At 49.7% G+C, this 44,787-nt stretch carries 31 protein-coding genes (1 of these 31 cut by a window edge); 11 read left to right on the forward strand and 20 right to left on the reverse strand.

Going from position 1 to position 44,787, the window contains the following annotated elements; translation table 11 throughout:
• Window positions 1-2,336, reverse strand: partial view of a beta-galactosidase, LacZ type gene (gene lacZ / locus HI950_RS11295; protein ID WP_169083545.1) — the 5' portion only. The gene continues 772 nt to the left of window position 1, outside the view; 2,336 of the gene's 3,108 nt are visible here — the first part of the coding sequence; its start codon is at window positions 2,334-2,336; the stop codon falls past the left edge of the window.
• A gap of 233 nt (window positions 2,337-2,569) precedes the next feature.
• On the opposite strand from lacZ, the gene HI950_RS11300 reads away from it, so the two are divergent.
• Window positions 2,570-3,406, forward strand: coding sequence for a M23 family metallopeptidase (locus HI950_RS11300; RefSeq protein WP_169083544.1), 837 nt, complete (start codon window positions 2,570-2,572; stop codon window positions 3,404-3,406).
• Between the two features lie 1,186 nt (window positions 3,407-4,592).
• Here HI950_RS11300 and HI950_RS11305 read toward each other — a convergent pair.
• From HI950_RS11305 to HI950_RS11325, 5 genes are all read right to left on the reverse strand, one after another.
• Window positions 4,593-6,398, reverse strand: coding sequence for an ABC transporter ATP-binding protein (locus HI950_RS11305; RefSeq protein WP_169083543.1), 1,806 nt, complete (start codon window positions 6,396-6,398; stop codon window positions 4,593-4,595).
• Between the two features lie 139 nt (window positions 6,399-6,537).
• Window positions 6,538-7,302 carry a response regulator transcription factor gene (locus tag HI950_RS11310; protein ID WP_169083542.1) on the reverse strand — a complete coding sequence of 255 codons (765 nt, stop codon included), beginning with the start codon at window positions 7,300-7,302 and terminating at the stop codon, window positions 6,538-6,540.
• A gap of 78 nt (window positions 7,303-7,380) precedes the next feature.
• Complete coding sequence (locus HI950_RS11315; RefSeq protein WP_169083541.1) at window positions 7,381-8,211, reverse strand: carbohydrate ABC transporter permease; 831 nt, start codon at window positions 8,209-8,211, stop codon at window positions 7,381-7,383.
• Window positions 8,212-8,214: 3 nt separating this feature from the next.
• Window positions 8,215-9,105, reverse strand: coding sequence for a carbohydrate ABC transporter permease (locus tag HI950_RS11320; RefSeq protein ID WP_169083540.1), 891 nt, complete (start codon window positions 9,103-9,105; stop codon window positions 8,215-8,217).
• Window positions 9,106-9,192: 87 nt separating this feature from the next.
• Window positions 9,193-10,509: an ABC transporter substrate-binding protein gene (locus HI950_RS11325; RefSeq protein WP_169083539.1), complete on the reverse strand. Its 1,317-nt coding sequence runs from the start codon at window positions 10,507-10,509 to the stop codon at window positions 9,193-9,195.
• A gap of 315 nt (window positions 10,510-10,824) precedes the next feature.
• On the opposite strand from HI950_RS11325, the gene HI950_RS11330 reads away from it, so the two are divergent.
• From HI950_RS11330 to HI950_RS11340, 3 genes are read left to right on the forward strand one after another with little or no spacing between them, the layout of a single operon-like run.
• Window positions 10,825-11,799 carry a glycoside hydrolase family 113 gene (locus HI950_RS11330; RefSeq protein ID WP_169083538.1) on the forward strand — a complete coding sequence of 325 codons (975 nt, stop codon included), beginning with the start codon at window positions 10,825-10,827 and terminating at the stop codon, window positions 11,797-11,799.
• Entirely contained in the window at window positions 11,796-13,007 is a 1,212-nt protein-coding gene (locus HI950_RS11335) for an AGE family epimerase/isomerase (protein WP_169083537.1), read from the forward strand. Before HI950_RS11330 ends, HI950_RS11335 begins: the two co-directional genes overlap by 4 nt.
• A 14-nt stretch (window positions 13,008-13,021) precedes the next feature.
• The gene (locus HI950_RS11340) at window positions 13,022-14,197 is read left to right on the forward strand and encodes a glycoside hydrolase family 130 protein (protein ID WP_169083536.1); all 1,176 of its coding nucleotides are present in this window, start codon (window positions 13,022-13,024) and stop codon (window positions 14,195-14,197) included.
• Window positions 14,198-14,239: 42 nt separating this feature from the next.
• On the opposite strand, the gene HI950_RS11345 is transcribed toward HI950_RS11340, so the two are convergent.
• The 8 genes from HI950_RS11345 to HI950_RS11380 form a co-directional block, all read right to left on the reverse strand.
• Window positions 14,240-15,415 (reverse strand): benzoate/H(+) symporter BenE family transporter, encoded by a 1,176-nt coding sequence (locus HI950_RS11345; RefSeq protein WP_223285206.1) that lies wholly within the window; start codon window positions 15,413-15,415, stop codon window positions 14,240-14,242.
• 204 nt (window positions 15,416-15,619) lie between these two features.
• Entirely contained in the window at window positions 15,620-18,742 is a 3,123-nt protein-coding gene (locus HI950_RS11350) for a GxGYxYP domain-containing protein (RefSeq protein ID WP_169083535.1), read from the reverse strand.
• A gap of 78 nt (window positions 18,743-18,820) precedes the next feature.
• Window positions 18,821-21,007 carry a hypothetical protein gene (locus HI950_RS11355; protein WP_169083534.1) on the reverse strand — a complete coding sequence of 729 codons (2,187 nt, stop codon included), beginning with the start codon at window positions 21,005-21,007 and terminating at the stop codon, window positions 18,821-18,823.
• A gap of 15 nt (window positions 21,008-21,022) precedes the next feature.
• The gene (locus HI950_RS11360) at window positions 21,023-22,708 is read right to left on the reverse strand and encodes an extracellular solute-binding protein (RefSeq protein WP_223285207.1); all 1,686 of its coding nucleotides are present in this window, start codon (window positions 22,706-22,708) and stop codon (window positions 21,023-21,025) included.
• A gap of 55 nt (window positions 22,709-22,763) precedes the next feature.
• Window positions 22,764-23,660: a carbohydrate ABC transporter permease gene (locus HI950_RS11365; RefSeq protein WP_191296779.1), complete on the reverse strand. Its 897-nt coding sequence runs from the start codon at window positions 23,658-23,660 to the stop codon at window positions 22,764-22,766.
• A gap of 13 nt (window positions 23,661-23,673) precedes the next feature.
• Window positions 23,674-24,585, reverse strand: coding sequence for an ABC transporter permease (locus HI950_RS11370; RefSeq protein WP_169083533.1), 912 nt, complete (start codon window positions 24,583-24,585; stop codon window positions 23,674-23,676).
• A complete protein-coding gene (locus HI950_RS11375) occupies window positions 24,585-27,668 on the reverse strand; it encodes an alpha-mannosidase (RefSeq protein ID WP_169083532.1) in 3,084 nt (1,027 codons plus the stop codon). The genes HI950_RS11370 and HI950_RS11375 overlap by 1 nt, the downstream gene beginning before the upstream one ends.
• 265 nt (window positions 27,669-27,933) lie before the next feature.
• Complete coding sequence (locus tag HI950_RS11380; protein WP_169083531.1) at window positions 27,934-29,100, reverse strand: GntR family transcriptional regulator; 1,167 nt, start codon at window positions 29,098-29,100, stop codon at window positions 27,934-27,936.
• 278 nt (window positions 29,101-29,378) lie between these two features.
• Here HI950_RS11380 and HI950_RS11385 point away from each other — a divergent pair, with 278 nt between their 5' ends.
• Window positions 29,379-29,819 (forward strand): hypothetical protein, encoded by a 441-nt coding sequence (locus HI950_RS11385; RefSeq protein ID WP_169083530.1) that lies wholly within the window; start codon window positions 29,379-29,381, stop codon window positions 29,817-29,819.
• Between the two features lie 534 nt (window positions 29,820-30,353).
• On the opposite strand, the gene HI950_RS11390 is transcribed toward HI950_RS11385, so the two are convergent.
• From HI950_RS11390 to HI950_RS11410, 5 genes are read right to left on the reverse strand one after another with little or no spacing between them, the layout of a single operon-like run.
• The gene (locus HI950_RS11390; protein ID WP_169083529.1) at window positions 30,354-30,749 is read right to left on the reverse strand and encodes a VOC family protein; all 396 of its coding nucleotides are present in this window, start codon (window positions 30,747-30,749) and stop codon (window positions 30,354-30,356) included.
• Between the two features lie 56 nt (window positions 30,750-30,805).
• Window positions 30,806-31,879: a LacI family DNA-binding transcriptional regulator gene (locus tag HI950_RS11395; protein WP_169083528.1), complete on the reverse strand. Its 1,074-nt coding sequence runs from the start codon at window positions 31,877-31,879 to the stop codon at window positions 30,806-30,808.
• Window positions 31,880-31,893: 14 nt separating this feature from the next.
• Window positions 31,894-33,183 (reverse strand): ABC transporter substrate-binding protein, encoded by a 1,290-nt coding sequence (locus HI950_RS11400; protein WP_169083527.1) that lies wholly within the window; start codon window positions 33,181-33,183, stop codon window positions 31,894-31,896.
• Window positions 33,180-35,045, reverse strand: a complete 1,866-nt coding sequence (locus tag HI950_RS11405; RefSeq protein WP_169083526.1) for a sensor histidine kinase — start codon at window positions 35,043-35,045, stop codon at window positions 33,180-33,182. Before HI950_RS11405 ends, HI950_RS11400 begins: the two co-directional genes overlap by 4 nt.
• 18 nt (window positions 35,046-35,063) lie before the next feature.
• Complete coding sequence (locus HI950_RS11410) at window positions 35,064-35,825, reverse strand: SDR family NAD(P)-dependent oxidoreductase (protein ID WP_169083525.1); 762 nt, start codon at window positions 35,823-35,825, stop codon at window positions 35,064-35,066.
• A 294-nt stretch (window positions 35,826-36,119) separates the two neighbouring features.
• Here HI950_RS11410 and HI950_RS11415 point away from each other — a divergent pair, with 294 nt between their 5' ends.
• From HI950_RS11415 to HI950_RS11440, 6 genes are all read left to right on the forward strand, one after another.
• A complete protein-coding gene (locus tag HI950_RS11415) occupies window positions 36,120-37,052 on the forward strand; it encodes an ArsR/SmtB family transcription factor (RefSeq protein WP_169083524.1) in 933 nt (310 codons plus the stop codon).
• A 306-nt stretch (window positions 37,053-37,358) separates the two neighbouring features.
• Window positions 37,359-38,870 carry an argininosuccinate lyase gene (gene argH, locus HI950_RS11420; RefSeq protein WP_169083523.1) on the forward strand — a complete coding sequence of 504 codons (1,512 nt, stop codon included), beginning with the start codon at window positions 37,359-37,361 and terminating at the stop codon, window positions 38,868-38,870.
• Between the two features lie 24 nt (window positions 38,871-38,894).
• Window positions 38,895-39,863: an amidohydrolase family protein gene (locus tag HI950_RS11425; protein ID WP_169083522.1), complete on the forward strand. Its 969-nt coding sequence runs from the start codon at window positions 38,895-38,897 to the stop codon at window positions 39,861-39,863.
• Window positions 39,864-39,893: 30 nt separating this feature from the next.
• Window positions 39,894-41,255: a sugar ABC transporter substrate-binding protein gene (locus HI950_RS11430; RefSeq protein ID WP_169083521.1), complete on the forward strand. Its 1,362-nt coding sequence runs from the start codon at window positions 39,894-39,896 to the stop codon at window positions 41,253-41,255.
• Window positions 41,256-41,329: 74 nt separating this feature from the next.
• A complete protein-coding gene (locus HI950_RS11435) occupies window positions 41,330-42,262 on the forward strand; it encodes a carbohydrate ABC transporter permease (protein ID WP_169083520.1) in 933 nt (310 codons plus the stop codon).
• Between the two features lie 15 nt (window positions 42,263-42,277).
• Window positions 42,278-43,135, forward strand: a complete 858-nt coding sequence (locus tag HI950_RS11440) for a carbohydrate ABC transporter permease (RefSeq protein ID WP_317618332.1) — start codon at window positions 42,278-42,280, stop codon at window positions 43,133-43,135.
• Between the two features lie 155 nt (window positions 43,136-43,290).
• Here HI950_RS11440 and HI950_RS11445 read toward each other — a convergent pair whose 3' ends face one another.
• The gene (locus HI950_RS11445) at window positions 43,291-44,406 is read right to left on the reverse strand and encodes an NADH:flavin oxidoreductase (protein ID WP_169083519.1); all 1,116 of its coding nucleotides are present in this window, start codon (window positions 44,404-44,406) and stop codon (window positions 43,291-43,293) included.
• Window positions 44,407-44,787 lie beyond the last annotated feature (381 nt).

The following is a 44,787-nucleotide window of genomic DNA, read 5'->3' on the forward strand; positions in this document are numbered from 1 at the left end:
CTGCCGTTAGTCAGGTCAAATTGAGCCGTGAAGCTATCTCCGCTTACTTGCAGCTTTCTTGCCAATTCTTCAACGTTAATTTCAGGCTTAGCCGCCGCGCGGCCGATGAATGGCGCAACAAGTGCAGGCAGCACAAATTGCTCAAATGCCATTTCATGCCCCGCTTCAGCCCATAGCGTCTTATCCTTCAGTAGAAGCTGTACCGTTAGAACAGCCTCCTGACGTGTGCTTGAAAGCTCAGGCAGCGTATAAGGTATGTTCAGCGCTTCCTCTGTTTCCGGCGCCGCTGCCGCCTCCACCGTGCCTGATTGTACCGCAATGCCATCTACCGCAACCTGCCAGGCAAGCGTAAAACGATCTAATGCGCTGAATAAATGACGGTTCGTCACCTTCACTTCTCCGGTCTTCAAATCTACCGCTTCAAACTTCGCGTTCTGATAAACCTTCTTCACCTCTTGAAGCTTAGGCGACACCGTGCGGTCTGCAAAAATAATGCCATTTCCGCAAAAGTTGCCGTCATGCGGCGATTCGCCGAAGTCTCCGCCGTACATCATTTTCGAGGTGCCGTCAGCGTCCTTTATCCGAATCGCTTGATCGATCCAATCCCAGATGAAGCCGCCTTGCAGAATTGGATACTTCTCGAAAACCTCCCAATATACATGCAGGCCTCCGCATGAATTGCCCATTGCATGGCTGTATTCGCAAAGAATAAACGGCTTTTGCGGATTTTGGCGGGCATACTGCTCCACGCCCTGCGGGCTCGTATACATATGGCTTTCGATGTCTGATGCAGCGTCCGATTCGCGGTAGTGGAAGATGCCCTCATAATGCACGATACGCGACGGATCTGCTTCGCGCAAAAACTGATGCATTTTTATAAAATTGTCGCCGCCAAACGATTCGTTGCCAAGCGACCAGATGACGATTGATGAATGATTCTTGTCCCGCTGGAACATCGAATTGCAGCGATCGAGCACCGCGCCTGTCCATTCCGGCCGGCTGCCCGGCACCGTTTCGCCAAGCTCCTTCTGTCCGTAGGACCACGCGCCATGCGTCTCCAAATTCGTTTCATCGATAACGTATAGACCGTACTCGTCACACAGCTTGTACCAAAGCGGATGATTTGGATAATGCGAGGTGCGGACGGCATTGATGTTATATTGCTTCATCAGTTCAACATCCTTGCGCATATCCACTTCGCTGATCGCCCTTCCCGTGTCGCAGGAGAACTCATGGCGATTAACCCCTTTGAACATGATGCGCCTGCCGTTAATTTGCATCAAGCCATCCTTGATCTCGAATTTGCGGAAGCCAACCTTGCAGCTAATCGCTTCCAGCAGCTTACCATCCTCCGCCTTTAAGCTTAGGATCAGCGTATACAAATTCGGCTCTTCGGCGCTCCATTTATGCGGGTTTTGCACAGCTCCGCGCAGCTGAACGGCTGTCATTCCCTCACCTTCGATCCGCGTCTGGATCGCAAGCGGCGTTTCGAACACAGCAGCTCGATTCGCGTCGTACAAGGCCGCTTCCACCGTCATGTCGCCCAGCGGTTTAACGAAATAGTTCAGCAGCTTCGCATCTATGATCAGCTCCGCATCGCGGTACTGCTCATCAAGCTCTGTTTGGACGAAAAAGTCGTAAATATGCGCCTCAGGAGTCGTGTACAAATAGACATCCCGAAATATCCCGCTCATACGCCAAAAATCCTGATCCTCGAGCCAGCTTGCATCGCTCCAGCGATAGACTTCTACAGCCAGCTTGTTCTCGCCAGGGACGAGGTAAGGTGTCAGATCAAACTCGGAAGGCGTAAACGTATCTTGGCTGAAGCCGACAAGTTCGCCGTTCAGCCATACATAAAAAGCTGATTCTACGCCTTGAAAGCTGATAAATACGGGATTTCCTTCCCAATTCGCAGGCACTGTAAAGGTGCGGGCGTATGAGCCAACCGGATTGTACGCTGTCGGTGCAAAAGGCGGCTTAATGTCCTCATTGCCATCCCAAGGATATTTTACATTCGTATACTGCGGGTAATCATAGCCTTGCAGCTGCCAATGCGCAGGCACCGCAATGCTGTCCCACTCGCTATGGTCAAAATCCGTTTCATAGAAGTTTGCAATACGGGATTCCGCATTCGCTGCAAAAGCAAACTTCCACTTTCCATTCAGCGATAAATAATTGGAAGACTTGTTATGGCTGCCCTCCCATGCCTCCTCGACGGTATCGAAGGCCATAAGCGAAGAATGCGCTTCCATACGATTCAATTGATAGATCTCGGGGTTATTGTTCCACTCCGGATAGCCGTTGGCCGGCGGTGTGTAGATTAATTTTTTTCTCATAAACGCAAGCACCTCATCACTATAAAATTCATTATATTCACATTATAGTGCATTGCGAATGCTAGTTTAATTACACAATTTTAATATGATGTATAAAGATATGAATATATTAGTGGCGACTGACAGATTTCGTTCAGCCGCAGGCACCCAATATTTACCGCTAAATATAAAGCGCTTACGCTATTAAAATGGTAAAGGTGGACACATTTTCTACATAGAGAGGACGAAACTGCATGAATAAGAGAATGAGACAGCTTGTTTGCAGCACTGCTTTGATAGCCCTCTTAACCGTTACACCTGGAATTGGCTCAGCCGCATCCTACACCGTACAAAAGAACGATACGCTATGGTTGATCGGCACGAAGTACAGTACGAGCGCTGAACAAATTAAAAAATTGAACGGACTTCACTCAAATTCTTTAGTAATTGGCCAAAAGCTCATCGTGCCTGACCCGCGAGAATTTACGGCCGCTAGCGTTCTTCCGAACGATTTGATGTGGAAGATCGCGCAGCGGCACAATGTTCCCCTTGATAAGCTGCTTGCGGCCAACCCGAAGATGAACCCGAACAACATTTGGGCGGGGCTCAGCATTCGAATTCCCAAAAAGCCAGCCCAATACTTGAATGGTGTATTCCCGCTCGCGAAAGGAACCTATACGCCATTCTCGAACAGCTATGCCGACGCTCGCTTTTGGTCGGGTGATGGGCCTGAGGTGCGCTCCCATGAAGGCGTTGACATCATGGCTGCCAAAGGAACAGCTGTTTACAGCGCCATGGCCGGTACGATTGTGAAAGCGGGCTGGAATGACCTAGGCGGCTGGCGGGTTACGATACGTGTCGATGACAATACCGAATTTTATTACGCGCACTTATCCAAATATGCAGCTGGCATCAAGGAAGGCACCAAAGTAAAGGCTGGCCAACTAATAGGTTATGTAGGCAGCAGCGGCTACGGCCCCGTAGGAACGGAGGGCAAATTCGTTACCCACCTTCACTTTGGCATCTACAAACGGACGCCGGCTTATCAAGCCATTGATCCATACCTCTACCTCAAATGGTGGGCATTGTAGCACCATTCTTCTCTTTAGCAAGGCTGGTGGAGGAACGAGCCGGAATAGTCGTAGACTGATGCCCAGATAGGCTTGATGGGAGAGCGTCTATAGTAATAAGCCTAGTTTCTAGACTTATTTCTGCAAAAGCAGCTCGTTTGGCGAAAATAGGTCTAGTTTCTAGATCTATTTCTCGCAGACTGATGCCCAACTAGGCTTGATGGGAGAGCGCGCACCGTAATAGGTCTAGTTTCTAGACTTATTTCTGCAAAAGCAGCTCTTTTGGTGAAAATAGATCTAGTTTTTAGATCTATTTTTCGCAGACTGATGCCCAGGTAGGCTTGATGGGTGTGCGTGCATGGTAATAAGTCTAGTTTCTAGACTAATTTCTGCAAAAGCAGCTCGTTTGGCGAAAACAGATCTAGTTTTTAGATCTAATTCTCGCAGACTGATGCCCAGGTAGGCTTGATGGGTGTGCGTGCATGGTAATAAGTCTAGTTTCTAGACTTATTTCTGCAAAAACAGCTCGTTTGGTGAAAATAGATCTAGTTTCTAGATCTATTTCTCGCAGACTGATGCCCAGATGGGCTTTATGGGTGGAAGCGAGCAGGAATAGGTCTATTTTCTAGACTTATTTCTGCTGAAGCAGCTCGTTTAGCGAAAATAGATCTAGTTTTTAGATCTATTTCTCGTAGACTGATGCCCCGGTAGGCTTGATGGGTGTGCGTGCATGGTAATAAGTCTAGTTTCTAGACTTATTTCTGCAAAAGCAGCTCGTTTGGCGAAAATAGATCTAGTTTCTAGATCTATTTCTCGCAGAATGATGCCCAGCTAGGCTTGATGGGAGTTTACGCACCGCAATAAGTCTAGTTTCTAGACTTATTTCTGCAAAAGCAGCTCGTTTGGTGAAAATAGATCTAGTTTCTAGATCTATTTCTCTCAGTCTGATGCCCAGGTAGGCTTGATGGGTGTGCGTGCATGGTAATAGGTCTAGTTTCTAGACTTATTTCTGCAAAAGCAGCTCGTTTGGCGAAAATAGATCTAGTTTTTAGATCTATTCCATATTCCCCTTAGACTGATGTCCAGATAGGCTTGATGGGTGTTAGCGCAGTGCAATATTATGGCGAGCACACGTTAGCGTCAGGCCTCACTAGCTTCACTGAATATAAAGAAAAGGGCAGTCCTCCAAGGACAGCCCTTTTCTTTATTACAGCTGCAGCTGCTTCAGGTTATAGAATTCGCCTTTGCAAGCCATCAGCTCATCGAAGGTGCCGACTTCGACGATGCGTCCGTTCTTCATCACGACGATGCGATCGGCATCACGAATCGTAGAGAGGCGATGAGCGACAATAAATGTCGTGCGCCCCTTTATCAGCTCCTGCATCGCCTTTTGGACGTGGAATTCCGACTCGTTATCCAGAGCGGAGGTCGCTTCATCCAAAATAATGATGCTCGGCTCGCGGACGAGCGCCCGTGCGATCGCGATGCGCTGGCGCTGCCCGCCGGACAGCTTGCCGCCATGCTCCCCAACCATCGTATCCAGCCCACCCTCCAGCTGGCCGATAAATTCAGATAGGTTAGCCATCTCTACGACGCGACTCACCTGCTCATCGGTAATATCGCGAAGGCCGTACGTAATGTTGTCGCGAATCGTTCCCGAGAACAAAATATTCGTTTGCGGCACAACCGCCAAATGCTTGCGGTAGCTGCGAAGATCGATTTCGGCCAAATCGATGCCGTCCATCAGCACCTTGCCGCCGGTCGGCTGCAGGAAGCCGATCACGAGATTAAGCACCGTTGATTTGCCCGCGCCCGAAGCACCTACTAAAGCGATGCATTCGCCTGCCGCGACATCAAGCGTAACGTCCTCGAGCACATGATGCTCGCTCCCTGGATACGAGAGCTCAACGCCCTTGAAGGAGAACTCGCCGCGCACGTCCGCCAGCTTTCGTTTGCCGCTATTATTTTCAATATCGGTCGACACCAATATTTCTTTGATCGAATGAATCGATTCGAGTCCCTTTGCGATTTGCGGATAAATGTTAATCAGGCCGGTGACCGAAGCCAAGATCATCGCGAAGAAGCCTTGGTACATCACAACATCGCCAACTTGGATCTCTCCGTTATACGCTAGATAAGCCGTAAAAATTAAGCAAAGCACCTGAAAGATTTGAAACGTAACCCAGTTCGTCGAGCCAAAATACGCCTCTACCAGATCAAGCCGATAGCCCTTGCCTTGGATGTTGCGAAGCGTCGAGTCGATCCTTTCAATCTCCACCTTCTCCAGCCCATGCGCGCGCGTGATCGGAATCATCTCAACCATCTCCGACACGCGTGAGGACATCTGCTCGATCTCCTTGCGGAATTCCTTATTCGACTTCCGGATCTTGCGGCGGAAAATCGTAACGATCGAAATCGACATCGGTATCGTCAGCACAAAAAACAACGATACGATCCAGCTGCTGTTTAGCGTAATAACAAACGATACGATAATGTTCACGACTGCCGGAGCAAGCGCGATCATGAACTGCTTCGACATCATCTCGACCGCTTCTACGTCGCGCAGCACCTTCGATTGCAGCTTGCCCGCCGGCAGCTCGCGGTGCTGATTGATAGACAGCTGCTGAAGCTTGCGCACAAGCGCGCTCCGCAGTCCCGCTTCGACGTATCTTACCGCTCGGCTAAGAAACGATATGTAAGCGGCGTGTGTCGGAATATTTTGCAAAATAACGACCAAAATGATAACGAAATTAATCCAAATGCCGCTTAATGGATATTTGGCCGGGTTTGTCGCGATGTTAATAATGTTCGCGGTTACAATCGGCAGCACGTAAATAGGCGCGCTCTTGATCAATAGAAACAATAACGAAATGAATAGGTTTCCGAAATTGCCTTTGTATAACGACAACAAAAACTTAAACGGCCCAGCGTTCTCCTCTAAAGCCGCATTTTCGAACGTGCTGGCGAGACCCTTCGAAGCACCGATCTGTGAATGTATAACCCTCTCTGCCATTTCCCTCTCCATCCCTCTGTAGCTCAACTTGCTGCTAGACCGCTCGCTTTGCGGCTTACTACCGCACCAATCTTACGCTCATTTTAGGAGCATGTAAATGTGCAATCTTGCACTGATTCTATCCGATTTTGCTGCCGGCTTAACGGCGCTTGCCCTTGTAATCCTTAGGCGTCTCCCCCACCATTTTTTTAAACAGCTTATTGAAATAAACCGGATCGCTGTAGCCGACCAGCTGCGAAATTTCGTAGTTTTTCAAATTTGGATGATCGGTCAAAAACTGCTTTGCCTTCTCGATGCGGATGTCGATCAAGTAGTCTGTCAGCGTCATGCCCGTTTCCTGCTTAAACAATCGGCTCAAATAATTAGCGCTCATCCCTACCGATTCCGCCATTCTTTCCATTTCGAAGTTTTTGCCGTACTCCTCCTCCAAAATCGCCTTCATTTGCTCGATAACATGATGCTCTTTTTCCTTCGTAATGGTTTCCTGCGACAGGTCAGTTACACCCGATGCCGCTGATGCAGACTCCTGCTCGCTGCGCTCCAGCTTGATCTTAACCAGCAGGTCGTATAAATTCGCCTTGTCGATCGGCTTAAGCAAATAATCGCGCACGCCCTGGCGCAGCGCCTTCCTCGCGTATTCGAACTCGCTAAAGCCGCTCAGCACGATGGTCGCAATCGTTCTGCCGCGCAAATGCTCAATGAGCTTCAGCCCATCCATCATCGGCATTTTTATATCGGTAATAAGCACATCCAGCTCGCCTTCTCCCAGCTTCGAAATATGCGACCACGCATCCATCCCGTTGCTGTACGAGCCGATGACTTTAATGTCCAAATCCATTTTCGTTAATATCTTTTCAAGTCCTAGCCGTATGAACTCCTCGTCATCTGCTATCATGATGTTCATTCCTGCTCGCTCCTTCCGCATGTCCCTCCTAGTTTGCGCTAAAATCGGCACCTCTGCAACGTAAAACAAGCGGGCGGCTTATTTCACCGCACCGCTTGTCACACCCGCGAAAATGTACTTTTGCAAGAAAATATAAAGAATGGCAGTTGGAATCATAATAATGAGAATCGCTGAAGATATCATTTGCCAATCGCCGCTATTGACTCCGAAGAAGCGCATAAGCGACGTAGATACAACGACATGCTCGGCCCTCGGCAAATAGAGCAGCGGGATAAACATATCATTATAGATACTGATCGTTTTCAAAATAACGATAGTTGCCGTCGCTGGCGCCAGCAGCGGGAAAATGATGGAGCGGAAAATTCGGATAAGCGAAGCTCCCTCCAGCATGGCGCTTTCATCCAGCTCGTTTGGAATATTCCGAATGAATTGCAGATAGATGTAGATTTGCAAAATATCCGCGCCTACATAAATGAGCACAGGACCCATCAAATTGTTCGTCAAGCCAAGCGCCTGAATCGTTTTGTAGTTGACGACCTGCGTAGTAATGGCCGGGATGATCGTCGCAAACAAGAACAAGCCGACAATCGGTCCCTTAAATTTGAAATCAAACCGACCTACCGCGTAACAAAACGCCGATCCGATCAAAATATTCAAAATAAGCGTTATCGCTATAATGAACAAGGTATTGCCAAACGCGTTCATCATATCGGCTTGCTTGAACGCTTGACCGAAGTTTTTGAAATACAGGAAGCTGTCAGGCATCGAGATAGTTGATTTGCCATGAAACTCATCCTTCGTCTTGAAGGCATTCACAACGATAATATACGGCGGGAACAATATCGCAAATGCGGCCAATATGAGGCTGATATATTTGATCGTGTCCCAAAGCTTATTGGATTTATTCATCGATCATTCCCCCTTTCCTTTCAACAAGAAGCGTTGAATCGACAATACGATAACAACAAAGAGCAACAAGACTACGCTCATCGCGGAAGCTAAGCCATAATTGTTAAACTGGAAGGCTGTCTCAACGATTTTCATAACAAAGGTTTCGCTCGCTCCGGCAGGTCCGCCCTTGGTGAGAATATAAGGGAGATCAAACACCTCTAATGCGCCGGTAACGGTTAGGAACAGATTAAGCTCGATAATTTTGTAAATGTTCGGCAGCGTGATGCTGATGAACTTTTGCCAGCCATTCGCTCCGTCAATCGAAGCCGCTTCATAAATATCGTTCGGAATGGACTGAAGCGCAGCCAAATAAATAACCATGTTAAAGCCCATAAAACGCCAGAAGCCGATGGAAGCCAACGTATAGTTGACGAATGACCCGTTCCCAAGCCAGCTCGTTTGGGACAAAGCGTCAAAGCCGAGCTGTCCAAGCAAGTAATTCAACGAACCATTTGTTGTATCGAACACGTAACCGAATAAGTATGCTACAGCAACGCCATTAAGGATGTACGGTAAGAAGAGCAGCAGGCGAAAAAAGTTTTTCCCTCTCAGCTTGCTGTTCAGCACGACAGCGAAATAAATCGCGGCAATATTTTGTACAATTCCTACAGCGAAATAGGCAAAGTTATGTTTAAAGACACCGAATATAGCCGGATTTTCAAATACCTCTTTGTAATTTGACCAGCCGATCCAAGGTTTATTTGGACTTAGTCCGTCCCAGCTAGTAAAACTTAAATGGATAAGCTCAAGCGCCGGATAATAGGCGAATGTCAGCAGCAGCAGCAGCGGCAATGCGACAAATCCAAAGATTACGTAATTCTTTTGCGTTTTAAAAGGCAGCCTGCTAAACATGGAGACAACCCATCCTTCCTGCGTCTTTCTAATCGGAAGATGCAGGATGGGAAACCTGCTTACGGTCACCCATCCGGCATGCTACCTTTACAAACCTAGATCTTTTTTCGCTTTCGCCCAAGCCGTATTCACTTTATCGAATACCTTCTGAGGATCTTTGGACAATACGAATTCTTGAACGACAGCAGCTTGGTCAAGCTGTGCTTTGTTTTGAATTTCTGTCGCAGCATCTACCGGTGCTGCAGGCTCGAAAAATTTAGGGCTGAAGCTGTTAAACTCAGCAAGCTGTGGCAGCTTCGATTCTTTGTCCTTCAAGGTTGGGATGAAGCCTGCGAAATCGTCATAGCCGGATTCCTCGATCATCCATTGAACGAATGCCTTACCCGCTTCAACGTTTCCGTTTTTGTTAACCGCGTAGAAGAAATCCGGGTTAAGCGGTGCTTTTGCCTCGCCGGAGTTGTCCGAAGGGAATGGGAAGAAGCCTACGTCCTCGGCTGGTGCGCCGTTCTCAATCACTTGGTTGATAACCCAGTTGCCAAGCAGATACATGCCGAATTTACCCGATGCGATGTCTTTTTTCGATTGCTCCCAGTTCGTAGAGTTCACGTCTGTTTCCAGGAAGCCTTTTGTATACAATTCACGAAGGATGCTCCATGATTTGCCGTAAGCGTTGTCCAGCGTGTAAGGCGTATCGGATTCTGCCCGTTTGTTCTGGTGATCAGATGCTCCGCCGATAAGCGTCGGAATATCGTATACCCAAGTATCAAGCGGCCATTTGTCTTTAAAGTTCGAAGCTAGCGGGACGATACCTGCGTCTTTTAGCTTTTGTGAAGCAGCAAGAAACTCATCGTACGTTTTCGGAAGCGCCGTAATGCCCGCTTTCTCGAACGCTTTTTTGTTGTAGACGATACCGACTGTCGAGCCGCCAGAAGATATGCCATACATTTTGCCTTCCTGCGCTTTCAAATCCTTGAAATGAATGTCGCCGGAGAATGCGATGTCATCAAGCGGAGCAAAATAATTAGAAAGCTCTGCATTTGGAATAGTCGGCGTGAACACGACATCCGGGAAATCGCCGGAAGCGATGCGAATTTTCAACGTTTTATCATAATCCGTAATCGCCTCGAATTTAAGGTCTACGCCAGGATATTTCTCTTCGAAGCGCTTCTCGTAATCCACGTATTGCTTGTCGATCATGTCCGTACGGTTCGTCAAGAATACAACCTCGCCTGTTACTTTGGACGCTTCCTCCGTCCCGCCGTTTTCCGGCTTGTTCGTTGCAGCGTCGTTAGCAGGCTTGTTAGTTGCCGTATTGGCGTTCGAATTCGTATTGTTACCACCACAAGCAGCTAACGATGTTAGCATAACCACAGAAACAAGCGCTAACGAAATAACTTTTTTCATTTTTTAAATCCCCCTCAGCTCGTATTGATTCCGCTTACATTTGAATAATACCGCATAAATAACGGTTCTAAAATGGTTTAAAATATTATTTATAGTCTTCAAATGACATTTGTTGAAAACGTTATCTTCCGCTTTTCAGCTCGTTTTAATGACTAATAAAGCTATTATTCCCGTTATTAAATGAAGCTGAATTTTGAAATGGCGTAGGGTTGAAGAAAGGTATTGCAATCAAAGCAAGAATCTTGTTTACTAGTTATATAACAAATTTATTTATTAGCAATAACAAAAATATCAAAACAAAGCGAGGCGACTCAAATGACGAGCAAAGCAGCCTATATAGGCGGAATGACATGGGGCTGGACAGGCGTGCGCGGCACATGGACTGGAGCTTTGGCAGATCGCTCCATGGAGCTAATGACCGAGCGTTTAAGCGTGAATTGGACGGCTATAGCACTTGGCGCCCTTCAGGATCATGCGCAATCGACTGAAATTAAATTTCGGGAAGCGCCTACTGTCACCGATGATGAGGTGCGCCATGCCATTCTCAAAGCGAAGGAGCTTGGTCTTCAGGTATGCTTGAAGCCCGTTGTTAATTGCGCCGACGGCACTTGGCGCGCGCATATCAATTTCTTCGATCTCGATGTTCCCTGCGAGCCTAAATGGTCTGATTGGTTCGCTTCCTATACCGAATTCATTTTGCACTACGCGAGAATCGCTGAGGAAACCGGCTGCGAAATGCTGTGCGTAGGCTGCGAGATGGTTCAAACCGATCGGCGCGAAAACGAGTGGCGCCAGCTCATCGCCGCGGTACGCGAGGTGTATTCCGGCATCGTGACCTATAACTGCGATAAATACCAAGAGAGCCAAATCAAATGGTGGGATGCTGTGGACGTTATTTCCTCCAGCGGTTATTACCCGATCGATGCTTGGGAAGAGCAGCTGGACCGGATCGAGAAGGTTGTAGCCAAATTCGATAAGCCTTTCTTCTTCATGGAAGCAGGCTGCCCAAGCCGTGAAGGCTCGCAGCATATTCCAAATGACTGGGGGCTTCAAGGCGCACCGAGCGAGGAAGTACAGCGCCGTTTCTATGAAGCCATGTTCGCTTCCTCTGATAAGCGCGATTGGGTCCTCGGCTTCATGCTGTGGGATTGGCCGGCTTGTCTTTATGAAGAAAGCGAGGCTGCTTCCAATGACGATTATTGCATGTATGGGAAGCAGGCCGAGCAAACGGTTCGAGACTACTATGCTGCCAAAATATCGGAATCCATCAAGGAGGGCTCTGCCAAATGAGCGACAGCAACCAGCAATGGCTAGCCAGCATCAAGCATGAGCTTGAATCGAACATTCTCGGCTTCTGGATGGCGCATACGCTTGATGAGACAAATGGCGGCTTCTATGGCTTTATAAGCAGAGACCTTACCGTTAATCCTGAGGCAGGCAAAAGCCTAGTGCTTAATACGCGCATTTTATGGACTTTCGCCTCTGCTTACCGGATAACCGGAAACGATACTTATTTACAAATCGCCGAGCGGGCCTATCGTTATGTGAACGAGCATTTTACGGACCCGGAATACGGCGGCTTATATTGGATGGTAGATGCATCGGGCAAGCCATCTGAAACGAAAAAGCAAGTATACGGCCAAGCGTTCGCGATCTACGCTTACTCCGAGTATTACCGTGCAACAGGCAATGAAGCTGCCCTTCAGCAAGCGATTGGCCTGTTTCATACGCTGGAGAAATACAGCTATGATCAGCAATACAAGGGCTATTTCGAAGCGCTGACCCGCGAGTGGCTGGAAACTGACGACAACAGTTTGAGCGAGAAGGATTTGAACGAGAAAAAGTCGATGAACACTCACCTTCACGTCATGGAGGGCTATACGAACCTTTACCGCGTATGGAAATCAGATGAGCTTCACGACAAGCTGAAGGAATTAATTGAAATTACGATTAAGCACATTATTAACGGAGACAACGCGCACTTTATTCTTTTCTTCGACGAGCAGTGGAATGGCAAATCGGAGCATATCTCCTACGGGCATGACATCGAGGGCAGCTGGCTGCTGGTTGAGGCTGCCGAGGTGCTAGGAGACGAGGAGCTGCTGGCCTCCGCCAAAGCCATCGCCATTCGTATGGCGGAAGCGACGCTAAACGAAGGCGTGGACGAAGACGGCGGTTTGCTTAACGAGGCAGGCCCAGAGGGCTTCATTGATACGGATAAAGACTGGTGGCCGCAAGCAGAGGCTGTCGTTGGCTTCTATAACGCCTACCAAATGACCGGCGAGGACAAATATCGCGAGGCTGCCGTACGGTCTTGGCAGTTTATTGAGAGCTGCATGGTAGACAAAGAGCATGGCGAGTGGCATTGGAGCGTCAAACGTGATGGCACGCCTAGCGAAAATATCGAAAAGGTCAGTCCTTGGAAATGTCCTTACCATAACGGCCGCGCCTGCTACGAAATGATCGAGCGACTGAGCAGCAAATCAACTTCACACTAATGGAGGTTTAACCAATGAGTAAGTTTAATGAACGAAAGCAATTGCTGACTAAGCGCTACGAGGCGCTTGTGCAGCGCAAGAACGAGCCGGAAGCGCTTGGCAACGGTATTTTCGACCGTTACGTACATCCTGTTCTAACAGCAGCGCACGCTCCGCTCGCATGGAAATATGATTTTAACCCGGAGACAAATCCTTACTTCATGGAGCGGCTTGGCGTACACTGCGTTTTTAATCCCGGCGCGATATGGTTAAACGGCAAGTACCACCTTGTCGCGCGCGTCGAAGGCAACGATCGCAAATCATTTTTCGCGATCGCGGAAAGCGACAGTCCTGTGGATGGCTTCCGCTTCTGGGAGCGCCCGATCCTGCTGCCGGAAACGAGCGATCCCGATATTAACGTCTACGATATGCGCCTCGTCCAGCATGAGGACGGCTGGATTTACGGCCTATTTTGCACCGAGCGGAAAGATCCTTCCGCGCCAAAGGGAGACCTCTCAAGCGCCGTCGCACAATGCGGCATCGTTAGAACGAAGGATTTGTTGCAGTGGGAACGTCTTGCCGATCTGAAGACCGCCTCCAATCAGCAGCGTAACGTCGTGCTCCACCCTGAATTCATCGATGGCAAATATGCCTTCTACACGCGTCCGCAGGACGGCTTCATCGACACCGGCTCAGGCGGCGGCATCGGCTGGGGTCTCTCCGATACGATCGAGAACGCAGTCGTTGAACGTGAAGTCATTATAGACGAACGCCATTACCATACGATCAAGGAAGTAAAAAACGGCCAAGGACCCGCTCCAATCAAGACGGATAAAGGGTGGATCCATATTGCCCACGGCGTTCGCAACACGGCAGCAGGCCTGCGCTATGTGTTGTACGCGTTCCTCTCCGATCTGCAGGAGCCTAACAAGGTTACGCATCGCCCAGGCGGTCATTTGCTCGCGCCAGAGGGCATCGAGCGCGTCGGCGACGTATCCAATGTCGCCTTCTGCAATGGCGTGATCGCACAGGATAACGGTGAAGTATACATTTACTATGCTTCATCGGATACACGCTGCCATGTCGCCGCAACTACCGTCGATCAGTTGCTCGACTATTGCCTTAACACGCCGGAAGATCCGCTCCGCTCGTACGCTTGCGTAGAGCAGCGCATCGCTTTGATCGATCGTAATTTGCAGCTGCAAGCCTAGAATGAAAAAAAAGGGAGTGCGCGCATAAAGTCTCGACAGACTTTATGCGGCACTCCCTTTTCCTTCGCCAAGCAGCTTCATCGTGATAATGCCGGCAAGCAAGCACCACACTGGAGCGGAAATGCCAAGAAAAGCGACATTGGCTACAGCAATCGTGAATGTGAATGCCGTCGAATAACGGTATGCAGCCTCCGCGAAAGCTGACTGAAGGCTTTGTAGGAATACGCCCATTAACGAGAAGCCAGTTAAGAGCAGGATGAATGATAGCGGTAGAATGTTGATGAAGGCGATCACCTTCCAAGCGAATAATCCGAACATCGCTACCAATACACCAGACACGACAGCCGCATAATACCGCTTCTCCTTTGGACCTGCCTCCTCGCTGCTGCATAGCATGCTCATCATTCCGCCTACGTTCACGGCATGGCCGCCCAAAAATCCGACAGCCGAGGTAGCTAGGCCAGTAACCGTCAACGTTTTGACAGCCGAGGGCTCATAGCCGTTTTTGCGAAGTGCTGCCAAAGCGACGAACAAATCATTGCTAAGGACGAGCATCGCGAGCGGAAGCGCCAAGGACACCAGCCCGCTCAACGAAAAAGCAGGATGCACCACATGAGGCAGAGCAAACGGAAGCTGCTGCATCGCAGGAAAATCATAGCTGATCCAAAGAGCCAGCATCCCCATGCAGACGACGCCTAAAACCGGCGGCAAGCCTTTAAAAATGCGAGGAAATAAGAAAAAACCGAACAAAGCCATGAAGCCGACAAACGGCGCATCCTTGACGGCAGGCACGATTTTGACGATATGGTTGAACATCAAACCCGCAAGCATGGCGTCCATTAGCGGCTTGGGGAGCACCTCCAGCAGCTTGTCAGATAAGCCCGAAAGGCCAAATACCGCGATAATAACTCCCGATACGATGCTTGCCCCCGCGAGCTCTTGCACCGAAAACTGAGTGGCGGATGTGCTAAGAAAAGCAACAGCCGTAATCGAATGCGCGCCGCCGAACGGAATTTTATACAGGAAGGATAGAGCCACGTTCAGCAGCCCGCCAAAAAAATAAACGGCGAACAGCCACGCGATCAGCTCCGTTGTCGTAAAGCCCGCTCTCTCCGCGCTGCTCACGATCAGCACCGCTCCGCCCGTACACGCAAGCAAGGCAGATAAAATACCGGTAAATACATTTTGCCGATTGAGCTTTGTATGTAAAATCATCATTGGCTCGCTTCCTATCTTTCGATTGTGCAGCCTTATAGCTGTTTAGGTGCTTTAGTATAAATAGATTGGTCTCTTTTGTACCCATCCATTCCATGCCCTTTTCCACCCTCCAATTCATCCCGCCTCTTTTTTTCTACGTTCTCACAATAAAAAAAGGGTATTTGCCTCAGCAGCAAACACCCTTCTCCCAATTTCACGCAAACACTATTGTGCCGCCGGAATACGAACGGATACCCGATCAACATGAATGGTAGAGTTGTCATCATACCAAACACGGAACTGATAGCCATGCCCTGCCACAAAATCAGCGTCGATTACAAAGTCCTGATAGCTGTCGGCCGCTGCAAAATCGGTACGCAAAATCGCTCTCTCGCCAACGACCTTATTGCCCGTTCCGTCATAAATATCCAGATTCAACACCCGATTCGAGTCGCCTGCATTCGCGTCGATCTTCATCCGGAAGCTGACCTTATGGCTGCCGGAAGGAAGGTCGGATACGCCTGGTCCGTGCAGCATATGGCCTGCGCCGTGGTCGGCTGCATTTGCAGTCCAGCTATCCCCGTCAGCAGCACCTGTATTATGGCCAAATGCGCTTTCGGCTTCGAATATGCGGTTATCGTACGTATCCGATACCAAGATCGGCAGCTCGGCCTCCAGCCCGTTATAGGCTGCTTTGACGATCGCTTCTCCGCTGCCAAGCACTGTCAGCACGCCATCCTCGCTTATCCGAACGGCTTCGCTGCCGCTAGCGAGCGACCATACGGCATCCGCTGTTAAATTGACGTCAGGCTTCCCAGCTTGAGCCGCTTTCCCCCATGCTTGAAGCTGCTTCTCGCCGGAATCAACGCCAAAGGACAAGGCTTGCACGTCGCCTCCTCCGAACTTAAAGTAAATGCCATTCGTCTCGGATGCGACCTGCTCAGGCATATCGAGTCGCACATGATCCACCTTGATATCCGCAGCATCATTGAAATAAACTCTAAATTCATAAGTGCTGCCAAGCGAGAAAGGAATGTCGATTAGCGTAAAATCCTCGTAAGCGTTGGCGGCTGCAAAATCACTTCTCTTTAGTTCCTTGGAAGCGACGACCTGATCAAGGCTTGGGCTGTAAACATCGAGCAGCGCGACCTGGTCGTCGGCTCCCGAGACGCTGCCAATCATCGCCTTGAAGGTTATGTCATGGATACCGCTCGGAATGTTTGCCACATACGGTCCGTACAGCATATGGCCAGCGCCATGCTGCTCCATCTGTGCCAGCCAGCCGTCTCCGTCGAGCTTCCCTGTATTATGGCCAAAATCGTTCTCCGCTTCATAGATTCGCTGCGCTAGGTTGCTTTCCATTATGACCGATACGCTGTCAATCTTGACACTCGCATTGCCATCGTACCAAACGCGGAATTCATAGGAATGGCCTAGAACAAAATCAGCCTCCATAACGAGATTTTGATAAGCGCCTGCCTTTTGGAATTGTGATCGCAGAACCGCTTTCTCCGCAACTGCGCGATTATCGGTGGCATCATAAATATCAAGATTCAATACCCGATTGTTGTCGGCATCGCGGTTGTCGATCATCGCTTTAACCTTCACCTGATGATGGCCTGCCGGAATATCCGCAGCGCCTGGTCCAAACAGCATATGCCCCGCTGCATGCTCCGCTGCGTTAGCCGACCAGCCGTCCCCATCCTGCTTGCCCGTCTGATGACCAAAGTCCGTCTCCGCCTGATACACTTTATTCGGCACATCATTGCTGATCTGCGGCACCTGCTCCTTGATAAGCTCCACCATCTCAACCGGCGTAACGACTCTAACATCGTCGCCCAGCTGATCGATGACCGCCTTCACGTCGTCCATCGACTTGGACCAAGCATGGACGAGTACGAGCGAGTAGCCTGCTGCGCTCTTCGGATTGCGAGGCGCGGCATTGATATGATTGACAACGGAAGCGTTATCGCTGCCTGCATTGCCTTCCCACAGCATCTCTCTCGGCGTTACAATCGGTTTGCCGTTAGCCCATTTAAGCGCGCCGTTAAGCGCCTTATGATTGCTGTATTCCAAATAGATGACGCCATCCACATTCGGCTGCGCCGTATATTTGTCCCAAAGCTCAGCATTGTTGAAGGCATTGAAGTCAATGACCTCAACGAGCCCCAAATCCATTTTGCCCATATATTCGTTAAGACTGTTTAAATGCTGATCAAGCTCCGCTGCCGGATACCGGCTCGGATACATGTAGCCGCCGCCTGACGGCCCCACTACAAACGCATCCCCCTCGGACGCATCCGTGTAATACCGTTCTGCGACGGTAGGAGCCAGATCCATCATGCTTGGCGATATTGCCCAGCCCATATCGAAGCTGCCGCGATTCGCATTGCCGAACCAAGGCTTGCCCTTCTCGCCCAAGTCATTCAGCATCCACTGGATATTGTCGCCATCGGACATGACGAACGACACATAATGGACATTGTCCTCCACCGCAGGCATCACAGAAGCTTTCTGCTCGAGCTTCTGAAGCTCAAAACCGCTGAGCACCGATAAGTTAAACGCGTGATCAGCCGGCAGCGTGAACACGCCCGCATCCGAGCTTGTCCTAATAAATTGATCTTCTCCACCCGACGCATCTCCCCAACCGAGCACGACCGAGTCCGGATCCGCATCAGCCATTACCGTTTTGCGAAATTCGCTGTTGCCGTCATAAAACGTAAAGGCTCCCGTCATCGCCGCATAATCTCTAAGCTTCGCTCCCATTTCCTCCTTCTGTTCAATGAAGAGACCATGCTCCAGCTGACTCCAATAATTGGACTTCACCCAAGCTTCGTCCTTGCCGGACAAATCTAGCACGTTCTTGTAGCCTTTGGCCTTCGCCACGTCACTCTGCTCCACCAGCACGGACTGCTTAATATGAGCGAGCGAGGAAGCGGCATTAATGGAGCTGTCGCCCTTTTTCCAAACCAGATAGCCGTCAAAATACTTTTTGTAATTTTTCAGCAGCTTCCACGGGTCGTCATACGTCTTCGTCTTAACGCCGTAATGGTCCTTTAGGTCCTGAAGCCATTGCCCGTAGTTTCCTGATTCCGGCAAAATATAAATTTGCTCCGACGTTTGATTGGCGATCAGTCCTTGGAGAGTGGCGATCATTACGCTTTCTGATTCAGACATGTCGGCTAGCTTGATCACGTTCAGCTTCTTGGCCCGGTAAGCCGCTTTTTCATAATAAGTGCCCTTCGTGCCAGAATCCGGGCGCGGTTTGGCCGTAACTGGGGTTAGACCTGAAAGCAGGGAGCCTAGCAGGCAAATCGATAATGCCAAAGATAGGATGCTTTTTCGCATAATTGCCCTCCTTCGAATCGGTTTAGATAATAGAAATGCCGGCATCATCAGCTGCCGGCATTTCTTGAAGCAATCGTATTACCACTCTACGCTAACCGTAATTCCTTCCGGTACGCCTGGAAAGCGAACCAGTACCGTGCCCGACTCCGCATCATACTGGAAGGAAGCCGCCTGCTCGCCAGCCGTGATGCTGCTAGGCTCGCTAGGTACCCGAAGACGCGTACTGACGGTTATATCCTGTGGCGACTCTGACACAAAGGATAGCCCGTTCTCAGCCATCCGTTCATCGCGAATGCGCGACGAGCTAATGAGAATGCTGGCTTCCCCCTCCGCAGCATTGGAGTAGTTCAAATCAAACAGCAAGCTGTCATCGCCGGATTTGATTTCCACAGCATGCTTTACCGGCAGGCTCGCTTCAAACAAATCAATGAACAAACCTTCTAATAAGACCGATTTCTCCACTTCCAGTTCATCCAGCACATGAGTGATGACATAAGGCCCGCGTCTCATATGCAGCGCGATGCTTTCCTTGTAATCAACCGTTTCCCCGCGGATTTCGAGCGACCGCTTGACTGCGCTTCTGACAAGCTCCGCGCCATCGTCGGTTCGGGACAGCACTGCCGGGTTTTTCCTATAGAATAGGACAGCCCCATCGCCTACCGTATGCTCTCCTTCTTCCGGATTGCGGCTAAGTCCAAGCGATTCGAATAAATGCTCTTCAGGTCGGTCGTAGGTCCGGCGGCTGTTGTCGCGGTTCCACCATTCCGATACGGAATGGAACGGGTCCGAGCCATCCCCGACATAGATCAGAGTGCCACCTTCCCTCACCCATTGCCCAATCGCTTGATGGATACCCGGATGCTCCGGCTTCATAAATTCGTAGCTGAGCAGCAGCACCCGGTAGCCGTCCAAATAACCTGGAAAGGTCAATATATTGTCGAGCTGCACCGGTCTAAGCGGAATGCCGGCCTTGACTAGCGGCAGCGCCAAGCCGTAAAAGGAAGACCAGTCGAGAAGCTCCTTCTGCTCGGCATCCAGCTCTTCCGCTGATGAAGTGCCGTCATATTTAGCAGCCTCGCCTAATTGCTCTCCGTCACGGACGACGTCGCCCCGCTGATACATGGCAGAGTTGGACAGGCAAAGGCCTACTCCTGAGGTGTAGACTTCTTCTCCGAGAACCTCCTCATGCTTATGCATGTCGCGCAGCACATTCATGATGGTCAGAAGCACTGTTGCGTAGTCGCCGGGAATCGTTTCCTTCCCTTGCCCGTCCTCGGTCGGATAGCTGCCCTCGAATACACGGCGCGGCCAAGGGCATACCTCGTACTGCTTCACCTCAGGATGCAAAAGGGAGGCAACGACGGTAGAACGGTAGTTTTTGCGATAGTCGCTCCAGCTGTATCTAGGGTTATCTTCAATAGGATCGTGAAGAAACCACATTTCGCGTCCAGTCCCCCTCGTAAGCTCCTGCATGATCCCATATTCCAAATATGCCGTCTCGAAGGTCCGCTCTCGGCGAAGACCCTTATATACATTGGGCGTGCGAGCCGTCCCCGTCCAGATTTGGGCGATGAAGCCATCGCAGCCTGGCATCGAGACGAGCAGCGCCTCAGGGCTAATGATTCGCCACTGCGTATAATTGATCAAGCTGTGGGTTGGGACATAGAAACGTACTGTCCTGCCATAGGTTACAAGCGAATACTCCTTCATTTGGCTGCAAAGCCGGTCGAGCGCCCGGTAATACATAGCCGCCTTCAGCTTCGAAGCCCGGTACTGGGCATCAGGCGAGGAGTGGGGAGGAATCCAGTCCTCCCCGTAATAATTAAGCCACTCCCGCTTGAATGCGTCTGAATACCCGGAGGCCGCCCAAAATTCAGGCTCCTCCAAATGAATCGCTTCCACGCCGCAATCTATCGCAAGCTTGATATGAGATGCCAAATATTCAGCGAATGCGATCGTCGGCACCATATACGGAACATCCTTGCCATGCAGCAGATGATTGCCGCTGCGGTCCTTCTGAGCCTCGTCCCAGTGCTCTCGTCCGTCGAAGCGCCCGTACAAGTAGTCCTGATACTCACCCCAGGATACGCCCGTCATCAGATGGATTGTATAACCAGCCTTCTTCCAGCCCTCTATCCGCTGCGGCAGATCCTTCGAAATGCCATACACCATAACAAAATCAGTTCGCAAATCATACTTCGGCCCATATGGCCTCGATTCCTGAAAGCCGGTCCATTCGGGCCGCTCTTGCGATTTCCTCGTCAAATGGTGAAGCCTCCTTTAGTTCGGCATTCCAAACAACACGACTTCTTTGCCCTTCAGGTTTTCGTTCGTATGCTGGATCGCTTCTTGATAACCCGTCTTGTTCATCTGTCCGCGCAGATCATTAATGATCTTAAGCGCCGCTTCGTCCGATTTGGCAAAAATCGCTTCCTTCCATACGTCGCCAATTTTGTCCATGGACGGCTTGAGCATTTCCCATTGCGTTGACTTCATCATGACATCGCCCGGGTTGTAAGCCGAAATAACGCTAATGCCGTTAGGACGGAGAATTTTGCGCGCATTTTCCATTGCAGCAAGGCGGGCCTGATCTGCCCAAATGTCTCCGCCGCCGACAGAATTAATGCGGTCTTGGCCGGAGAGGCTTTCTAAACCGATGCCCATTCCTTCATTTTTCTTCATCTTGCCCGTTGTGTCTGCTGTAAATTTATCAAACCATTCTTTCTTCGCTACCGGCTTGCCGTTTTCCATATCCCAGTGCACGCCCTGTACGCCGTATCTCACAAGAAGGAAACCTTCATCGGAAGCGAGATAATCAAGCAGGCGAAGCGCTGCGTCTACGTTTTTCGATTTTTTCGGAATAACCGTTACGTTGTTCCCTTGAATGGAGAGGTCGGCTGGACGGTCGGCTGCAGCGCCGGCCCGCTCCAAAGGACCAACAGGTATATAATCACTGCCTGGATGCGCTTTCACGTAGTCCTTGGAAGCATCAAGAATAGCTGGATAGTGAGCGGCCAGCACAGCGATGCGGCCCTGCTTAATTTTTTCGTTCGCAATCGGGTCTGTTTGCGTGAACGCTTCCGGATCTAATAGACCTTCAGCTAGCATTTTACGGTAATAAAGGGTGTAATCTTCATAAGCTTTCGAGAAGAAGGTGTGCTCAAGCGTGCCTTCGCCCTTATCGATATAGTCGGAGCCGTAGAACATCGAATTGCCGATACCGACAGCCCAGCCGTTATGGAAGCCGCCAAGAGGGATAACCGGCATGCCGCTCTCCTTTAGATCGGCGTCCTTGATTTTTTTCAGGAAGCTGTAAAGATCGTCTTTCGTTTTCACTGATTGCGGATCAACGCCAACCTTCTCTGCAATATCCTTCCTCACATAGAAGCCGTAAAGCCAATCCATCGCATCCTCAGGCGTAGCCGGATGATTCTGGTAAAGCAAATACTGCTTGCCGCCGTAGGCATCAAAGGCTTTCTCATAAAGCGCAGGAGGAACGTTCTCCTTCGCAACCGCTTTGGCGAGGTTCGGATACTTATCAAGCTTATCCGACAGATCGACCAGCTGATCTTCCTTCGCGGCTTTGATAATGCCGTCTAATTCCCCGCCCCAAGCTGGACCCGTATAAATATCAGGCAAATCCTGCGTTGCAAAGATGGTGTTTACTTTCTCGACCTCGCTGCCTTTTGTATATTCCCATTCAATCGTAATCCCGGTTTTTTCTTTAATAACCGCTTCGATTGCTGTCGTATCTACATCACCGCCGGTGGAGCCATTCCAGTTGTGAAGGACTTTGAGCGTCACTGGTTTCTGTTCATTGCCGCTGTTCGTCGTGCCGGCATTTTCTGAAGGCGTATTCACATTGCCGCCGCCGTTGTTGTTATTGCTGCACCCAAACAGTGTCGTAACTGCCATCAGGGCAACCGCAAGCCATACCGTCGTGCGTTTTCCTTTTTTGTTCTTCATAAAAACCCTCCCATAAACTTTTTATGAAATATGATAAAGTCCCGATTGCGGACGATTACCCTTTGACGGAGCCAATCATAACGCCCTTGACGAAGTAACGCTGCAAAAACGGGTAAATGCATAGAATCGGAAAAACCGTAATGACAAGCAGCGCCATTCGAAGCGATTCCGGCGTCGCACCCGCCATATTGACATTGACGGTCTGTCCGCCCTGCTGCGCAGCCCTCTGCATGGAGGAAGAAAGCGCTTCCGCTTCGGACAGCATTTCTTGCAGCAGCGTCTGAACGGGAATCAGATCCTTATTGGACACGTAATAGGCGCCGGTGAACCAATCGTTCCAGTGGGAAACGCCGATGAACAAAGCGATTGTGGCGAGAACCGGTCCCGAAAGCGGTAAAATGATTTTCATGAAAATTTGAAAATCGCCGTACCCGTCTATGCGGGCCGATTCCTCCAATTCCTCCGGGATGCCCTGCAGGAACGTACGAAGAATGACGATATGCATGAAATTGAACAGCATCGGAATGACATAGACCCAGAAGCTGTTAATGAGATGCAGCTTTTGCAAGGTGATGAAGTATGGGATGAAGCCTGCGCTGAAAATCGTCGGTAAAAAAATGTAGTACGTAAAAAAGGTTCTTCCCGGCAGCGTTTTTTTGGATAGCGCATAGGCCATCAGCGTACAAAGCCCCACATGCAATACCGTGCCGATTACCGTACGCAGCAGCGTAATTTTGTAGGCCTGCCAAATGCGGGCGTTTTCGAACACCTCCGCGTAGTTGTGCAGCGTAAATTTGCGGGGGAAGAAATACAGCGCGCCCATCATAGAGTCTTTTCCATCGTTGAGCGAATAGACCAAAATATAAATGAACGGATAAATCATCGACAAGCCGAACAGTGTCAAAAAGATATAATTGAAGAAACTAAAAAATGAAAATTGGCGCTTCACCATATCAAACCACTCCTTAGAACAGGGATACGTCGCTCACTTTACGGGCAATTCGGTTGACTGTGACAATAAGAATGAGCGCAATGATGCTCTGGAATAATCCGACTGCGGCTGCATAACTGAGCCTGCCTTCACCGATACCGGAGCTGATGACATGCACGTCGAGAACGCTGCCTATTGCCGCGGTAGCCGGGCCATTCAGCAGGAGCAGCTGCTCATAGCCGGCGCTCATTAGGCTGCCGACCGAGAGAATGAACAAAATAACAGCGATATTGCGGATACCCGGGAGCGTAACATGCCACATTTGGCGAAAACGCCCGGCTCCGTCGATCTTGGCCGCTTCGTAGAGCTGCTGGTCAATGCCAGCGATAGCAGCCATATAAATGATAGAGTTCCATCCGATGTTTTTCCAAATATCCGAGCCTACAATAATTTGATAGAACCATGATGTATTGTTCAGAAATTGGATCGGCTCCATGCCGAAGGAGCCAAGCAGATCGTTGAGCGGTCCGCCGTAAGGCGTCAAAAGCCGCTGCATCAGCGTCACAACAACGATCCAGGAAACGAAGTACGGCAAATACGAAAGCGTTTGCACAGTTTTCTTGAATTTAACGTTACGAACCTCATTAAGCAGGATAGCCAGTATAATAGGCATCGTAAATCCGATTAGAAGCTTCATAAGACTGATGACAATCGTATTGCGGATCAATTCAAATGACTGATAGTAGCTAAAAAATTGCTGGAAGTACTTCAACCCTGCCCAGGGGCTTCCAGTGAAGCCCCCGGAGAACATGAAATCACGAAACGCAACCTGTACGCCATAGAGCGGTACGTAGGAGAACAGGAAAAACCAGATGATACCGGGCAGCATGAACAAATAAAATAGCTTATGGCGCCATATCCGCTTCCAAAGTATATTTTCTGTCATTAATTCTGCCTCCTTGCCAATCGAATGGTTTTGATTTCAAACGGAGTAAAGGAAAGCTGGTACGCGCCGTCCTCCGCTTGGAGTTTATCGCTAGGCGTCTCCATCAAATCGGCAAGCCATGCTTCCGATCGATTCAAATCGATGCTGATTTTTGTCTTCAAGCGGGTACCGGCCGTTTCGTATAAACGGACAATCAGGTCTTCGCTGTCTTCTGCCTGCTTCACCGCTTCTACCATAACGTTTGGATGATCAACGCTTATAAACGATTTAGCTTCAGGCAGCTCGGATGCCGCGTCTCCCGCGTTCACGCGAACCGATCGCAAAGGCACGTTCAGCTCGTAGCCGCGTTTATAAACCTCCGCCTGTACATGGTCTCCATTGTGCGGGTACAACGAGTAGGTGAACTCATGCTCCGCACGGTCAGCCTCAGGATCCGGATAAGAAGTGCTGCGCAATAAATTCAGATCCATCACGTTTTGTGAAACCCGATGTCCGTATTTGCTGTCATTAAGCAGCGCTACGCCGTAATCCGGCTCCGATAGATCGATCCATTGATGCGCGCAGATTTCATCCTTCGCATAATCCCACAGCGTATTGCGATGCGTTTGCCGCTTTAAGTAGCCGAACTGGATTTCACAGCTTACGTTGTCTGACCGTACAGCAACCGGGAACGACGTGCGCAGCATTTTCGCAGATTCCTGCCAATCGACCTTTGTTCTAAAATCGATGCGGCGGCTGCCATGCGTCAGGATAACCTCTTGAGTCAAAGTAGACTCCCCGAACCGATAGACGAGCGTAAGCCCTGTCGTTGGTCCGTCTTGGAAGACTGCCGACTCGACTGGCTGCAGAGGCACTCCGCCCGTTTGCCGATAATCTTGTTTGAAATCCCAAGCATCGCCCTCGTCATGATACAAGCTCAGCTCATTGGCCTTTTGCCCCTGTGGAATAACTTCCCTGCCGTGCTCCTTATCCATAATGGATACGATCGTGAAGTCCTCAGCGAACGTAATCGCGAGCAAATCATTTTCCAAAATCCGGTCGATTGCCGAAGCTCTCATATTAGGAAAAGCAGGAGAAGCTCCTTCGGTTTCCGGTGTTGCGACGGTTTCCGCTTCAGCTGCTGCCGTCTCGGCCATCGCCAACGCTTGCTCATCGGCATTCGCCAAGGCGTAACCCATCGCAGGAACACGGACGCGCATCCAGCTGCCATTCTTCTGAACCCATTCCTCCCGCTCCCATGACAAGGAGTTAAAGAATACGTCGGAGTTGCTGCCTGCAGGAAGTGCTTCCGCAGCGGCGCCGTATGCCTCCTCGATTAATTGCTCTACTCTTTCGAGCAGCGCCGCGTAACGCTCCAGCGATTCGTCGTATACGCGCTTGATCGAAGATCCCGGTAAAATGTCATGGAACTGGTAGAGGAGCACTTCTTTCCAGATAAGCTCCAGCTCCTCTGCCGGATAGGCTTTGCCCTTCGTCAGCCCTGCAAGAATAGCCGCATATTCGAGCTCGCGCAGCGCTTTTTCCAGCTTCCGGTTATAGCGCTTGTTTCTCCCTTGACTCGTCAGCGTTCCTTGATGCTTCTCCAGATAAAGCTCGCCGGACCAAGACTGATAACGCTCCGAATCTTTAGCCAGCTTCTCGAAAAATTTCGCTGAAGGCTCTTGAACAACCGGGCTGAGTCCCTGCAAATTTTCCTCCCGCATCAGCCGTTCTAGGTGCTCCTCGCCTGGACCTCCTCCGCCGTCGCCGATACCGAACAGCATCAAAGCATTTTCCGATACGTTTTTGTCCAAATAGTCATTTTCCGCCTTGACGATCGAACGGGGCGCTGCCGGACTGTTATACGTATCCTCGGGCGGCATATGCGTAAGTACGCGCGAGCCATCGATGCCTTCCCAGTGGAAGGTGTGGTGAGGATGGCGATTGTAGATGCTCCACGACAGCTTTTGCGTCATCATATAGTCAACGCCCGACTTCTTCAAAATCTGCGGCAGGCTCGCAGTATAACCGAATACATCCGGCATCCAAAGCGACTTCATCTCCTGCCCGAACTCCGCTTGGAAATACCGTTTTCCGTATAAAATTTGCCGAACCAGCGATTCTCCGCTTGGCACATTCGTGTCCGATTCAACCCACATCGCGCCTTGCAGCTCCCAGCGCCCTTCCTGCACGCGCTCTTTGATGCTCGCGTATAGCTTCGGATAATGCGTCTTCATCCAGTCGTATAGCTGCGGCTGGCTTGCGCCGAATATATAATCGGGATAACGCTCCATCATCCGCAGTACGGTAGAAAAGGTTCGAGCCCCTTTACGAATCGTTTCACGAATCGGCCAAAGCCAAGCCAAATCCATATGCGCATGGCCGACGGCGCTAATCGTTAGCGACGGATCGCCGCCTCGCTTCGCCAGCTGCTCTTGCAGCATTCGCGACACCCGTGCGACTCGTTCCTCGGTTAACGCAATTAACAGGTTCGAAGCATCATACAGCACCTGCAAAATACGTTCTCTTCGCGCCGACCCTTCAGGCATTTGTTCCGCCGTCTCAAGCAATACTTCCGCGTCATAATACACTTGACGGATGTCCTCGCGGCAGATGGCGATCTGGGCTTCCTTCAACGTTCCGCTGCGGAAGCGGCCGAACAGGTCATTGCAGCCCGCGTCTCCCCACAAATCGATCGTTTCGTCCCCTGTCGAGCTTTCGCTGATATGGACGACCCGCTTGCCGGGAAGCCCTAGAGAATAATCGAACTCCGAATTGATATTCGTAAGTCCCTGCTTTGGCGTTCCCTCTTCATCGACGAGACAAAGCTCTCCGTTCACATCAATAAGCAGCACGACCTTTAAGCCCTTCGCTTCCTCCGTCACCTTCCCGCTAAAATGGAACCATGCGCAATCCCAAAGGTTCCCCCAGCGGTCGCCTGGAGCAAGCTCGATTTTTTGGCCTGACTCCCTCGCCTCGTAAGGAACCGGCTCCTGTGTTACCCAAGCCGTTGCTTTCAGCTCCGAGACTGGCTTGTATATTTGGTCCTTCAATCGCTCCAGCACTGATCTCAGATGCTCGGTTTTCACTTTATCATAAGGCATTTGCAGGTCTCCTTTTTCATCCGGTTATATCGTTCATATCGTTGTTCTTCTCCACAGGCTTATCGCCATAAATTCGAAAGCGGCTTCACGTTTATTTAGTCGCATCCTTCAGCCTCTTCTTCGAAAACCGGTCTCCTCGTTCCTTGCCTTCCTAACAACCATCTTATACATAATATAATATACACATTTAATATATTCAATATATAAATAAAAAAATCTTTTCCCACTTGGGAAAAGATTTTTTTTATCACTGCTATGCTTTTGATTATTTGACGGGGATACGGCCAGTCGTTTGTTTGATTACAAGCTCTGGCTGGATTAGGGTTTTGGTGTATTTGCCGCTGCGCTCCGCTCCGTCTTCAACGATGCCGAGCAGCGTTTGAGCGGCGCGGTAGCCCATATCATACTCAAACTGCTTAATATGCGTAAAAATGCCAAGCTCTTCAACGATTGACGTCGGATCATCGAAGCTAATAATCGATAGATCATCCGGCACTTGGAGTCCGGCTTGCCGCGCCATTTGGTAAATTTGAACGCCTAGTCTTCCGTTGAGCGTAATATAAGCCGTTGCCATTCGATTGCGAATGTAGCGAAACAGCGGATGCTTCTCCGCATCCTTCAGGCTGCCCACCTGGAAGCCGGTAATCATATGGGCAGGATTGATGAGCGCTCCTTTGTTTTTCAGCGCGTTCATATAGCCGTCGATCCGCTCCTGCACCGTTATCGTCTGCAAGGGGGAGTCGGAGCAAATGGCGATTTCCCGGTGACCAAGCTCCCACAAATAATCGACGGCAAGGCTTGTGCCGAGCCTTCCATCCGCCGCGATATAATTGGTCTCTACGCCCGGCAGAAAGCGGTCGATCAGCACAAACGGATAGCCGCTGAACTTCATGCTTATGATTTCCTCGTTATAGTTTTCCTCATCTACCGGGAAGACGAGCAAGCCCTCTGCTCCCATTTCCTTGAGCGTTTTGAAAGCTTCTTTCTCTTTCTCAATCTCTCCATCGGACAGCAGAATGACACAGCGGTAGCCTTTCTCTCGCAGCGCTATCTGCACGCCCTGGATCAAACGAATGGCGAAATAATCATACACGGATGGCATGACGAGACCAATAATGCGCGTCCTGTTCTGTGTGATAGTCCGCTCTAGGCTAATTGCCGGCGCTGCTGGCGCCGCCTCCTCCGATTCATCCATCTCTGCCAGCTCCTCGTCGCTGACGAAGCTGCCTTTGCCCGGCACACGCGTAATCACTCTATCGTTTGCTAATCCGACCATCGCGTTAACAACTGTAATTTTACTGACGTTAAAGAGCTTCATCAGCTCTTTCTCAGTCGGTATGCGGTCCCCCGCCTTCAAGCCCTCCGATGCAATCAGCTCGCGGATATAATCCTGAACCTTCTGATAGAGCGGCGTTCGGACTGTTGAATTCATGTGCTATCACCAAACTTCATATTGATATTTGTAATATATATTATATGGTTAACCCCTATTAAGCAATACTAATGCCCTTGTCGAAAATGGTTTATTTCCAGTGGTGAAAATAGCGAAATAACATGAATGGCGCACTATTTTACAATAAGGCTGCTCCCATCCTTTCGATTATTTTGTCGCTTATTATTATATATATTATACATATTATCATTTCATTCTTAAATCATATATATAAATAAAAAACTCCGTTGAGGATAAGTCTGAAAGGTTGGTTGAGGGTGGCATTAAGGCTTAAGTTGAAAGGTTGGTTGACACTCCAGTTAAGGCGGGATTTGGTAGGAACTTTAGCTGAGGCAGCTGTGACTTCGGATGCGAATTCTGCTGAAACTTCAGCTGTGAACTCAGCTGAGACTTCAGATGTGAATTCAGTTGAGGCTTCAGCTGTGACTTCAATTGAGACTTCAGTTGAGGCTTCAGCTGTGACTTCAACTGTGACTTCAGCTGTGACTTCAATTGAGACTTCAGTTGAGGCTTCAGCTGTGACTTCAACTGTGACTTCAACTGAGACTTCAGTTGAGACTTCAACTGAGACTTCAGTTGAGACTTCAGTTGAGACTTCAGTTGAGACTTCAGTTGAGACTTCAGTTGAGACTTCAGTTGAGACTTCAGCTGAGACTTCAGCTGAGACTTCAGCTGAGACTTCAGTTGTGAAGCTGTGACTTCAGCTGTGAAGCTGTGAATTCAGTTGAGGCTTCAGTTAAGGTTTATCAAGCAAGGCTTGCGTGTAGATTTCGGTAGAAGCTTCGATTTTCAGCCTCTTGAAACGCAATTAACTGGAAAAACTCCCGCTAATTCAAACGATTTGTTGTTAGAATCTGTATTAGAAGGATTTTCTCCCGTTAATTTCCTGCTTTTTGCCCAATTGGAGTAAATGCGGTCGGATTAACGGGAGTTATTCCATTTAAATGGACTTTCTCCGCCTCAAATAGCAAATTAGATGGAGTAATTCCTGTTAATTGTACCAGCAGCAACGGTTTAGCAAGCCGGCTTTATTAGCAGCCTTCTAACTTCTAACATGCAAAACGAGCCTAAGAAGCGATTCAAAAGGCTCGTTTCATAATCTTCTTGATTCATAAAAGATGAGCTTTACAGCACGCTCCCTACGACCAGCTCAATCTTATTCCCTTACATTTCTTGCTATCCTTTTAGTGCCTGCTCTTGCTATCCTTCTACTGCCTGCTCTTGCTATCCTTCTACTGCCTGCTTATCGGGATGTTCAACTGCCAGGAAACGCCGTACTTGTCCTGTACCCAACCAAATAATTCACTCATCGGCGGCAGCGGAGATAATGGCATAAGGGCTATGCCGCCTTCCTTTAGCCGACCAAATACAAGGTTGATCTCCTCTTCATTGTCGCAGCTTACAAATAGCGACATTGCGGGAGTAAAAGGGTGATCCAGCTTGTTGCTGTTATCGATCGCCATAAAGGATTGGCCTTTAAGGGTGAATGCGGCATGCATAACCGTTCCATCTTCCTGATGGTAGACATGGTTGATTTCGGATTGATCAAATATGGACGTGTAGAAATTTATCGCTTCCTCCGCCTTGCCGTTAAACATGAGGAAGGTTGTAATCTTTTGGCTTTTCACTTTGCATCAGCTCCTAATGGATATCGTCACCTATCATTCTTGCCCATTTCACTTAATCAAGACTTCACGCCAGCAGTCGATTCCCGGTAGAGCAGCTCCCCTGCAACAAGCAGCTTCTCCATTGGCTCCTGCTTGCTTGCGATTCTGCTGATTAGCTGTTCCACCGCGCGCTTGCCGAGCGATTCCTTCGGTACATGCACCGTCGTTAGAGCAGGAGTCATACGGTACGAATCGTCGATGTTATCAAAGCCTGTGACCGATACCTCCTCCGGCACCGAAATGCCCAGCTCCTGCAGCGCGTGAACCGCGCCGATTGCAATCATATCGTTCGCGCACAGCAGCGCGGTCGGAAGGGTCTTCGCCTTCAGCCGCTTAACCGCCCATTGCTTGATCGGCTCTTGGAACTGCTCATGCTCGAAACCCTCGACAGGCAAAATGCAGTCATCGCTAACGCTCAAGCGCGGCACGCTGCCTGCCTGCTCCTCTATCGCGCTGCGGAAGCCTAAGAAACGGTCCTTAAAGCTTCGCGAATAGTTGATATCGCCGACAAAGCATAGCTGCGCGTGCCCCTTGCCGATTAGATGCTTCGTTAGACGATACATCGATTCATAATTGTTCGTAAACACCGTATCGCTCGGGATAAGCATGTCCTCATGATCGACCAGCACCATCGGCAGGCCGATTCGATGCACCTCAAGCAGCAGCGGCGTCGATATTTCGCCAACGCCAATGAGGCCAAGTATGCCGTTCGGATTTAAAAAATGCAGAAAATGATCGACGCTCTGCTCCGAGACGATGACCATGCCAAAGCCATCTTCCTCCAAGCGCGATGCGATACCGTCCAAAATCCGTCCCCAATAAAGCGATTCCTTCGTTTGAAAACGGATATTCGGCATAAGCACGAGCACGGATTGCTTGCCCGCGGCAGGCACCTTCGGAAGCTGCTCCAGCTTCATCGTCTTGACATAAGCGTTCTTTTGCGAAAAATAGCCTAGCTGTGAGGCCGCTTGTATCACCCGCTCCTGTGTCGACTCGCTGACGCCGCCCTTGCCGGAGAGCGCCTTCGAAACGACAAACTTTGAAACGCCCAAATAGTCGGCAATTTGCTGCATCGTGACTTTCTTTGACATAGGAGTACTCCACCTTAGCTTTCGGTAATAGTTCTTGCTTTCTTCCAGCGTTCATTATATTGATTGAAGACGACCTGCAAATCCGGCGCAGCGATCCATTCTTGAATGTAATCGCCTGACCAGAACGCGATTTGCGCTGTATTTGCGATTTCGAGAAATTGATCGTTCGGGACGCGGCGCTCCAGAAACTCGCTGTTGAACGATAAAAACTGCTTGAACTGCGGCAGGGATGGCTGCTTATTTTCGATGACCGGCAAAAAACCCGAATCATCCACATAGCCGGATTCGGTTACAAAAAACTCCACCCAATCCTCGGCCAGCTGCTTGTTGCCGCTGAATTTGCTTACGCCGACAAACCAATCCGGACTCAGCGGCGCGTAGCGCTTCTCGCTGTTATCGTAAGGAAACGGGAAAAATCCGATATCCTCCGATTTCGCCCCTGCCGTAATGACCTGATTAATGACCCAGTTGCCCATTAAATACATCCCCGCTCTGCCGCCCGCAAGCTCCGTTTTTGACGTTTCCCACTGATTGGAGAGAAGCTGCTTCTCGACATAGCCCCGATCAATCAGCGTTTTGACGATGGAAATCGCTTGTCCCCACGCATTGTCAATAGTCCACGGCTCATCCGTATTGACCATATCATTTAAATAGTCGGCATTTCCGGTCATATAGCTGACTAAATCCTCGCCCCACGTCATAAGCGGCCACTGGGCGCCGTAGTTCAAATAAATCGGCACGATGCCTGCTTTCTTCAATTGCTCGCATGCCGCATAGAACTGCTCCAGCGTTGTCGGAATTTCGTTTATGCCAGCCCTTTTGAACGCTTCCTTATTATAGACAATGCCTGTCGTTGAGGCACCTGTCGCAATGCCAAAGCGCTCTCCCGCATGCGCTTTAAAATCTGCAAAATGAATATGCTCGAACAAGCTGTCGCTTAGCGGCTCAAAATAATCGGGCAAATCTTCATTTTTAATATTGTTTGGGAGCAGCAGCACGTCGCCCAAATTGCGGGTGGATAAACGAAGCATAATATCGCTGGCATAGTTCGTTATGCCTTCGAATTTCACCGTCACGCCCGGATGAAGCTCAGCGAAATGATCGGCATATTTTTGAAAGACGCCATTCTCAATGAGATCGACCCGGTTCGTCAGTACATTCAGAGTTACATCGCCGTCGAGCTGCTCCCCTTTGTTAATGGGCTCGGCTTCCGCATCATGGTTGACCGGAGACTTCTGACAGCCCGCAAAGCATATGCCGCACAACAGAACAACAAGCACGAGCATACATGTGTATTTGTTCATTCTGCGTCTCTCCCTAATTCTAATGGAAGCTGTAAAATGACCTCAGTGCCAAGGCCACGAACGCTTGCTACCTTCAGCCCATACGCATTTCCGTAGTGGAGCTTGATGCGTTCATTTACATTTTTTAAGCCGATTCCGCCAGATTTGCGCCTTACCATTTCCTCAACGCCCGCAAGCGAACGGTTTAAACGATCGAGCGTCTCCTCATCCATACCGAGCCCATCATCTTTGATGCGGAGCCATAACCCGTGAGCAGAGCGCTCGCTGCTCATTTCAATTCGCATCGACGGCTTGTGATCATCCATCCCATGGTAAATCGCATTTTCGACAATCGGCTGCAGCACGAGCTTAATGATGGGATAGTTCCGCAGATCATCCGGAATGGTTGTCTCCAGCTTGAAGCGATTCGGATAACGGTAATTCAGCATCTCCACGTAATTGCGCATATGCAGAACCTCGTTCTCAAGCGTCACTTCCTCATGCAAATCGCTTATGCTGTAACGCAGCAGCTTGCCAAGTATCGCAATCATATCCGCCGCGATCTGATCATCGTTCAGCTCCGCCGCCATTCGAATCGACTCCAGCGTGTTATACATAAAATGCGGATTGATTTGGCTTTGCAGCGCATGCAGCTCCGCTTCCTTCTTCTTCGTTTCCATTAAATAAATGTCTTGAATGAGATGGTCGATTCGAACGATCATCCGGTTGAACTGATTGCCAAGCTGCCCAACCTCGTCCCGATATTTCACTTGGAACTGAACGTTGAAATCGCCTTCCTGCACATTTTTCATCAAGCGCATCATTTTGCGGAGCGGATTCGTCAAAGCAAACGAGAAGACAACCGATATAAATAGCGCAACGATAATCGTAATGATCGTCGCGATCCAGGTCACATTGCGAATGACGACGGCATCCTTCGTTAGCTCGCTGACCGGAATCGAGGTCATGACCTTCCATTTCGTATTGGGCGAGGTCGTATAAATATAGAGCCGGTTCAAGCCGTCGCGCTCAAAATAAAAGCTCCCCTTTGTCCCCGTTGCTTGCGCGACAGCTCTGTCATTCATAATATTGGTCGCCATTCGCTGCTTGTCGCTATCGTAAACGACGTTTCCAAGCTCATCAATGATGACCGATTCACCGTTTGTCACCTTATCGAGCTCGCTCATTTGATCTTCGATCACGCTAATATTCGCATCCACCGCAATCATGCCAATCGGCTTTAGCGATTTATCGATTACCTTGCGGACGACCGTAAACGCATATCTAACGCTTTGCAAATTGCTCGTATATTTTTGCGTACTGAAGAGCATCGCCTCGCCGCCCGAGGTTTGTACGCGCTCCCGCCATTTTTCATAGCTTTCCTTCACGTTAAGACGAACCCCGCCGCCGCCAGTCGAATAGTATCCGTTGCCGAACTGATCGAATATATAAACCGAGTTGGCGCCGCGTTTGATCGTGTTGATAAAAGCAATATTGCCCTCAATTCCGCGCTGGATCGAGAGCAGCAAATCAAAATCGTCAGGCACCTGATTGTTGTCGCCAGATGCCGTCTGACGCTGCTCGTAATAGCTGTTCGAGCGAATCAAATTTTGTTTTATATCGTTCTGGTAAGCCGGAATCGAGGATATGCGAACCATATCCTCGATGTAATCATCTACCCGTATCATCATATTTTCCAGCATTTTAGTCGAATAAACGATCGTCTTCTCCTCAATCGAGCGGGAGTAATTGCTATAGGAGATGTAGCCAATGAACGACAACGGCAGCGTGATCAGCAGCAAAAAGACGATAAACAGCTTTCCTTCCATTCGCATGCCGCCAAAAGCCGCCCATATGCGCCACAATCGTTTTTTTAACCCCATTCTCTTAATCCCCTATTCCTAAATGGCCGGCATGACGTTTCCGCCGTTAACAGGAATGTAGGCGCCTGTAATGAAGCTGGCCAAATCCGATGCCAAAAAAGCGACCGTATTCGCGATCTCTTGATCCGTCCCCCTGCGCTTAAGCGGAACGTTTTGGGAATAGCCGCTGTTCTCCTCCGTGCCGCTCGCACGATCGCGATCGCTAATGGTCCACCCCGGCGCAACCTGGTTGACGGTAATTTGATGCTCCCCAGCTTCCTTGGCTAATACGCGATAGACTCCGTCCATGCCGCGCTTGCCAGCCGTATAAGCGGATTGTCCCGCAAAATTTTGCATCGCGCACTCCGTATTAATGCCGATAACTCTTCCGCAGCCCCGTTCAATCATCGCGGGAACGAATGCTTTTGCCAAATACACGCTTTGCAGCACGCAGGATTCAAACTGACTTACATAATCGGCTATTGGCTGCTCAAGTATACTTGTCCACTTATACTGAATGACCGCGTTGGCAACGACGATATCGACATGGCCGAGCTCTTCTGACACTTTCGCTTTCATTTCATTGATGTGCTGCTCGTTTGTAACATCCGCTTGCACGATCATGGCACGTCTTCCGAGAGCCGTAATTTCCTGCTGAAGCTCTTTCGCCTTGGCTTCGTTATTATTGTAGTGAAGCACGATGTTAGCGCCGCAGCCTGCGAGCGTACGAGCCATTACTCGCCCTAAATCGCCTGTTGCTCCTGTTATGAGTGCCGTTTTATTCGAAAGATCAATTTGCATTGTTCTACTCACCCTTCTATTTGTATCAATTTTGTTATATTATTTATTATTAATTATGCTACCAAAATGTCAACTGTTTTATAAAGCGCATTCAAAAAAATAATTGTAATATTGGCACAAGTGAATGACACAACGAATTAATTTATAATTTGGTTATCTTCTTCGGCTTATAAATCAGCTATTTCCTGCTTTATTCCTTGTGATTTCGACTATTTTCATGTATATTACAGTCTATACACACAACCTAATTATTCACATATGTATTAATAATAACTCTCACTCGGAGGTTATCCATTGAAAATCGATCTATCAGAGCAAAGCCTGCCTATATTTGAAGCCATATCAAGCAATGTACGAATCCAAATGATCCATTTGCTTTCCAAAAAATCGATGAACATTCGCGAGCTCGCCGAAGCATTAGGGCTAAGCAGCGCGATTATGACTATGCATGTCAAGAAGCTGGAGAAAGCAGGCATTATCCGCTCCGAGATGACGCCAGGCAAAGGCGGCGCCGCCCAGAAGGTGTGCTCCCTTAGCATGGATGGACTTGAAATCGCTTTTCCGCGCAAGGACGTCGTTCACCGCGAATCCAGACGGACCGAAGTTTCCATCGGCCATTACACCGATCTGAACATCGTTCCTACTTGCGGCATTTGTACGACGGAGAAAGTCATCGGTATATTTGACGATCCGCGCTACTTTCTTGATCCAGACCGTGTCAACGCCAAAATATTATGGTTCTCGCAAGGCTATATCGAATACAAAATTCCGAACTTCCTATTAAGCAGCGAAAATCCGGAGGAGCTCGAAATATCGATGGAAATTTCGTCGGAGGCCCCACTCACCAATATGAACTGGCCATCGGACCTAACGTTCTTCTTCAACGGCGTAAATGTCGGCATGTGGACGAGTCCTGCCGATTACGGCGGCAAAGGCAAGCTCAATCCCCCTTGGTGGTTTGACGATGTCAACCAATTCGGCTTGCTGAAGCGGCTTATTATTAAGAAAGACGGCACCTATATGGACGGTCTTAAGCTCTCCGACGTAAGTCTGGACCAGATCGATATTAGCAACAGCCACTGGACGTTCCGTATCGCGATTCTTGAGGACGCCGAGCATATCGGCGGCGTTACGTTATTTGGTTCAGGCTTCGGCAACTACAATCAGGATCTTATCTTTAAGCTTTATTATGCGAAGCTGGCTCAAGAGGAGCGGACGCTGGCATAGCTGTACATTCAAACAGGAGAAGCTCCCATATAGGGAGCTTTTTTTTGTAATAGAGCGATTGGATAAGCCAATACAAAAGATCTATCAAATCTGAGAAAAAAAGGGTTGAATCCCCAGCAAAACAGTGCTACTATCTTAAACATATAATTCCACTGGGAATAATATGTTAAATGCTGATACCCCTATATTCCAACCGGACAGCCGGAGAGATCGCTTGTTGCGACAGCTCCGGCTGTTTTTTATGTTCCGTTAGGCTATGGAGCTGCAGCTTGAAGCGGCGGCATCACACGAAAGGAGGCAAGGACGATGTCCATTAATCGGCTCGAGCAAGACGAGGGAAGCACCTTTCCCGGCAGAACCTACGCTGAAGCCGTACTTGCGCCTGCATATGATCAAGCGAAGCAGGAACTGCTTCAGCCGATGATTGCCGTGCATAAAGCCCATCTGATTATGCTCTTTGAACAAGGATTGCTCACGAGGGATGAAGCCCACCGAATCGCTAACGCTCTATTAACGATAGATCTAGAGCAGCTGCGCAGAGGAAAATATAATGGCCAGTTTGAGGATTTGTTTTTTGAGGTCGAGCACAAGCTGCTGGAGCTTTCCGGCGAAGCGTCAGGCAGTCTGCATCTTGCCCGCAGCCGCAACGATATGGGGATTTCCATATACCGGATCACACTGCGTGGAAAGCTGCTTAGAGCGATCGGATCTGCGCTTGAGCTGCATGCGAGCTTGCTTGCGCTAGCCAAGAAGCATACGGATACGATCATGATCGCGCATACGCATACCCAGCAAGCGCAGCCGACGACGCTCGCCCACTACATTGCGGCGGTAACAGACTCGCTGGCGAGAGATATCCGCAGGCTGCAAGCCGCCTACGGAAATTGCAATCTAAGCAGCATGGGTGCTGCTGCTTTGACGACATCGGGGTTTGCCATCAGCCGGGAGCGTGTAGCATGGCTGCTAGCATTTGACGGCTTAATCGATAACGCCTATGACGCTGTGAGCGGCGCAGACTACGCTGGCGAAATCGCCTCAGCCGTTCAGCTCGCGGCCATCAATCTCGGTCGGTTCACGCAAGAATTGCTGCTATGGTGCACACAGGAATTTGCCGTTGCGCAAGTTGCCGATCCCTATGTTCAAATAAGCTCCATCATGCCACAAAAAAGAAATCCGGTTTCCCTCGAGCATATTCGCTCCCTCCTATCGAGCATTGCGGGCAATGCGCAGACCGTGCTGACGATGATTCACAATACGCCGTTTGGCGATATTGTCGACACCGAGGACGACATGCAGCCCTACGCATGGAAGAGCCTGGATACGCTCGAAGCTGTCTATCGGCTGTTATCCAAAGTCATCTCCACCTTGCACATTAAGGAGGACGTGCTGCAAAAGCGTGCCGCCGATAGCTTCGCAACTGTTACGGAGCTAGCTGACACGCTCGTCAGAGAGGAAGGCTTATCCTTTCGCAAAGCGCATTCGGTCGTAAGCAAGCTCGTGACGATTGCTGCTCAGCGGGGCGATCACTTGAGCGATTTGAGCCTTCACGCTCTTAATGAAGCAGCGGTCCAGACGATTGGAATACCGCTTAGGCTAAGTGAGCAGCAGCTGAAGCAAGCGCTTGACCCGAACCATTTTGTGCACATACGAACGCTGCGCGGCGGACCTAGCCCAACTGAAATGAATCGTTCACTAGACGCTCAACAAAAACGGCTGCTCGGCCTAAATCTTTGGCTTAAGGAGAGGGCCGCCAAACTTGAAGCTGCCGCTGCGGAGCTCAATTTGATTTTGTCTGGTTGGCTTAGCAAGGAATCATGAATGGAGAATGGAGTGTGAGGGTCTATGTTTCGAAACCCATTTAAAGTGTTTGATATTCACGGGCATCTTCCCTACCGGCTGCTGCTTGGCGGCATTAATAGGCATGAGCTGATTTCACGCTACGGCGCTGAGCGAAGCGAGAGGATGCGGCTAACCTGGGATTTCCCCGAAGCGGTGCCAGCCGGCAATAACCATGAGAATGAGACGACCCCGTTAATCGATCGTTGGGTTGAGGAGCTCGATAAATACGGGATAGGCGGCCTCAACTTTCTTACTGCGCTGGACAATGACAATATGGCTGATCAGCTTGCCAGACATCCCGATCGATTCACCGGCTTCGCGTATCATTCCATTGAAGAAGCAGGCGCGGAGGAGGAGCTGCGCAGAGCAGTCAACGAGCTTGGGCTAAAAGGCTATAAGCTGTTCGGGCCGCTAACGTCCATTCCCTTTGATGATCCATCTCTTACTCCCATATGGACCTTTCTCGCAGAGAAACGGCTGCCCGTACTCATTCACTTTGGTTTGCTCGGTCATGCTGGAGGCATTGCACATCATCCGAACATAAGTCCCTTAGCGATCTTTAATACCGCTCGCAGCTTCCCCGATATTCCGTTCATTATTCCTCATTTCGGGGCGGGGTATTTTCAAGAGCTCCTTCATCTGTGCTGGAGCTGCCCAAATGTCTATGTCGATACATCCGGCTCCAATCAATGGATGCGCTGGATGCCCTACGAGCTAACTTTGGAATCCGTGCTTCGCAAAACCTATGAGCTTATCGGGCCGGAGCGGATCATATTCGGGACGGATGCAAGCGGATTTCCGAGAGGTTACCCTTATCGGTATTTGCAGGATCAGGTTCGCGCTTGCCGTGAGCTGCGATTCAACGAGACGGATATTGAGAACATATTTGGCAATAACGCAAGGAGGCTGCTTGGGCTTACGCTGCCCCAGAGCAAGATCACGCAGCAGTCCGGCAGAACCGAGCAAGCCTAATCGTTTATATACAAAGAGGAGTGGGTAGGTATGAAAAGCCGAAAATGGATGACGTTATTGACAGGATTGCTCATTATTACTATTGCCTTAGCCGGCTGCGGCAGTGGAAATCAGAGCAGCAGCAATGAACCGACAAACGCCGTAAAGGAAAATAATACGGACAGCTCGAGTTCACCTGAAGCGCAGGCTGCGGATAAAAAAGTAACGATTGAGTATTGGCAATATGAGTTTCCGGCCAAGGTCGAGCTCATTAACGAGCTCATTAAGGAATTTCAAGCGGCGCATCCGAACATTACGGTCAAGCAAACCAATTTCCCCTATGACCAATACAATCAGAAGGTTGCAACGCTAGTTCCCGCAGGCAAAGGCCCTGATATTATCAACCTCTATTATGGCTGGCTGCCGAAGTACGTTTCCTCTGGTTATTTGCAGCCGCTGCCTGAGGACGTTTTCGGGGCAGCCGAAATTGAAAGCAATTTCTATCCGCTGGTGAGCGCAGCCAAAATCGACGGCTCTTATTACGCCATCCCTACCGCCGTACGCACCCTTGCTCTTTTCTACAATAAAGATCTGCTGTCCAAAGCCCAAATTACAGAGCTGCCGACAACTTGGGAGCAGCTGGTCGACGTATCCAAGAAGCTGACGGAGACCGACGCCAAAGGGCAGTTTGTTGTTGAAGGCTTCGCATGGGAGCCAGGCGCGCAGCTGCACCATTGGTATCGCGACGGTCTGCTGCATCAAGCGGGAGGGCAAGATTTGAGCGATGATCGCCGGCAGGTTTTATGGGCACAGACGCCGGCAGGCTTAGAGGCGTTCCAGTATTTGATCGATTTTGCGGTTAAGCATAAGGTCGGCATTAATGGCTTTTACGAGAACGACAGCAACGCCTTTATGACCGGCCATGCAGCAATCAACGTTGACGGCTCCTTCCGGCTTGGCGCGTTGAAGAAGGATTTCCCTGATTTGAACTACGGTGTAGCCCCGCTTCCGTCATACAAAAGCAAGTCCGCGCCGTCCTCCTTCTGGGCGAATGCGATTCCCAAAAACGTAGAGGGCGACAAGCTGAAGGCTGCTTCCGCGTTTTTGAAGTTTCTGACCAGCAAGGAGGTCCAAGAGCGATGGGTCGAACAAATCGGCGAGCTGCCTGCGCAGAAAGCAGTTGCGACGCAGGACAAATACGTTAACGACGAAAAGCTCGGCCCTTTCATTTCCCAATTGGACGACAGCCGGGCCCATTTCTTCATTGACGAAACGCTGGAAAGGACGCTGTTCGTTGATGCGACAAATGAAGTGCTGCTGAACAACGTGCCCGTAGAAAAAGCCTTTCAAGATCTTGTTGCCAAAACGCAAAAGCTTTATGACGATTACTGGGCGTCGGTCGATAAGAAATAGCCAGCCGCCTTGGCAGGAGCGCTCAGCCTTGTGCGGGCGCTCCGTTTCTAATTGAGAGGGAGGCGAAATTCATTATGCTTGCGCATGCTCTACGTTTAACCGCACGCAAAAGCCGCGAGCTGCTTCGCATACGGCTTAGTTACCGAACGCAGCGTTATTTGTTTATCTATATCGTCCTCGGTGTTCCCCTGCTGTATTTTTTGAGCACGCGATTGCTGCCGATTCTGTATGCCTTCAACGTGAGCGTGCGCGAATGGGATTTATTGTCGGCCGAAAAGCCATACGTCGGACTTGCTAACTTCAGCGCGTTGTTCAAGGACGAAATCTTCCTGCGGTCGATCGGCAATACGTTCAAGTTCGTTCTGCTCGGCGTGCCCGGTCAATTGCTCGTCGGCCTGTTCGTCGCTCTTCTTCTGCATAACGTGCAGCGCCTTCGCGGACTGTTCCGAACGGTATACTTCATCCCCTACGTGACGAGCATCATCGCAGTCAGCTGGGTATTTCGCTGGATTCTTATGCGCAATGGCTGGTTAAATGAAACGCTATTAAACCTAGGCTTGGAGCCGCAATTATTTTTGCAATCGCCCCGCCAAGCGCTGTTTCTCATCACTCTAACAATGATTTGGCAAAGCATCGGCTTTCAAATGCTGATCTTCATGACCGGCTTGGAGGCTATTCCGCGGATGTACTATGAGGCAGCTTCTATCGACGGCGCCGGAGCTTGGCGGAAATTCCGTCATATTACGCTGTCGCTGCTTAACCCTGTTATCGTATTTTCTGCCGTCATCGGCGTTATTTCCTATCTGCAGTCGTTCGGGCAGGTGCTGAGCATGACGAACGGAGGGCCGTTAAACGCTACGACCACCATGGTGCTTCACATCTACAATTTGGCGTTTCAGCAGTTTAAGATGGGGAGCGCTGCGGCAGCAACCGTCGTGTTGTTCATTGTCATTTTGGCGCTTACGTTGCTGCAATTAAAAGTGTTAAATAAAAAAGTGGAATATTGACGGGAGGCCAAATGCGTGAGTTCACCCAAGGTATACAGAATGCGCGGCAAGTCGCCCGCAGCGAGGCTGAGCACTTTCATCATCTACCTGCTGCTTGCCGTTGGCGCCTTAATGATGCTGTTTCCGTTTTTATGGATGGTCGCCACCTCCTTTAAGCTTCCCCAGGATGTTTATAATCTGCGGCTCATTCCTGAGACGATTACGTTCGACAACTATAACGCTATTTTCGAAAAGGCTCCCTTTGGCGCTTGGATCAAAAATACGCTGGTCATTTCCCTCATCGCTACAAGCACTGTTCTGATCTTTGATACGGGGGCAGGCTACGTACTCGCCAAATTTTCGTTTGCCGGCAAGCAGCTTATCTTCTTGCTCATTATCAGCACATTAATGGTGCCAACGGAAATGCTTATCATTCCTTGGTATTTAATTGCGAACGATTTGGGCTGGTCCGATACGTATTGGGGAGTGCTGTTTCCCGGCATTATAACCGCCTTCGGCATCTTTCTGATGCGGCAATTTATGGACGCCATTCCCTCGGATTTGCTGGATGCGGCGCGAATCGATGGATTAAACGAATGGCGTATTTTGCTGCTCATCGCTATTCCGCTAGTTAAGCCAGCTATCATTACGTTGATCATCCTTACTTTTATCGGGAACTGGAACCAGTTTATTTGGCCGCTCATCGTGCTGCAAACGGAGTCGAAATTCACGCTGCCCGTCGGCATCGTCTATTTCTCCAGCGAGCTGAAGGATACGAGCAATTGGATACTCATCATGGCAGGGACGACGATTTCCATCGCGCCGCTAATTATTTTATTTCTTATCTTTCAGAAGCAAATCATTCGAGGTATCGCACTCAGCGGGATGAAATAACGAATATGGTGATATGTATGAGCAATCAAACCGCCTGATGATTCTGACATAAGGTATGAATGCTGAGGATACCGGGACTAAATAGTAGATGAGAAAAAGAGGAGAAGGGAGCATTAAAGCCCCTTCTCCTCTTGGTGTACCGTGCAAAGCAGCTATCAATAGAGCTTTTTCAAAGCATTCGTATCATAGTCGAGCAGCTCATTCGTGCGATGATCGCGTATTTTGGCTGCCCATTCAGGATCAGCCAGCAGCGCCCTGCCTACGGCAACCAGATCAAACTCCCCATTTTCCAGCCGTTCGATCAATCCCGCAAGAGAAGCCGGCTGCGCTGCATCTCCGCTGCTGCTTCTAAATTCATTGTCGAGACCTACAGAACCTACCGTTATCGTCGGTTTGCCAGTCAGCTTTTTCGTCCATCCTGCCAAATTCAAATCGGAGCCTTCAAACTCCGGCTCCCAATAACGCCGTGTCGAGCTATGAAAAACATCGACCCCCGCTTCTGCGAGCGGCGTCAAAAATTGCGAAAGCTGTTCAGGCGTCTCAGTCAGCTTTGCCGCATAATTGCCTGCTTTCCACTGGGAAAATCTAAGCACGATCGGAAAATCATCCCCTACAGCCCGGCGGCAAGCCTCTACAACCTCAACGGCAAAACGAGTTCGGGAGGCGACATCTCCGCCATATCGGTCGGTACGCCTATTCGTTTTGTCCCAGAAAAACTGATCGATTAAATAACCATGCGCACCATGCAGCTCGATACCGTCAAACCCGATGCTAGCTGCGTCTGCCGCAGCCTGCGCGTAAGCGGCAATGACATCCGCGATTTCATTTTCAGTTAGCGGCTCCGTTATTTTCTCGCCGGAAAGATTCAGCCCCGAGGGCCCGATCGGCAAAGCTTCCGGATTAGGGTGATCACCGATTTTACGCGTTAACCCAATATGCCAAAGCTGCGGAATGATTTTACCTCCGGCCCCATGTACGGCGCTTACGACGTTAGACCATTGATTTAAAGCTTCCTCACCGTGAAAATTCGGCCAATTGGGGCTAGCTGCTGCAGCGGGATGATTAATCAGCGTCCCTTCGGTGACGATAAGTCCGACTCCGTTCTCCGCGCGGCGGCGATAATAAGCGGCAACCTCCTCTCCAGGCACGCCGTTCGGGGAATATCCTCTAGTCATCGGTGCCATCACAATTCGATTAGCAACCTCTAGATTCTTTGATTTAAAAGGCTTAAACAACGCTTCAACCGATACTTCGTTTTTGGCAGTAGACATTTGGATTCCTCCCATGTATTTGGTGTGGATACTGTTTTTCCTTCAACAATTCCATATTACCATTAATTACCGTGTAATCCCAGTACTTTAATTGTAATTTATATTCATGATAAGGAACTGCCTCTGTATGAGGCTAATCGTATTTTTTCCTCCAATCCATTTGCTGCCGATCGTGGATTTGAGCCGAACATGAAGCAGCTTATTTCGTCTAAATGCTGTTGCACAGTATGAATAGGAAACTGAACAGGAAAAACTCCATCTATTTTTCCGATCAGTAGGCTGACTGACCATTTAGCTGGAAAACCGGCTAGGCCCCCTAATTCCGGAGTCTGGGCCCCCATAAATCAGGTTTTCATAGAATAGCTTGATTTTCCGTCTGAT

The sequence above is a fragment of the Paenibacillus sp. PL91 genome, from assembly GCF_012935325.2.
Taxonomy (GTDB): Bacteria; Bacillota; Bacilli; order Paenibacillales; family Paenibacillaceae; genus Pristimantibacillus.

Bases quoted from the DNA above. Each gene is read 5' to 3' on its own strand.
- HI950_RS11300 (WP_169083544.1), top strand. From the start codon at position 2,570: ATGAATAAGAGAATGAGACAGCTTGTTTGCAGCACTGCTTTGATAGCC.
- HI950_RS11305 (WP_169083543.1), bottom strand. From the start codon at position 6,398: ATGGCAGAGAGGGTTATACATTCACAGATCGGTGCTTCGAAGGGTCTC.
- HI950_RS11310 (WP_169083542.1), bottom strand. From the start codon at position 7,302: ATGAACATCATGATAGCAGATGACGAGGAGTTCATACGGCTAGGACTT.
- HI950_RS11315 (WP_169083541.1), bottom strand. From the start codon at position 8,211: ATGAATAAATCCAATAAGCTTTGGGACACGATCAAATATATCAGCCTC.
- HI950_RS11320 (WP_169083540.1), bottom strand. From the start codon at position 9,105: ATGTTTAGCAGGCTGCCTTTTAAAACGCAAAAGAATTACGTAATCTTT.
- HI950_RS11325 (WP_169083539.1), bottom strand. From the start codon at position 10,509: ATGAAAAAAGTTATTTCGTTAGCGCTTGTTTCTGTGGTTATGCTAACA.
- HI950_RS11330 (WP_169083538.1), top strand. From the start codon at position 10,825: ATGACGAGCAAAGCAGCCTATATAGGCGGAATGACATGGGGCTGGACA.
- HI950_RS11335 (WP_169083537.1), top strand. From the start codon at position 11,796: ATGAGCGACAGCAACCAGCAATGGCTAGCCAGCATCAAGCATGAGCTT.
- HI950_RS11340 (WP_169083536.1), top strand. From the start codon at position 13,022: ATGAGTAAGTTTAATGAACGAAAGCAATTGCTGACTAAGCGCTACGAG.
- HI950_RS11345 (WP_223285206.1), bottom strand. From the start codon at position 15,415: ATGATGATTTTACATACAAAGCTCAATCGGCAAAATGTATTTACCGGT.
- HI950_RS11350 (WP_169083535.1), bottom strand. From the start codon at position 18,742: ATGCGAAAAAGCATCCTATCTTTGGCATTATCGATTTGCCTGCTAGGC.
- HI950_RS11360 (WP_223285207.1), bottom strand. From the start codon at position 22,708: ATGAAGAACAAAAAAGGAAAACGCACGACGGTATGGCTTGCGGTTGCC.
- HI950_RS11365 (WP_191296779.1), bottom strand. From the start codon at position 23,660: ATGGTGAAGCGCCAATTTTCATTTTTTAGTTTCTTCAATTATATCTTT.
- HI950_RS11370 (WP_169083533.1), bottom strand. From the start codon at position 24,585: ATGACAGAAAATATACTTTGGAAGCGGATATGGCGCCATAAGCTATTT.
- HI950_RS11375 (WP_169083532.1), bottom strand. From the start codon at position 27,668: ATGCCTTATGATAAAGTGAAAACCGAGCATCTGAGATCAGTGCTGGAG.
- HI950_RS11380 (WP_169083531.1), bottom strand. From the start codon at position 29,100: ATGAATTCAACAGTCCGAACGCCGCTCTATCAGAAGGTTCAGGATTAT.
- HI950_RS11395 (WP_169083528.1), bottom strand. From the start codon at position 31,879: ATGTCAAAGAAAGTCACGATGCAGCAAATTGCCGACTATTTGGGCGTT.
- HI950_RS11400 (WP_169083527.1), bottom strand. From the start codon at position 33,183: ATGAACAAATACACATGTATGCTCGTGCTTGTTGTTCTGTTGTGCGGC.
- HI950_RS11405 (WP_169083526.1), bottom strand. From the start codon at position 35,045: ATGGGGTTAAAAAAACGATTGTGGCGCATATGGGCGGCTTTTGGCGGC.
- HI950_RS11410 (WP_169083525.1), bottom strand. From the start codon at position 35,825: ATGCAAATTGATCTTTCGAATAAAACGGCACTCATAACAGGAGCAACA.
- argH (WP_169083523.1), top strand. From the start codon at position 37,359: ATGTCCATTAATCGGCTCGAGCAAGACGAGGGAAGCACCTTTCCCGGC.
- HI950_RS11425 (WP_169083522.1), top strand. From the start codon at position 38,895: ATGTTTCGAAACCCATTTAAAGTGTTTGATATTCACGGGCATCTTCCC.
- HI950_RS11430 (WP_169083521.1), top strand. From the start codon at position 39,894: ATGAAAAGCCGAAAATGGATGACGTTATTGACAGGATTGCTCATTATT.
- HI950_RS11435 (WP_169083520.1), top strand. From the start codon at position 41,330: ATGCTTGCGCATGCTCTACGTTTAACCGCACGCAAAAGCCGCGAGCTG.
- HI950_RS11445 (WP_169083519.1), bottom strand. From the start codon at position 44,406: ATGTCTACTGCCAAAAACGAAGTATCGGTTGAAGCGTTGTTTAAGCCT.